The organism is Phenylobacterium sp. (assembly GCF_030697925.1).
Lineage (GTDB): Bacteria > Pseudomonadota > Alphaproteobacteria > Caulobacterales > Caulobacteraceae > Phenylobacterium.
On record NZ_JAUYOJ010000239.1, the window covers coordinates 1 to 50,847 of the forward strand.

General features: G+C 66.3%; 49 protein-coding genes and 2 pseudogenes. 27 read left to right on the top strand and 24 right to left on the bottom strand.

Going from position 1 to position 50,847, the window contains the following annotated elements:
* Positions 1-299: 299 nt before the first annotated feature.
* The 4 genes from Q8Q88_RS23475 to Q8Q88_RS23490 form a co-directional block, all read right to left on the bottom strand.
* Complete coding sequence (locus Q8Q88_RS23475) at positions 300-1,664, bottom strand: alpha/beta fold hydrolase (protein ID WP_371129903.1); 1,365 nt, start codon at positions 1,662-1,664, stop codon at positions 300-302.
* 109 nt (positions 1,665-1,773) lie between these two features.
* Positions 1,774-2,004 (bottom strand): dodecin, encoded by a 231-nt coding sequence (locus tag Q8Q88_RS23480; protein WP_305677599.1) that lies wholly within the window; start codon positions 2,002-2,004, stop codon positions 1,774-1,776.
* Between the two features lie 119 nt (positions 2,005-2,123).
* Positions 2,124-3,779, bottom strand: coding sequence for a choline dehydrogenase (locus tag Q8Q88_RS23485; protein ID WP_305677600.1), 1,656 nt, complete (start codon positions 3,777-3,779; stop codon positions 2,124-2,126).
* 24 nt (positions 3,780-3,803) lie between these two features.
* On the bottom strand, positions 3,804-5,039 hold the full coding sequence (locus tag Q8Q88_RS23490; protein WP_305677601.1) for a cytochrome P450: 1,236 nt from the start codon (positions 5,037-5,039) through the stop codon (positions 3,804-3,806).
* Positions 5,040-5,160: 121 nt separating this feature from the next.
* Between Q8Q88_RS23490 and Q8Q88_RS23495 the strand changes: the two genes are divergently transcribed.
* A complete protein-coding gene (locus Q8Q88_RS23495; RefSeq protein ID WP_305677602.1) occupies positions 5,161-6,612 on the top strand; it encodes an aldehyde dehydrogenase family protein in 1,452 nt (483 codons plus the stop codon).
* A gap of 6 nt (positions 6,613-6,618) precedes the next feature.
* On the opposite strand, the gene Q8Q88_RS23500 is transcribed toward Q8Q88_RS23495, so the two are convergent.
* A complete protein-coding gene (locus tag Q8Q88_RS23500; RefSeq protein ID WP_305677603.1) occupies positions 6,619-7,365 on the bottom strand; it encodes an SDR family NAD(P)-dependent oxidoreductase in 747 nt (248 codons plus the stop codon).
* A gap of 208 nt (positions 7,366-7,573) precedes the next feature.
* On the opposite strand from Q8Q88_RS23500, the gene Q8Q88_RS23505 reads away from it, so the two are divergent.
* The 5 genes and pseudogenes from Q8Q88_RS23505 (at position 7,574) to Q8Q88_RS23525 (ending at position 13,677) form a co-directional block, all read left to right on the top strand.
* Complete coding sequence (locus tag Q8Q88_RS23505; protein ID WP_305677604.1) at positions 7,574-9,937, top strand: TonB-dependent receptor; 2,364 nt, start codon at positions 7,574-7,576, stop codon at positions 9,935-9,937.
* A gap of 16 nt (positions 9,938-9,953) precedes the next feature.
* The gene (locus tag Q8Q88_RS23510) at positions 9,954-11,216 is read left to right on the top strand and encodes an MFS transporter (RefSeq protein ID WP_305677605.1); all 1,263 of its coding nucleotides are present in this window, start codon (positions 9,954-9,956) and stop codon (positions 11,214-11,216) included.
* A 3-nt stretch (positions 11,217-11,219) separates the two neighbouring features.
* Positions 11,220-11,538: pseudogene (locus Q8Q88_RS23515) on the top strand (2Fe-2S iron-sulfur cluster-binding protein).
* A 16-nt stretch (positions 11,539-11,554) separates the two neighbouring features.
* Complete coding sequence (locus Q8Q88_RS23520; protein ID WP_305677606.1) at positions 11,555-12,556, top strand: NAD(P)-dependent alcohol dehydrogenase; 1,002 nt, start codon at positions 11,555-11,557, stop codon at positions 12,554-12,556.
* A gap of 20 nt (positions 12,557-12,576) precedes the next feature.
* Complete coding sequence (locus Q8Q88_RS23525) at positions 12,577-13,677, top strand: CaiB/BaiF CoA-transferase family protein (RefSeq protein WP_305677607.1); 1,101 nt, start codon at positions 12,577-12,579, stop codon at positions 13,675-13,677.
* Here the strand turns inward: Q8Q88_RS23525 and Q8Q88_RS23530 are convergent.
* A complete protein-coding gene (locus Q8Q88_RS23530) occupies positions 13,674-15,092 on the bottom strand; it encodes an MFS transporter (RefSeq protein ID WP_305677608.1) in 1,419 nt (472 codons plus the stop codon). The genes Q8Q88_RS23525 and Q8Q88_RS23530 overlap by 4 nt on opposite strands.
* A gap of 166 nt (positions 15,093-15,258) precedes the next feature.
* On the opposite strand from Q8Q88_RS23530, the gene Q8Q88_RS23535 reads away from it, so the two are divergent.
* From Q8Q88_RS23535 to Q8Q88_RS23560, 6 genes are all read left to right on the top strand, one after another.
* Positions 15,259-16,035 (top strand): enoyl-CoA hydratase/isomerase family protein, encoded by a 777-nt coding sequence (locus Q8Q88_RS23535; protein ID WP_305677609.1) that lies wholly within the window; start codon positions 15,259-15,261, stop codon positions 16,033-16,035.
* A 153-nt stretch (positions 16,036-16,188) separates the two neighbouring features.
* Positions 16,189-16,869 carry a TetR/AcrR family transcriptional regulator gene (locus tag Q8Q88_RS23540; RefSeq protein WP_305677610.1) on the top strand — a complete coding sequence of 227 codons (681 nt, stop codon included), beginning with the start codon at positions 16,189-16,191 and terminating at the stop codon, positions 16,867-16,869.
* Between the two features lie 93 nt (positions 16,870-16,962).
* Positions 16,963-17,118: a flavin reductase family protein gene (locus Q8Q88_RS23545; RefSeq protein WP_305677611.1), complete on the top strand. Its 156-nt coding sequence runs from the start codon at positions 16,963-16,965 to the stop codon at positions 17,116-17,118.
* A gap of 7 nt (positions 17,119-17,125) precedes the next feature.
* The gene (locus Q8Q88_RS23550; protein WP_305677612.1) at positions 17,126-18,217 is read left to right on the top strand and encodes an NADH:flavin oxidoreductase; all 1,092 of its coding nucleotides are present in this window, start codon (positions 17,126-17,128) and stop codon (positions 18,215-18,217) included.
* Positions 18,217-18,948 (top strand): nitroreductase, encoded by a 732-nt coding sequence (locus Q8Q88_RS23555; RefSeq protein WP_305677613.1) that lies wholly within the window; start codon positions 18,217-18,219, stop codon positions 18,946-18,948. Before Q8Q88_RS23550 ends, Q8Q88_RS23555 begins: the two co-directional genes overlap by 1 nt.
* A gap of 25 nt (positions 18,949-18,973) precedes the next feature.
* Positions 18,974-20,536, top strand: coding sequence for an AMP-binding protein (locus Q8Q88_RS23560; RefSeq protein WP_305677614.1), 1,563 nt, complete (start codon positions 18,974-18,976; stop codon positions 20,534-20,536).
* Here Q8Q88_RS23560 and Q8Q88_RS23565 read toward each other — a convergent pair.
* Positions 20,533-21,306: an SDR family NAD(P)-dependent oxidoreductase gene (locus tag Q8Q88_RS23565; RefSeq protein ID WP_305677615.1), complete on the bottom strand. Its 774-nt coding sequence runs from the start codon at positions 21,304-21,306 to the stop codon at positions 20,533-20,535. The genes Q8Q88_RS23560 and Q8Q88_RS23565 overlap by 4 nt on opposite strands.
* A gap of 54 nt (positions 21,307-21,360) precedes the next feature.
* Positions 21,361-22,596, bottom strand: coding sequence for an acetyl-CoA acetyltransferase (locus Q8Q88_RS23570; RefSeq protein ID WP_305677616.1), 1,236 nt, complete (start codon positions 22,594-22,596; stop codon positions 21,361-21,363).
* 137 nt (positions 22,597-22,733) lie between these two features.
* On the opposite strand from Q8Q88_RS23570, the gene Q8Q88_RS23575 reads away from it, so the two are divergent.
* From Q8Q88_RS23575 to Q8Q88_RS23585, 3 genes are all read left to right on the top strand, one after another.
* Positions 22,734-23,354 carry a hypothetical protein gene (locus tag Q8Q88_RS23575; protein ID WP_305677617.1) on the top strand — a complete coding sequence of 207 codons (621 nt, stop codon included), beginning with the start codon at positions 22,734-22,736 and terminating at the stop codon, positions 23,352-23,354.
* Positions 23,355-23,368: 14 nt separating this feature from the next.
* Positions 23,369-23,518, top strand: coding sequence for a hypothetical protein (locus Q8Q88_RS23580; RefSeq protein ID WP_305677618.1), 150 nt, complete (start codon positions 23,369-23,371; stop codon positions 23,516-23,518).
* A 186-nt stretch (positions 23,519-23,704) separates the two neighbouring features.
* A complete protein-coding gene (locus Q8Q88_RS23585; RefSeq protein ID WP_305677619.1) occupies positions 23,705-24,340 on the top strand; it encodes a TetR/AcrR family transcriptional regulator in 636 nt (211 codons plus the stop codon).
* Positions 24,341-24,344: 4 nt separating this feature from the next.
* Here Q8Q88_RS23585 and Q8Q88_RS23590 read toward each other — a convergent pair whose 3' ends face one another.
* The 3 genes from Q8Q88_RS23590 to Q8Q88_RS23600 form a co-directional block, all read right to left on the bottom strand.
* The gene (locus Q8Q88_RS23590; protein ID WP_305677620.1) at positions 24,345-25,193 is read right to left on the bottom strand and encodes an SDR family NAD(P)-dependent oxidoreductase; all 849 of its coding nucleotides are present in this window, start codon (positions 25,191-25,193) and stop codon (positions 24,345-24,347) included.
* 60 nt (positions 25,194-25,253) lie between these two features.
* Positions 25,254-27,623: a TonB-dependent receptor gene (locus Q8Q88_RS23595; RefSeq protein WP_305677621.1), complete on the bottom strand. Its 2,370-nt coding sequence runs from the start codon at positions 27,621-27,623 to the stop codon at positions 25,254-25,256.
* 114 nt (positions 27,624-27,737) lie between these two features.
* Positions 27,738-28,028, bottom strand: coding sequence for a putative quinol monooxygenase (locus Q8Q88_RS23600; RefSeq protein ID WP_305677622.1), 291 nt, complete (start codon positions 28,026-28,028; stop codon positions 27,738-27,740).
* A gap of 165 nt (positions 28,029-28,193) precedes the next feature.
* Between Q8Q88_RS23600 and Q8Q88_RS23605 the strand changes: the two genes are divergently transcribed.
* Positions 28,194-29,066, top strand: a complete 873-nt coding sequence (locus Q8Q88_RS23605) for an alpha/beta fold hydrolase (protein ID WP_305677623.1) — start codon at positions 28,194-28,196, stop codon at positions 29,064-29,066.
* On the opposite strand, the gene Q8Q88_RS23610 is transcribed toward Q8Q88_RS23605, so the two are convergent.
* A complete protein-coding gene (locus tag Q8Q88_RS23610) occupies positions 29,063-30,514 on the bottom strand; it encodes an MFS transporter (protein WP_305677624.1) in 1,452 nt (483 codons plus the stop codon). The two genes, Q8Q88_RS23605 and Q8Q88_RS23610, sit on opposite strands and share 4 nt — an antisense overlap.
* A 285-nt stretch (positions 30,515-30,799) precedes the next feature.
* Here Q8Q88_RS23610 and Q8Q88_RS23615 point away from each other — a divergent pair, with 285 nt between their 5' ends.
* On the top strand, positions 30,800-32,353 hold the full coding sequence (locus tag Q8Q88_RS23615) for an AMP-binding protein (RefSeq protein WP_305677625.1): 1,554 nt from the start codon (positions 30,800-30,802) through the stop codon (positions 32,351-32,353).
* A 205-nt stretch (positions 32,354-32,558) separates the two neighbouring features.
* Entirely contained in the window at positions 32,559-33,773 is a 1,215-nt protein-coding gene (locus Q8Q88_RS23620; RefSeq protein WP_305677626.1) for an amidohydrolase family protein, read from the top strand.
* Positions 33,774-33,999: 226 nt separating this feature from the next.
* Here Q8Q88_RS23620 and Q8Q88_RS23625 read toward each other — a convergent pair whose 3' ends face one another.
* The 3 genes from Q8Q88_RS23625 to Q8Q88_RS23635 all read right to left on the bottom strand — a co-directional run bounded on the left by Q8Q88_RS23625 (position 34,000) and on the right by Q8Q88_RS23635 (position 36,954).
* Entirely contained in the window at positions 34,000-35,142 is a 1,143-nt protein-coding gene (locus Q8Q88_RS23625; RefSeq protein WP_305677627.1) for a thiolase family protein, read from the bottom strand.
* Positions 35,139-35,582, bottom strand: a complete 444-nt coding sequence (locus Q8Q88_RS23630) for a Zn-ribbon domain-containing OB-fold protein (RefSeq protein ID WP_305677628.1) — start codon at positions 35,580-35,582, stop codon at positions 35,139-35,141. The genes Q8Q88_RS23625 and Q8Q88_RS23630 overlap by 4 nt, the downstream gene beginning before the upstream one ends.
* 94 nt (positions 35,583-35,676) lie before the next feature.
* The gene (locus Q8Q88_RS23635) at positions 35,677-36,954 is read right to left on the bottom strand and encodes an amidohydrolase family protein (protein WP_305677629.1); all 1,278 of its coding nucleotides are present in this window, start codon (positions 36,952-36,954) and stop codon (positions 35,677-35,679) included.
* Positions 36,955-37,361: 407 nt separating this feature from the next.
* Between Q8Q88_RS23635 and Q8Q88_RS23640 the strand changes: the two genes are divergently transcribed.
* Positions 37,362-38,264 (top strand): DUF2889 domain-containing protein, encoded by a 903-nt coding sequence (locus Q8Q88_RS23640; RefSeq protein ID WP_305677630.1) that lies wholly within the window; start codon positions 37,362-37,364, stop codon positions 38,262-38,264.
* 6 nt (positions 38,265-38,270) lie between these two features.
* On the opposite strand, the gene Q8Q88_RS23645 is transcribed toward Q8Q88_RS23640, so the two are convergent.
* Positions 38,271-39,323 carry an NAD(P)-dependent alcohol dehydrogenase gene (locus Q8Q88_RS23645; protein WP_305677631.1) on the bottom strand — a complete coding sequence of 351 codons (1,053 nt, stop codon included), beginning with the start codon at positions 39,321-39,323 and terminating at the stop codon, positions 38,271-38,273.
* Positions 39,324-40,112: 789 nt separating this feature from the next.
* On the opposite strand from Q8Q88_RS23645, the pseudogene Q8Q88_RS23650 reads away from it, so the two are divergent.
* Positions 40,113-40,346: pseudogene (locus tag Q8Q88_RS23650) on the top strand (transposase); the annotation flags it as partial.
* Here the strand turns inward: Q8Q88_RS23650 and Q8Q88_RS23655 are convergent.
* Positions 40,343-40,810, bottom strand: coding sequence for a MarR family winged helix-turn-helix transcriptional regulator (locus tag Q8Q88_RS23655; protein WP_371129904.1), 468 nt, complete (start codon positions 40,808-40,810; stop codon positions 40,343-40,345). The pseudogene Q8Q88_RS23650 and the gene Q8Q88_RS23655 sit on opposite strands and share 4 nt — an antisense overlap.
* 182 nt (positions 40,811-40,992) lie before the next feature.
* Here Q8Q88_RS23655 and Q8Q88_RS23660 point away from each other — a divergent pair, with 182 nt between their 5' ends.
* Together Q8Q88_RS23660 and Q8Q88_RS23665 are read left to right on the top strand one after the other, a co-directional pair.
* Positions 40,993-42,012 carry an alcohol dehydrogenase catalytic domain-containing protein gene (locus tag Q8Q88_RS23660; RefSeq protein WP_305677632.1) on the top strand — a complete coding sequence of 340 codons (1,020 nt, stop codon included), beginning with the start codon at positions 40,993-40,995 and terminating at the stop codon, positions 42,010-42,012.
* A gap of 749 nt (positions 42,013-42,761) precedes the next feature.
* A complete protein-coding gene (locus Q8Q88_RS23665; RefSeq protein WP_305677633.1) occupies positions 42,762-43,241 on the top strand; it encodes an Lrp/AsnC family transcriptional regulator in 480 nt (159 codons plus the stop codon).
* A 290-nt stretch (positions 43,242-43,531) separates the two neighbouring features.
* Here Q8Q88_RS23665 and Q8Q88_RS23670 read toward each other — a convergent pair whose 3' ends face one another.
* The 4 genes from Q8Q88_RS23670 to Q8Q88_RS23685 form a co-directional block, all read right to left on the bottom strand.
* A complete protein-coding gene (locus tag Q8Q88_RS23670; RefSeq protein ID WP_305677642.1) occupies positions 43,532-43,942 on the bottom strand; it encodes a DUF6118 family protein in 411 nt (136 codons plus the stop codon).
* Positions 43,854-44,855: a hypothetical protein gene (locus Q8Q88_RS23675; RefSeq protein WP_305677643.1), complete on the bottom strand. Its 1,002-nt coding sequence runs from the start codon at positions 44,853-44,855 to the stop codon at positions 43,854-43,856. Before Q8Q88_RS23675 ends, Q8Q88_RS23670 begins: the two co-directional genes overlap by 89 nt.
* 95 nt (positions 44,856-44,950) lie before the next feature.
* Positions 44,951-45,292: a VOC family protein gene (locus Q8Q88_RS23680; protein WP_305677634.1), complete on the bottom strand. Its 342-nt coding sequence runs from the start codon at positions 45,290-45,292 to the stop codon at positions 44,951-44,953.
* 23 nt (positions 45,293-45,315) lie between these two features.
* The gene (locus Q8Q88_RS23685; RefSeq protein ID WP_305677635.1) at positions 45,316-45,630 is read right to left on the bottom strand and encodes a hypothetical protein; all 315 of its coding nucleotides are present in this window, start codon (positions 45,628-45,630) and stop codon (positions 45,316-45,318) included.
* Between Q8Q88_RS23685 and Q8Q88_RS23690 the strand changes: the two genes are divergently transcribed.
* The 3 genes from Q8Q88_RS23690 (at position 45,629) to Q8Q88_RS24885 (ending at position 47,364) form a co-directional block, all read left to right on the top strand.
* Positions 45,629-46,222: a TetR/AcrR family transcriptional regulator gene (locus tag Q8Q88_RS23690; RefSeq protein WP_305677636.1), complete on the top strand. Its 594-nt coding sequence runs from the start codon at positions 45,629-45,631 to the stop codon at positions 46,220-46,222. The genes Q8Q88_RS23685 and Q8Q88_RS23690 overlap by 2 nt on opposite strands.
* Positions 46,219-46,473, top strand: coding sequence for a zinc ribbon domain-containing protein (locus Q8Q88_RS24880; RefSeq protein WP_371129905.1), 255 nt, complete (start codon positions 46,219-46,221; stop codon positions 46,471-46,473). The genes Q8Q88_RS23690 and Q8Q88_RS24880 overlap by 4 nt, the downstream gene beginning before the upstream one ends.
* A gap of 699 nt (positions 46,474-47,172) precedes the next feature.
* A complete protein-coding gene (locus Q8Q88_RS24885) occupies positions 47,173-47,364 on the top strand; it encodes an excalibur calcium-binding domain-containing protein (protein WP_371129907.1) in 192 nt (63 codons plus the stop codon).
* A 109-nt stretch (positions 47,365-47,473) separates the two neighbouring features.
* Here the strand turns inward: Q8Q88_RS24885 and Q8Q88_RS23695 are convergent, their stop codons facing one another.
* Positions 47,474-47,926: a MucR family transcriptional regulator gene (locus tag Q8Q88_RS23695; protein ID WP_305677637.1), complete on the bottom strand. Its 453-nt coding sequence runs from the start codon at positions 47,924-47,926 to the stop codon at positions 47,474-47,476.
* A gap of 245 nt (positions 47,927-48,171) precedes the next feature.
* On the opposite strand from Q8Q88_RS23695, the gene Q8Q88_RS23700 reads away from it, so the two are divergent.
* Together Q8Q88_RS23700 and Q8Q88_RS23705 are read left to right on the top strand one after the other, a co-directional pair.
* A complete protein-coding gene (locus tag Q8Q88_RS23700) occupies positions 48,172-48,561 on the top strand; it encodes a helix-turn-helix domain-containing protein (RefSeq protein WP_305677638.1) in 390 nt (129 codons plus the stop codon).
* Positions 48,562-48,835: 274 nt separating this feature from the next.
* Positions 48,836-49,285, top strand: coding sequence for a helix-turn-helix domain-containing protein (locus Q8Q88_RS23705; protein ID WP_305677639.1), 450 nt, complete (start codon positions 48,836-48,838; stop codon positions 49,283-49,285).
* Between the two features lie 711 nt (positions 49,286-49,996).
* Here the strand turns inward: Q8Q88_RS23705 and Q8Q88_RS23710 are convergent.
* The gene (locus tag Q8Q88_RS23710; RefSeq protein ID WP_305677640.1) at positions 49,997-50,257 is read right to left on the bottom strand and encodes a hypothetical protein; all 261 of its coding nucleotides are present in this window, start codon (positions 50,255-50,257) and stop codon (positions 49,997-49,999) included.
* Positions 50,258-50,346: 89 nt separating this feature from the next.
* On the bottom strand, positions 50,347-50,559 hold the full coding sequence (locus Q8Q88_RS24890; protein ID WP_371129906.1) for a YHYH domain-containing protein: 213 nt from the start codon (positions 50,557-50,559) through the stop codon (positions 50,347-50,349).
* Positions 50,560-50,847: the final 288 nt, after the last annotated feature.

Below are 50,847 nucleotides of genomic sequence, written 5' to 3' on the forward strand. Positions count from 1 at the left end.
CGGCTCACGCCTGTCTGTTCAAGCAAAGGCTCCCATTCCCCCGTGGGTCTTGGAATGACATCGCGCGACGATGACTTGTCATCTCCCGCCTAAGGCCGCGCAGACCACCTATCGGTTCCCGGCCTACTTACGGGGAGCTTCGACCCCACTAGCACACTGTATTTATTGAATTAAGAGACGGCCATCCGCCCTGTGTAGCAGCTGTGTAGGCTTGAGCGGGCACTCCGCGTGTCCACTCAGCACGATCCCCATTTGGGCGCACGCTAAGGAGATGTCGCCTAGGTCGCAATTCACTTGGATCAGCTGAAGTGAAGCCGGCGGTAACGGCCGCGGAAGAATAGCAGCGGGTCGCGACGCGGTTCGAAAATGGCGGACTTGACGCGACCGATCATCACGACATGGTCGCCGGCCTCGTGAACCGACTCGGTCTCACACTCGAAGGTCGCCAGAGACCCCACGATCACCGGCACATCGAGCTTTCCCATCTCCCATTTGACGGAGGCGAACCGGCTCTCCTGGGGGCCCGCAAAGGCGTTCGACGCGGGCTGCTGGCCGATGTGCAGGACGTTGATCGCGAAGCGGCCGGCGGACCTGAAGGCGGGCAGGCTGCTCGACTTGCCGGAGAGGCAAAACAGGATCAGCGGCGGATCCAGGGAGACAGCCGTGAAAGAGTTCGCCGTCACCCCCACTGGGCCATCCTCGCCCACAGTGGTCACGACCGTTACGCCCGTGCCGAAGCAACCCAGGGCATTGCGCAAGGTCCGAGCGTCGGATCCCTCCGTGAACCGCTCAGGACTGCGGGGCGCTCTGCGTTCGAGAAACTCAAGGACCGTCGCGTTGAAAGCGTCGGCCCGGTCGGATGCCACGAGGTGGCCGGCCCCGGCGATCTCGATGGATTCGGCGTCGTTTAGCAGGGATTGTAAACGCTCGGTCGCCTCGGACGTGACCAGCCCGCTTTCCCCGCGCAGCAGCAGCACCGGGATCTTCAGACCCCTGGCCGCCTGCTCAAGGCGGACCGCCATGGTGTCGGCATTGATCGCGCTCAGAAACCGTTCGTCCCAGAGCCACCGCAACCGCCCGCTGTCATCAGTGCGCAGGTGTTCACGCAGGCGGTCGGCGGACTTCGGCTTGGGCCGATGCGGCGAGATCCTGTGTGCGACCTCGAGCGCCTCTTCCGCCGTCTCGAATCCGCTCGCGTACTCGTGCATGAGCTGCTTGATGCGCCCAGCCTCCTCCTGGTCGATTTGCGGAGCGGCGTCCACCAGCACCAAGCCGCTGGCCACCTCGACCTCGCTCTCGCCAAGGGCGGCAAGGGCCGCCAAGCCACCAAGCGACGCGCCGATCACCACCGGCCGGCTCCCCATCTGACGAAGGACGTGCACGACGTCCTGGGACAGCGCGTCCAGGTCGTATCGACCATCGGAGGGCCAGCCGCTCTCGCCGTGGCCGCGCAAATCCACGCAGATCACGCGGCGCCCGGCGTCAGCCAAGGCGCGCGCCGCCCGTCTGTATGCACTCTTCGACTGACCACCGCCTGGGAGGAGCAAGACGGCGGGCCGATCGGCGTGGCCCCAGCTTTCGGCCGCAAGCGCTACGCCACCGAAACCCTCGAACGTTAGCGGATCCCCACTCTCGGTGGCGCGCATAGGCATCGACCCATCCATGGTGTGCTCCGGCGCGACCGCAGCGGGGGCCCAGGGCGCCCGCTTGAACTGCGGCGGCAGTTGCCATCCTAGGACGACCGGCAGATATGTCAACTATCTAGTCGGTTGATTATTTGACCTGCGTAGGCGCAGGATCGTCCAACGTAAACCCGGCCTTTATGAGCACCTGGTAGCGTTTGACTTTGCCGTCGGCGATCTGGCCGCGCGTCTGGAGCACCTCGAACCAACGCAGGTTCCGCGTGGTGGCCGACGCCCGGGCGATGGCCACCTCGATGGCGTGCTCGATGCTCTGTTCCGACGACCCTCCGAGTTCCACGACCTTGTACACGTGTTCCGACATTGCAGCCTCCTGCCCGGTGAAGAGCTCAGCCTACGCCCGCTCTAGCCTCGCATCTCGAACTGATTTTGGTCCGTCGCCTCGTCGTAGTTGGTGCATCTACCGCTTGCCCGCGCCCCGGCCTAGGCGGGGACGGCCGAGCGCTTGCGAGGCGAGGTCGCCGCAGCGGGCGGCGTCCGCCCGAGCACCAGGTCGGCCGCCTTCTCGCCGATCATGATGCTTGGCGCGTTGGTGTTGCCGCCCACCAGCGTCGGCATGATCGAGGCGTCGGCCACCCGCAGGCCTTCGAGGCCGAACACCTTCAGCCGCTCGTCGACCACGGCGCGCCCGTCGTCTCGCGAGCCCATGCTGCAGGTGCCCACCGGATGGTACTGCGAACTGGCGGTGCGCCGGATCCAGGCCTTGAGGTCGGCTTCGGAACGGATATCGGAGCCGGGGTTCATTTCCACGCGCGAGATCGAGCGCAGAGCCGGCTGGGCGGCGACCTCGCGCACCTGGGCGATCGCGTCCAGCATCACCCGCAGGTCGCGGGGCGCCGAGAGGTAGTTGCCGCGGATCACCGGGTCGGCGAACGGGTCGGCCGACTTCAATGTGATCGTGCCGCGGCTTTCCGGATTCAGTCCGCAGAGGCTGATCGAGAACCCGTCGCGGATGGTCTTGTCGCCCGCCAGCTGCACGATCGCCAGCACGCAGTTCAGCTGCACGTCGGGCCGGTCGATCTCGGGCCGGGTGCGCAGGAAGGCGCCCGCCTCGAGGAAATTCTGCCGCCCCGGCCCCTGCCCTCGCACGAGATAGTCGAGGCCCGTTCGGAGCTTCGCCAGGCCGCGCGCGTAGGTGTAGGCCGTGTCCATGCCGGGCACTTCCCAGCCCAGCCGCACGGCGATGTGGTCCTGCAGGTTCTTGCCCACGCCCTTGAGCTCGTGGGTCACGCCGACGCCGGCGGCGCGCAGCTCCTCGGGGTCGCCAACGCCTGAGAGCTGCAGGATGTGCGGGGTCTGCACAGCGCCGGCGCTCAGGATCACCTCGGCGCGCGCGTAGGCGACCCGCCGAGAGTTGCTCGACCCCACGACATACTCGACGCCAACCACGCGCCCCTTCTCGATCACAACGCGCGTCGTGCGCGCGCCGGTGCGGATCGTCAGGGTCGGCCGCCGGCCGGCGATTGGGCGTAGGTAGCCGCGAGCCGCACTCCAGCGCTGGCCGTCGCGGATGGTCAAATGGTAGCGGCCGAAGCCGTCCTGGCGGGCGCCGTTGAAGTCGCTGGTGATCTCATGACCTGCCTGGCCGCCGGCCTCGATGAAGGCATCATAGATGCCGTGCGGAGAGACTGCGCGCGACACGCAGAGCGGGCCGTCGCGGCCGTGGAAGGCGTCGTCGCCCTCGCCCAGCAGAGTCTCGGCTCGCTTGAAGTAGGGCAGCACGTCCGCATAGGACCAACCGGCCAGGCCCATCTGCCGCCACTGATCATAGTCGCGCGCGTGGCCGCGGATGTAGATCATGCCGTTGATCGAGGACGACCCGCCGAGTCCCTTGCCGCGGGGGAAGAACACCCGCCGGCCGTCGAGGTGGGGCTCCGGCTCGCTCCAGAACCCCCAGTTGTAGCGACCCTTGCCGCCGATCAGGCTGTAGGCGCCGGCGGGCATCTTCACGAGGATGGAGTCGTCCTTGCCGCCCGCTTCGAGGAGCAGGACGCGCGCCTCGCCGTCGGCGGTCAGTCGGTTGGCCAGGACGGAGCCGGCCGAGCCAGCGCCCACCACGATGTAGTCGTACTCTTGCATGGCGAAGCGCTCTTGGACGGACAGCTAGTCGATGCGGATCCGCACCGGCATGGTTTCGAAGCCGTGACCGGCCAGGGTGGCGGGCCGCACAGGCTCGCTGGCCAGTTCCACGACCATCCGGCGGCGGATCATCTCCTCTAGCAGGATGCGGATCTGAAGCTCGGCCAGGCGTGAGCCCAGGCAGCGATGGATGCCGAAGCCAAAGGAGACGTGCTGCCGGGCGTTCTCCCGGTCGACGATCAGCCGGTCGGGCTCCTCGAACACCGTCTCGTCGCGGTTGCCCGAGATGTACCACATGACGACCTTTTGACCCTTCTTGATCTGCTGGCCGCCGAGTTCAGTGTTCTCCACACATGTGCGCCGCATGGAGAGCACCGGGGTCTGCCAGCGGACGATCTCCGGCACTGCGTTGTCCAAGAGCGACGGGTCGGCGCGCAGCTTCGCCCACTGCTCGGGGAACTGGTTGAACGCCAGGATCATCCCACTCATTGAGTTGCGAGTGGTGTCGTTGCCGCCGACGATCAGCAGCGCCAGATTCCCGAGCTTTTCCTCCCAGGTCAGGTCGCCCATGGCCTCGGAGTGGGCCATCCGCGAGATCAGGTCGGTGCCCGGCGCTTGGTTCTTCTTCTCCGCCCAGACCCCGTTGAAGTAGGTGGTCATCGCATGCATGTGCGCGTCACGCACCTTGCTCATCTCCGGATCGCGGGCCGCCTCGACATTGCGGGACCAGTGCGACCATTCGGTGAGCTGGCGTCGATCTTCCCAGGGGAAGTCAAACAGGATGGCGAGCATCTGGGTGGTCAGCTCGACTGAGACGTTGTCAACCCAGTCGAACGTCTCGCCAATCGCGATGGCGTCCAGCCGCTCCGATGTGCGCTTGCGGATCGCAGCGCCCATGCGCAGCAATTCGGACGGAGAGAAGGCCGGCGCCACCACCTTGCGCTGCTCGGTGTGGCGCGGCCGGTCGCTGGACAGGAAATTTTGCATATAGAGGTCGACGATCGATATGCCGCCGTACTTGAAGTCCGAGGAGAAGATCTCCGGGTGGGACTCCACGTAGGTGATCAGCTCGTGGGTGGTCACAGACCAGAATGGGCCGTGCGGGCTTTCGGACAGGAAATGCACCGGAGCCTCGCGTCGCAACCGTGCAAATGGGGTGCGCCAGCTGTCCTGGGCGTATAGCTGGACTTCGCTCACATCAAGCTGATCTAGGGGGATGTCCGCAGCGTTCCCACCGGTCGTCTCAGCCAGGGCCTGCATCGCCAAATCACTCCCGTCACGCCGCTTCTATTCGGGCGGCATCAGCAGCCTGGACGTTGCATTCCCGGCCGCGAGGTGTCAACTATCTAGTTGGTTTAAGTAAATCAAGCTGGAGTGGCCGATGCGCGAACTTGATCGCCTCTATCTTGACGGAGCCTGGGTCGTCCCCTCGGGCAGCCTGTCAGTCAACGTGATCAATCCGGCGACCGAAGAAGCTTCGGGACGCCTTACTCTCGGCGACGAGGCCGACGTCGACCGTGCGGTCGCCGCCGCTAAGGCGGCCTTACCCGGGTTCCGGCAGACCTCTCGCGAAGAACGCATCGCCCTGCTCGAGCGAATCATCGACGGCCTCGTCGCACGTGAAGACGATATCGCAGCCGCGGTCACCGATGAGATGGGCTCTCCCCAGGGCTTCAGCCTCGAGGTCCAGGCCAGGTCGGCGGCGCTGCACGCGCGGGTCACGCTGGAGACGCTCAGGAACTACGCCTTCGAGACCTGGAGCGGCCGGACCCTAGTCTGCCACGAACCCATCGGCGTCTGCGCCCTCATAACCCCCTGGAACTACCCAGCCGGCGCAATCCTCACCAAGCTCGCGCCAGCTCTGGCAACGGGCTGCACGGTCATCCTCAAGCCATCCGAATATGCCCCCTACTCCGCACAGATCGTCGCTGAGGTAATCCACGGCGCGAGCCTGCCGCCGGGCGTCTTCAACATGGTGTTCGGCGACGGGGAGACGGTGGGCGCGGCGCTGAGCGGCCACCCGGACGTCGACATGGTGACGATCACCGGCTCGGTGCGCGCGGGCATCGAGGTGGCGCGGCGCGCGGCTTCCACCGTCAAGCGCGTGCACCAGGAGCTCGGCGGAAAGAGCCCGAACATCCTATTGGACAGCGCCGACTTCCCGACGGCCGTGCCCAATGCGGTACGCGCAGCGATGATCAATTCGGGCCAGGCCTGCATCGCTCCCACCCGCCTGCTAGTTCCCGCGTCCCGCCGTGAGGAAGTCCGTAAGCTCGCCGCCGAGGCTGCCGCGGCGATGACAGTGGGTCATCCGGAGTCCGGAGCCATTCTCGGCCCCGTCGCCAACGGCGCGCAATGGAACCATATCCAGGCGATGATCAAAAAGGGCGTCGACGAAGGCGCCACCCTCGTCTGTGGGGGACCGGGTCGACCGGAAGGACTCGACCGCGGCTACTACGTTCGCCCGACCATCTTCGCCGACACGACGCCGCAGATGAGCGTCGTCCGCGACGAGATTTTCGGACCGGTCCTGGCCATCCAGGAGTTCGACGGCGTCGAACACGCGATCGAGATGGCCAACGACACTCCTTACGGTCTGGGCGCCTATGTGCACGGAGCCGACCTCGAAGAGCTGCGGGCTATCGGCGGCCGCCTGCTGGCCGGCCAAGTCTTCCTGAACGGGACTGGGATGCAGATTGGCGACCCGACTGCGCCGTTCGGTGGTGTGAAGCTCTCGGGCAATGGCCGCGAACGTGGCGCAGCCGCGTTCGAGGCGTTCACCGAAGTGAAGGCGTACCTGGGCTACTCGCCGCCTCAGACGGTTGACGCCTAACCGCGGTCATTGCATTCGCAACCCGCCATTCACGTCGAGCGTGGATCCGGTCACAAATGCGGCTTCCGCCGAGGCCAGATAGGCGGCGGCCGCGGCGACTTCTTCGGCCATCCCGACCCGTCCCACAACGAGCGACGACATCGCCTTGTACTCACCCACTCTCGCCACGCCTGCGCGGAACATGGGGCTGTCGATCGGGCCCGGCGCTATGGCGTTGACGGTGACGCCATACTGGGCCAGCGCCCGTGCGGCGCCCTTCGTGAGGGACAGCACCGCCCCCTTCGAGGCTTGATAGGAGACTGGGCTGCTCGGTCCTCCCAGTTGCGCCGCTGAGCTAGACACCAGGATGATCCTCCCGTGCTCAACGGCACGGATGGGGAGACGGCGCGCCATCTCCCGACAGCACAGGAACGAGCCCGTGGCGTTCACCGCCAGCACTCGATCCCATTCTGCAATCGGCAGGTCTGCCAGCGCGTACGGCTCTCCCAGCCGCACGATCCCAGCGAAGTTGGCCACCACGGCCACCGGGCCAGCCAGCGCCTCCGCGCGGTCGAAGGCGGCCGCCACCGACGCCTCATCGGCGACGTCCATACGCACGAAGGCGTGGCCGGCCCCGGGCAATTCCGCCGCCGTCTTCACGCCCGCATCTCCGTTGAGATCGGCAAGGAAGACCTTCATGCCGTCGGCCGCAAAGCGTCGGGCCGTTGCGAGGCCAAGTCCGCTAGCGCCGCCGGTGACAAGTGCTATGCGCATTCGCGCCTCGAATCAGCGTGAGGGCCATCCCCGCGCAATTATTAGTACATCTAGTCGGTTGATAATAGCCCGCTCGGCGCGCCTTGCTCGCCGCCTCCATGGCTTCCTCGGTCGGCGCCAGCCTAGACCAATTGACAATATCCCCACCTCCGCTACGGTTGACCAACCAGTTGGATTAGAACCAACGCGAATAGTATTGGGGAAGAACATGCCGCTAGGATCGTTCCGGGCGCAGCTCTGCGCCGCCAGCGCCGCCGCAGCGATGTCAGCCGTACTTCCCGGGGTCGCCAGGGCCCAGGGGGCCACTCCGGTCGAGGCGTTCGGCGTCGAAGAGGTGGTGGTGACCGCCCGCAAGCGCGACGAAACTGACATCTCGGTCCCGGCCGTGATTACGGCCATCACCGCCGAGCAGCTGGCGCGCAAGGGCGTCGGCGACATCTACGCCATCGCCCAGATGACGCCCGGCCTGATCATCAACGACAACCTGAGCGCCATTGGCGGCGGGATCAGCCTGCGCGGCGTCGCCAGCGGCAACACGGTCGGCATTGACCAAACGGTCTCGATCAACCTCGACGGGGCAGCGGTTTCTAGCGCCGGCGCGACCCGCATCGGTCAGTTCGACCTGCGGCAAGTCGAAGTGCTGAAGGGTCCGCAGACGCTGTTCTTCGGCAAGAACAGCCCCGGGGGCGTGATCTCCTTCATTTCCGAAGGACCGACCCGCGACTGGGACGGCTACGCGCGCGGCAGCTACGAGTTCGAGGCCGACGAGTGGCGCACGGAAGGCGCGATCTCCGGCCCGATCACTGAGGCCTTGTCGTTCCGCCTGGCGGGCTATGTGACCCACATCGACGGATATCTCAGGAATCCCCTACCGTCCAACTGGGCGCCAGGGGTGGCGGGGCCGAGCTACAGTCGCGCCCCGAACGCAGACGAGTACGGCGGCCGTATCAGCCTGCGCTTCGAGCCGAACGACAAGCTGAGCGCAAATTTCAAGACGGCCTACTTCAAGGTCGACGGCATCAGCAACTATGGCTCCAGCCAGCTGATCTACTGTCCGACGGGGACGGCTCAAGCGCCTCAGGCGATCTTCGGCCCTCCGATCGACAACTGCACTATGGACCGTTTGACCGCCGGCATCAGCGATGCGCCGCCCAGCGTCACGGCCACGCGCCCTCGGTTCGGCGATGGGAAGCCCCGCGAAGAGCGCAGCGTCCTCGTGAGCACGCTGAACATCGACTATGATGTCACGCCAGAGCTGACGCTGACGTCACTGACCAGCTATTTCAACTATCAGCTTCACGGCTTCTCCACTCAGGTCGGTCCGCGGGTGGGCATCGCTTTGTCCTCTGACCAGGACAAGCGGGACTATGCGCAAGAGGTCCGTCTGGCATCGTCATACGGCGGCGCGTTCGACTTCATGGTCGGCGCCTATTTCCAGAAAAGCGCCTTCGACGAAGAGCCGCAGCTCTATCTGCTGACCGCGCCTTTCAACGAGACCAACACCTTCCAGGAAGGCCACACGAACTCCGCCTTCGGGCAGTTGCTCTGGAGGATCACGGACGAGTGGGAGCTCGCCGGCGGCGCGCGCTATACCAAGGAAGCGAAAAAGGTCCGTCTCTGGAAGCGAGGCCAGGGCGATGTGACTAGCCGCCTGAGCCGGACGCGCGTGGAAGCGGACGACCTTTCGCCAGAAATCACGCTCACCTACCGGCCGTCCACGGCCCTGACGGTGTTCGCCGCCTACAAGGAGGGCTTCAAGTCTGGCGGGTTCAACCCTTCCGTCACAACGGCTGCGCCAGTCGGCTACGACCCCTCCTTCGAGCCCGAGCGCGCACGCGGTGGTGAGGTCGGGGTCAAGTCCCGGCTTTTCGGCGGCAGCCTGCGTCTCGATGCGTCGCTGTTCGACTACAAGTACGAAGACTTGCAGGTCAGCGCCTATGACGGCGTTCAGCTGACGGTGATCATCAAGAACGCCGCGTCCGCCACGGTCCGCGGCGCGGAGATGAATTTCAAGTTCCAGCCGCCGGCGGTGCGAGGGCTGACCGTGGACGGCGGCGTGGCTTACACGCGTGCTCGCTACGATGAGTTCATCGGCGCCTGCTATGCTGGCCAAACCGTCGCGCAAGGGTGCAACCTGATCCCATCGGGTGGCCGGTTCACGTCACGCGATCTTAGCGGCTTGCAACTGCCGAACGCGCCCGATTGGTCGTCCAATGTATCGGCGGCCTATGCCTTCACTGTCCGCGAGGGCTTGAGCCTGGAGTTGAACGGCGGGATCAGGCACCAAAGCTCAAACAATCCTGCCGGCGACCTGGCCCCGGGCGGCCGGCAAAAAGCGGTGACCTTCCTCGACCTCGGAGCCCGCCTGTTCGCCGAAGACCGCGCCTGGGAGCTCGCGCTCATCGGACGAAACATCACCGACGAGATCCGCGCCATCGGAGTGACCGGCCAGTCGGTCTCCGGTACGACGGCGGGCTTCGCCACGGGCACGCCCGCGGACCTAGTCGGCTTCATCAACCGGCCGATTGAGGTGCGGTTGCAGTTGACGGTTCGCCCCGCGCTGTGGCGATAAGACTGGAGTCCAAGAGATGAGTCAGAATTCCGCCCGGGGCGGTTCGGGGTGGCGGCGCGAAGTCGGCCGGGGCTGGCCCGTATTGATCGCCACCGTCCTCGGCGGGGCCCTGGGCGCGGGGGTATTCACCTCCTTCCCGCTCGGCTTCTTCATGGCGCCGCTGGAGGCTGAGTTCGGCTGGTCACGCGCCGCAATAGGCTTGGCCTCCAGCGTCTTCCTGGCCGGGATGTTGATCCTGCTGCCGGTCGTAGGCTGGCTCTGTGATCGCTTTGGCCCCCGCCTGGTGGCCATAACCGCGATCGTCTCGTCATCCGCCGTCTATGCGGCGCTCCCATTTGTCGTCACGTCCGAAATCTGGACGCTCTACGCTGGGTACTTTGCTGTGGCGCTCGGCGGAGCAGGTACCAGCTTCGTCGTCTATTCACGGACTATAAATGCCTGGTTTACGGACGCCCGGGGCTTTGCGCTTGGTGTCATGATTGCGGGCCCCGGCGTAGCCACGGCCCTTGTCCCCTTCATCTTGCCGCCCCTGATGGAGGCCTACGGCTGGCGCGCGGGCTATCTGGCGATTTCGGGGATCGTGCTTTTGGCCCTGCCCCTTGTTGTGCCGCTCCTGCGCGACCCGCCGGAGAGGCAGGCTGCGGTCGCAGTCGGTGGGCATGAAGCACTCGGCGGTATTGCGATGCCTGAGATTTTGCGCACGCGCGCCTTTTGGACGATGGCCGTCGCGGTCGTGCTCGGCTCGGCCGCCCTGGCGGCTTCCATCGTGCATCTCGTCCCGATGTACCGGGATATGGGCGCGTCCTCGCTGCAGACACAGTTCGCCGTGTCGGCGCTCGGCGTGTCCATGATCGTCTCGCGGCCATTGGTCGGCTTCCTGCTCGACCGCTTGCATCCGCCCGCTGTGGCCGCCGCCTGCCTGGCCATGACCGCCTTGGCCCTCGCCATCGCGAGTAACATGGGCCCCGGGTTCATTCTCATCTTCGCCATCGCCCTCGGCCTTGGCCTCAGCGCCGAAGGCGACGTCTTGGCGTTCCTGTGCAGCCGCTTCTTCGGTCTGCGGGCGTACGGCGCAGCCTACGGATGGCTCTACGCAGCAGCGACGCTCGGCTATGTTGCCGGACCGGTACTCGCGGGCATCGCCTACACGAGCCACGGCGGCTATGATCTCGCCCGCCAGATTGCGGCCGGGCTGTGCATCGTCTCCGCTGCGCTGATTTTCTCTCTCGGCCTGGGCGACAGCCGCGCGCCGCTCGGCCTGCGGCCAAAGCGGACCTGAGCCGTGGCCAAGATCACCTACGTTGAGTTCGACGGCGCGCAGCACGTGGTGGACGTGAAGCCCAGCATGTCGGTCATGGAAGGCGCGGTAAAAAAACATCCCCGGCATCGACGCCGACTGCGGCGGCGCGTCCGCCTGCGCCACCTGCCACGTCTATGTGGACGAAGCCTGGCATGGGAAGACCGGGCCCAAGTCGGCCATGGAGGAGTCCATGCTCGACTTCGCCGAGAACATCGAAGGCAACAGCCGCCTGTCCTGCCAGATCAAGGTCAGCGACGATCTCGACGGCTTGGTTGTCCGGATGCCTGAAAGCCAGCAGTGAGCAACGGAGAGTTCCTTTGAGAGCCATCGAGATCGGCGCGCCCGGCGGGCTGGACCACCTGCGCATCGTCGAAAAGCCGGATCCGACACCAGGCGCAGGGGAAGTGCTGCTGCGCATCCGCGCGGTCTCGCTAAACGCGCGCGATGTCGGCATGGCGGGCCGTGCCACCGAAACGACGGTCAGCCCGTTCTCCGACGCCTGTGCGATTGTCGAGAGCGTCGGCGATGGTGTCTCGCGGGTCAAGCCTGGCGACCGGGTCTCGACCATCTTCTATCCCAAGTGGCTAGGCGGGAAGCTGACGGCGGAGAAGCGTTCCGTGACGCTGGGCGGCGCGGTGGGGACCGGCTCTGAGCTTCTCGTCATCTCTGAGGAGGCTATCTGCAAGGTCCCCGACTTCCTATCCGACCACCAAGTAGCCACGCTCACTTGCGCGGGCGTGACCGCTTGGCACGCCTTGATGGTCGCCGCCAACGCCGCGGCTGGCGAGACCGTGGTGCTGCAGGGGACCGGCGGCGTCTCGATCTTCGCCTTGCAGTTCGCCAAGGCGGCGGGCTTGGAAACCGTGATCACCTCTTCGTCGAGCGAGAAGCTGGCACGGGCGAAGGACCTCGGCGCGAGCCACACGATCAACTATCGCGATCACCCTGAATGGTCGAAAGAGGTCCGTGGCCTGACCAATGGCCGCGGCGCCGACGCCGTCATCGAAGTCGGGGGCGCCGGCACCCTTCAGGAGAGCCTGAAGTCCACAGCCATCGGCGGAACGGTGGCCATCGTGGGCGTGCTCACCGGCGCTCAGGAGCCGCTGCCGATCCCCACCCTGATGGGCAACACGCTCCATCTGCGAGGCGTGACAGTCGGCTCCCGGGAGATGTTCGAGGATATGTGCACGGCGATCCAATCCCACCGTATCGAGCCGGTTGTCGACCAGGTGTTCCTCTTCGACGACGTCCGTGCGGCCTATGATGCGATGAAGTCCGGCGACCGCTTCGGCAAGATTGTGATCGACTTCAGCCGCTGACACTCCAACCGGGATCACACATGCGCTCAGGCCCCCTCGCCGGCTTACGGATCGTGGAGTTCGTCGGCATCGGGCCGGGCCCGTTCTGCGGCATGCTGCTTGCCGACCTCGGCGCCGATATCGTGCGGATCGACCGTCCGAGGTCCAGCGAGCGCCAGGAGTCGCGGTTCAACGTCACCGCCAGGGGACGGCGCACCGTCATCTGCGACCTGAAGTCCCCGGAAGGCGTCGAGACGGCGCTGCAACTCATCGAACAGGCCGAGGCGCTGATCGAGGGCTTCCGTCCGGGCGTGATGGAGCGGCTGGGCCTCAGCCCTGACGTGGTCCTCGCGCGCCAACCGAGCCTCGTCTATGGCCGCATGACCGGCTGGGGACAAGAGGGGCCCTATGCGCAGGCCGCCGGGCACGACGGCAACTACATCTCGCTGAGCGGCGCTCTCGCCGCAATCGGCACCGCCGAGCGGCCGATCCTGCCCTTGAACCTGGTCGGCGACTACGGGGGCGGCGGCATGTTCCTCGCCATGGGCTTGCTCGCCGGGCTTACACACGCGCGGGCCACCGGGCGCGGCCAGGTCGTTGACTGCGCGATGAGCGATTGCGCTGCGAGCCTGATGGCGCCGATCTACGGGATGTTCGCGGGCGGGCAGCACATCAATGCGCGCGCGAGCAACCGACTGGATGGCGGCGCGCCCTTCTACAACGTCTACCAGTGCGCGGACGGCAAATGGGTGACCATCTGTAGTCTGGAGCAAGCCTTCTACGAGTTGCTCCTCCAGAAGCTGGGGCTGTCCGACGCCGACTATGGCTACCCGCTCGAGCGAGCGAAGTGGTCAGACCTCCACGCGCGGCTCACCGAGATCATGGCGTCCCGAACCCGCGCCGAATGGTGCGATCTTCTGGAGGCCACGGACGTCTGTTTCGCCCCGGTTCTGGACCTGACGGAGGCGCCCGCGCACGCGCACAATCAGGCACGGCAGACGTTCGTCGAGGTCGACGGCGTCGTGCAGCCTGCGCCCTCGCCACGGTTCTCCGAAACGCCCGGCGCGATCTCCGCACCGCCGACGAACGAGCCGCAGGCGGCGGAGGTCTTCCGCGACTGGAACGTACGCTCCGGTGTCTAGCCGCTCTGCGCAGCCTCCGCCGCCACTGCTGCGTACGGTTCCTTCCCCCGCATCCGCGAGGCCACCCCGACCATCAGGAGCAGCGTCACGCCGATGTAGCCGAACACTACCAGGTAGGCGCGCTCGGACGGCGCCGCGGCGTGGCCGTCGACCTGGGCCGGCCAGGTGGCGAGGATCTGGGCGATCACTTGCGAGCCCACGGCGACCATCGCGGCGCGCATCACCGCGCCCAGGCCCGCAGCCTCGCCAATGCGGTCTGGCGGCGCGGCCTGGACAATGGCCGTAGAGGCAGCAGCATAGACGACTACGCCCGCAGCCCCCTCAAGAACCGCGCCGAGCAGCACTGCCGGCAGGTAACTGGGGAACAGGCCGATGATCAGCCACCCTAGCGCCGCAACCAGTGCGGCATAGATCATTACCGCGCGGACCCCGAGCCGCTGCACGAGGTGCCCGCCCGCCGGGCTCGATACCGCGCCGACGACGCGCACGGGCATTAGGGCGTAGCCGGCGAGAGTCGCGGTGAGGCCCAGGCCTGCGCCCGTAACCTGGGGCTGCTGCAGGAACATCGACAGGATCAGCGTGTGCTGCAGGGTGCCCAGGCCGATCAGCGAGATGCAGAGGAACGGCAGTCCCAGTTCCCGGCTGACCGCCAGTCGCAGGTTGATAAGCGGATAGGCCTCGCGAAGCTGATGGCGGACCCAGTATCCACCGATCAGCGCCGACGCGACGACTAGGCTGAGAATGCGCCAGTCGGTGATGCCCCAGTCCCGGATTCTTGTGATCGCGAACAGCAGCATGGCGATGGCCGGCGCGAAGAGAGCCCCGCAGATCATGGCGACACGCTTCTCGTCGAGGAGCTTGGCTCCTCGGACGCCGACCAGGGCCCCGACCGCCAGCATCGCGGCCACTGCATAGCCCGCACTGACGAAGTAAATGCTTTGCCAGCCGAGATTGTCGACCAGCAGGCCGCCTGCCAACAGGCCTGCGAGCGCTCCAACCATTGAGCCGGTCAGCATCACCCCGATGTAGAAGGGCACCTTCTCCGTCGGGAACCGCTCGCGGACAACGGCCAGGGCCAGGGGCAGGATGGCGTTGCCGGCGCCCTGCAGGGTCGTGCCGGCGATCAGTTGCGAGAGGCTGGGCGCCAATGCCGCAATCGTCGAACCGAGACAAGCCAGGCCCATAACCACCAACAGCATGCGGCTGCGCCCGTAGAGGTCGCCGAGGCGTCCGGCGAGCGCACATGTCATGGTGCCCATCAGCAGCCCACCGGTCACCAACCAGAGCACGTCCCTCGAATGGTCGAACTCGCGGGTGATCGTCGGCATGGCCGTGAAGACCATAGTTTGCTCAAGGGTGCTGAGGATGTCGGCCAGCAGCAATGCGCCGACCACCATCAGGTCCCGCCGATTCATCGACGCTACACTCCTGTCGGCCCGAGGCCTTGAGACGCCAACCACTCGGTTGAATTTCTTAGCACGAGGAAGGAAGCCTTTGTCAATGCGGCGCTCGGCGTCCCCATGGGTCTTGACTGACTGGACAGTCCATATACGTTGAAAGGCCACACGCGCGGAGGGGATGATGGAATACCAGCAGTTCGGAGAGCTCTACGTCGGGGCGTCGGGGTACGTTCGCGTGGTCGAGTTCCGCCGCGGTCCGGAGAATTTCTTCGACTTCGATCTGATCAGCGCCATGGCCGACGTGTTCGACAAGCTGGGCGAGGATCCCAATTGCCGCGCCATCGTGCTGGCTTCCGAAGGCAAGGCGTTCTGCGCTGGCGCCAGCTATTCGGCCATGCAGGGCCCGGTAAACCCGGACGACCTGACGCGGTTGTACAACGCCGCCGGAACCCTTTTCCGCTCGCCCAAGCCGGTTGTCGCCGCGATCCAGGGGGCCGCGATCGGCGGCGGCCTCGGCATGGCGCTCTCGGCCGACTTCCGCGTCGCTTCTCCGGCCGCACGCTTCTCGGCCAACTTCGTGAAGATCGGGATCCATCCCGGCTTCGGCGTCTCTCTGACTCTCGCGCATGTCATCGGCTTCCAGAAGGCCAACCTGATGATCCAGACTGGTCGGCGCATCCGCGCCGATGAAGCCTTGGAGTGGGGACTGGTCGACCAGGTAGTTCCGGAGAGCGAGCTTCGCGAGGCCGCGATCGCGCTGGCCGCCGAGATCGCCGAGGCCGCGCCGCTCGCCCTGCAAGCCGCGCGGAGGACCGCGCGCCGGGGATTGGCGGACGCTGTCGCGGAGCGGGTCAAGCTCGAGGCCGCCGAGCAGATGCGGCTCTACGCCACCAAGGATTTCGCCGAAGGCGCCCGCGCCGTTCAAGAGCGCCGCCCCGGGAACTTTGTTGGCGCATGAGGTCAGTCGCGCCCGCTTTCACATCATCGGCCGATCGCGCGTGAACGTGCGCGCCTGAGTCGACTGACAAAATAGTCCGACCGGTAATAGGATTTACTGGATTTCACCGGACAGTGTTTCGCGAATCGCGCCGTTCAGCTCATACCGGAATTGATGGAACCGAACCCGCCAGCCCGCCGCAAGTCGGGACGCCCCAAAGGCGCTCCGACCGACAACCAGCAGCAGCGGCGCGCGCTGATCCTCGGCCAGGCCGCGGCCTTGTTCGCCGAGTTGGGTTATGCCGCCTCCACCATGGACGAGCTGGCTGAGCGGACCGACCTCAACAAGGGCACCCTCTACTATTACTACAAGTCCAAGTCGGACTTGCTCTATGAACTCGCACTCGGCGCCAACCAGCAGGCGGTCGCCATTGCGGAAGCGAGCGGGGCGCAGGAGAGCGCTGTCGATCAGCTCTCGAACTTCATCGAGAAGATGGTCTCCTGGGTCTACGCCAACCGCAACATCGCGGTCATCTTCATCAAGGAGCAGAGCTTCTTCATCCGCGTCCTGGACACCGAACAGTTCGCCGTGGTGTCGCGCACCCATCGTTCTTACATGCGCCTACTCTACGGGATGATCTCAGAAGGAGTTGAATCGGGTGCGTTCCGCCGCTGCGACGTCGTCACCATCGGCCGCGCGGTCTCGACAATCCTGTTCAGCATCGCCACCTGGCGCTCGACCAGCCTTACTGAGGCCGCGGTGGCCGAACAGATGAAGTTGCTATTCCTCGACGGCCTGACCTCCGCCGCGCTGAGCCCCGTCGCCGGATCTGGCGCCGCGCCGCTCGGGACTTGACGATCCGCGCTCTCTAGATTAACTATTTAGTTGATTAGGAAGGTGACGCCGGGAATGGGTCCTGGGCGCCGCCCGCCTCCCAGAGGGCGCGCCATGTTGCCGGACCTTCGCAAGGCCCTTCGCTGCTTCCCTACCAGCATCGTGGTGGTGACCACGCGGGGCGCCGATGGCGCGCCCTTCGGCCTGGCGGTGAACGCGTTCTGCACCGTGCAAGCACGTTATGGCGTCTTCCAGCCCTTCACGGCCTAGCCCGCCCGTGTCCGCTGAGCGCCTTTTCGATCCGTTTCTTCTGAAGTCCCTAGACCTCAAGACGCGCATTGTCATGGCTCCCATGACCCGCTCGATGTCACCGGATGGTGTGCCGCCGTCGGCCGCCGCCGGCTACTACGCACGCCGCGCGGCCGCCGACGTCGGGCTGGTGATCACCGAGGGGACCGTCGTTGATCGTCCCACCGCCGCCAACGACCCCAATGTGCCGAAGTTTTATGGCTACGACGCGCTGACCGCCTGGCGGCCCGTCGTCGAGCAGGTGCATGCGGCCGGCAGCATGATTGCTCCGCAGCTGTGGCACGTCGGCTCGGCCCAGCCCAGCAAGGGCGAGTGGACCGCCCACTCCAGCCTGGAAAGCCCATCCGGCCTGGTCCGTCCCGACGAGCCGCACGGCGAGCCGATGTCCGAGAGCGCCATCGCGGATGTGATCGCAGCCTTTGTCGGCAGCGCTGCAGCCGCCAGGCGTCTGGGCTTCGACGCCATCCAGCTGCACGGAGCCCACGGCTTCCTCTTCGACCAGTTCTTCTGGCCGGCGCTCAACCGGCGCACGGACGGCTGGGGCGGCGCCACCGTCGCCGAGCGTAGTCGCTTCGCGGCGGAGACGGTGCGCGCGATCCGCGCCGCCGTTGGCGAGGACATGGCCCTCCTCTTCCGGATTTCGCAGTTCAAGACCCAGGACTACAACGCCCGGATCGCCCACACGCCGGCCGAGCTGGAGGCCTGGCTGGGCGCGCTCGCCGATGCCGGTGTCGATCTCTTCGACTGCTCCCAGCGCCGGTTCTGGGACCCCGAATTCGAGGGCTCCGACCTGAACCTCGCTGGCTGGGCGAAGAAGCTCACCGGCCGGCCGACGATTACCGTGGGCTCGGTGGGTCTGACGGCGGAGTTCGTCACCGCCGACGCCGGCCGCCCCGATAGTCTGGCCGCCCTGCTGCGTCGTCACGAGCGGGGCGAGTTCGATCTGGTCGGCGTGGGCCGCGCCCTACTCAGCGATCCCACATGGGCCAAGACGATCCGCGGCGGCCGCTTCGACCAGGTGCGGGACTACGATCCGGCGGCGCTCGGGAGCCTGCACTGATGACATCCTCCCCGCTCGTCGCACGCAACACAGGGCCTGCGTCCGCGCCGGATGTGGTCAGCGTAAGCGAGGCGCTGAAGGGGCGCACTTCGATCCGCGCGTTCCGCCCCGACCCTGTGCCGGAGGCGGTGGTCCGCGACATCCTCGAGGTGGCGCGGTTTTCGCCGTCCGGCAGCAACATGCAGCCCTGGCGGGTGATTGCAGTCGCCGGCGAAGAGCGCCGTAGGTCGATCGAAGCGGTGCGTGCGGCGCTCGCCGACAACCCCGGCGGCGAGGGCGCGGAATATCCGACGCGACCGAGCCCGATTTGGGAGCCCTATCGCAGCCGGCGGTTCAAGAACGCCGAGGACATGTACGCCCTGCTGGGGATTCCCCGGGAGGACAGGCCCGCGCGCCTCGCCTATCTGACCCGCAACGGGGAGTTCTTCGACGCGCCCGTCGGGCTGTTCTTCGTGATCGACCGCAACCTCGGCCATTGCCAGTGGGCCCACCTTGGCATGTTCATGCAGAGCGTCGCGCTGGCCGCCTACGAGCGCGGGCTGGGCACCTGCATGCAGGAGTTCTGGGGCCAGGGCCGCGAGACGCTGCGCCGCCACTTCGCCCTGCCTGAGACCGACCTGGTCTACTGCGGCATGGCGCTCGGTGTCCCCGACCCGTCAGCGCCGGTGAACGCCCTGCGTTCCGATCGCGCCGACGTCGACGAGATCTGCGACTTCAAGGGTTTCGTCTAGCTGTTCGAAGAAGGTTTCCGCCCCAATGTCCGTCGCCCCGACAGACCCGCTCCACGACGTCGCCCCGATTGCCGCCTTTTTCGACCGCGCGATCCGGCGCTTCGCGGATCGCGAATGCATCGTCGATGGCGAGCGGCGCTACACCTACCGGCAGTTCGGCGACGAGGTCAGCCGCTACATCCAGGTGTTCAAGGCCTACGGCCTCAGGCGTGGTGACGGTATCGCCCTGCTCTCCGGCAACCGTGTCGAAGCGATGTTTGTCGTGGCGGCCGCCCAGTTCATCGGCCTGCGCTATGTGGCGCTGCATCCGCTCAGCAAGATCGACGAGCATATCTTCGTTCTCGACGACGCAGAGATCACCGCCCTGGTTCTCGACGCCAACGACTATCCCGAGCAGGCGCGCCTGCGCCCGGGCGAGCTGAAAGTGTTCACCTTCGACGCTTTCGATGCCGGCATCGACATCAGCGCCCACCTGCCCGAGTTCGAGCCCCAGGATCTGGTGGTCGAGGCGGACGGAGGCGAGCTCAACTGGCTCTACTACACGGGCGGCACGACGGGGCGGCCGAAGGGCGTGCTGATGAGTCATCGTATGGCCGTCACCAACATGATGAACCTGGCCGCCGAGCGGGAATGGCCCGAGGCGCCGCGCTACCTGATGGCCTCCCCGATCTCGCACGCCGGCGGCTTCAACGCCGGGCCAGTGATGCTGAAGGGCGGGGCGATGATCATCATTGCCCGGTTCGACCCACTGCTGTTCCTTGAGACCGTGGAGAAGGAGCAGATTTCGGCGATCGTCATGGTACCTACCCTGCTCTATTCGGTGCTCGACCACCCGCGACTGAAGGACTTCGACCTCTCGTCGCTGAAGCTGATCATGTACGGCTCGGCGCCGATCTCGCCGCAGCGGCTGGAGCAGGCGATCAAGGCGTTCGGGCCGATATTCGGCCAGTTCTACGGACAGTCCGAGTGCGGTCCGATCAGCTATCTAGCCGCCGCCGACCACGACCTCTCCAAGCCGCACCGCCTGCAGTCCTGCGGCCTGCCGATCGCGGGCAAACAGGTGAAGGTGATGAACGCCAACAATGAAGAGGTGGCGGTAGGCGACGTCGGCGAGATCTGCGTCCGCGGCCCCGGCGTAACCGACGGTTACTGGAAGCGGCCGGGCGAGGCGGAGAAGGTGTTCGCCGCAGGTTGGCTGCACACTGGCGACCTCGCCAAGCGCGACGCCGAAGGCTACCTCTACATCGTCGGCCGAGCCAAGGACATGGTCGTCACCGGTGGCTTCAACGTCTATCCGAAGGAAGTCGAGGACACGATCGGCCAGCATCCGGCGGTGGCGATCTGCGCGGTCATCGGAGTGCCGCACGAGCGCTGGGGCGAGGCGGTCACCGCCTTCGTGGTGTTGAAGGCGGGCGAGACTGCGACCGAGGCGGAGCTGATCGCCCTGGTCAAGGACAAGCGCGGCGCCGTGCAGGCTCCGAAGACTGTCCATTTCGTCGATGACCTGCCGCTGACCGGCTACCAGAAGGTCGATAAGGTGGCGCTGCGCAAACCGTTCTGGGCTGCCCAGGAGCGCCAGGTCGGCTAGGCCGCCGGCGTCCTGAGCTGGACGGTCTGACCGCCGTCGACCATCAGGCACTCGCCGGTTACAAAGGACGCCAGATCCGAGGCCAGGAAGAGGATCGCGTTGGCGATTTCCTCGGTCTTCGCCGCCCGCCCAAGCGGCACGGCGCGCAGCATGTCGGCCTTGCGCGCGGGATCGGCGTTGGCGACCAGCGGCGTGTCCACCAGGCCCGGGGCGATGGCGTTGCAGCGTATGTTCTGCTTGGCGTACTCGAGCGCGACAATCCTCGTGAAATGGATGAGGCCAGCCTTGATGGTGCCGTAGGCCGCGCCCGTCGGCGCGGCGAGCACGCCGCCGATCGAGGAGGTGTTGACGATCGTTCCGCCGCCCTGGCCCGACATGATCGGCAGCACGGCGCGGGTGCCCCAGAAGACGGCGCTCAACCCAACCGCGATGGCGTGGTCCCAGTGTTCTGGCGGGATTTCACCGACCGGCACGCGCTCGAACCCCTTGGGATGGGCGTAGGCGTTGTTGTGCAGGAAGTCGATGCGGCCGAGCTCGGCCTGGGCCGCGGCGATCGCGCCTTCCAGCTGGAGCCGGTCGCCGACGTTGACGTGGATGGCCGCGGCCCTGCCGCCCAGGTTGCGCACCTCGGCAGCGGTCGCCTCAGCGGCGGCGGTGTCGAAGTCGAGGATCGCCACGGAGCCGCCGCGCTGAGCGTACCCAAGCGCAGTCGCCTTGCCGATTCCCGAGGCGCCGCCTGTGATCACTGCGACCTTGTTGTCGAACCGCATAGCATCTCTCCTTCGCCCACACGAGCTGCCTTCTACGATGATCAGAACCTCCGGCTATTCGCCGGTCCCGATGACCAGACTGACCACAGTCGCGCAGGAGCCGCCGATGTTCAGGGTCTGCATGGTCCGCGCGCCCTCGATCTGGCATCCGCCGGCCGTGCCGGTCACCTGGCGCATGACGTCATGGACCATGCGCGTTCCGGTAGCGCCCACCGGATGGCCAATGCCGATCAGGCCGCCCGAGGCGTTGAAGGGCAGCTTGCCGTCGCGCTCGATCCAGCCCTCCTCGACCGCCTTCCACGCTTGGCCGGCGCCGGCCAGGCCGAAGTGGTCGATGGCGAGGTATTCGGTGCTGGTGAAGCAGTCGTGGGTCTCGACGCCGTCGAGGCCGTCCAGGCCCGCGAGGCCCGCGCGGCCCCAGGCGTCTGTAATCGCCTGACGCAGGTGCGGCATCAGATAGCGCTCGCCGCGCGAGCCCTCGAGCTTGTCCAGGAAGCGGATGCCGGCGCCCCGGTGGCCCCAGCCCTTGATGCGTGGGATGGCCGAGAGGCTCTGGCCGGTACGCGCCGCGTGCTCGGCGGCGAACCGCTCGGAGACCACGACCACCGCCACTGCGCCGTCGCTGATATGGGTGCAGTCCATGCGCCGTGTGCCCGGCTCCACCTCGGGGTTGGTGGCGTCGTCGGCCGCAAAGGCGCCCTCAGCGATCGTCCAGGCGCGGGTCTGAGCCCGCGGATTGCCCTTTGCGTTGGCGTAGTTGATCTCGGCGATGCGGCCGAGGTAGCGTCGGTCGAGGTCCTCGCGCTCGCTGTACTCCTTGGCGACCCGCCCGAAGACCGCCGGCCACATGAAGCGGCAGTCCAGGTCCTCGCGCCCAACCCAGCCGGCGCTGTTCTGCACCATCGAAGCCTCGGCGCCGGGGAGGTTCTTTTCCTCTTCCACGCCCACCACCAGGGCGACGTCGTAGCGTCCGGCCTCGATCTCGGCCGTAGCCGCCAGCATCGCCAGCGAACTGGAGGCGCAGGCGCCTTCGTGCCGCGAGCTCGGCAGGCCGCGCAGCTCGGGTATGACCTGGGCGACGACCGGGCCCATATGCCCTTGCCCGCGGTAAATCTCGCCCATGGCGTTGCCAACGTGGATGGTTTCGATGGCCGAGGCGTCGAGCTGGGCGTCTGCGAGCGCGCCGCGCACCGCCTCCTCGATCATGTGCGAGAAGTCCAGGCCCTCGCGCGACCACGCCCTCGCAAAGTCGGTCTGATAGGCGCCCAGCAGGAAAGTCGGCTTGTTCATCGGAAGCTCCGGATATCGCTCGTTCCGCCGGACACTATTCCCTGCGTTGGGCGCGTCAAGAATATTCAACCAACAAGTTGGTTGACGAAATTGCCGGCCCGGTTTTAAGTTGCAGGTCCCAACTGATGGAAGTTCCGATGCAGCGCGCTCCGCGAATCCAGCCGCCGGCCCCCGAAGCCTATACCGAGCGCATGCAGCAGGCGGCGACGCTGACCAAACGCGGCCGCGACGGGCAGATGCAGAAGCACTACGCGGCGATGATGGCCAACCCTTACTTCCTGGAGCGATGGCTGAGGATGTCGGGGACCGTGGTCGGGAAGAATCGCCTATCCGACCGCGAGAAGATGATGGTCGTCATGCACCTCGCCTGGTGTATGCGCTGTTCCTACGCCTGGGTTCAGCGCCAAGGCGAAAAGGATCCTGCGACCTACATCCCCTCCCTGCACACCAAGCCGCAGGACCACCTGACCCGTGACGAGCTGCACAAGCTGACCATGCCGGCGAAGAAGGCGCTCTGGCCCAAGCAGGACAGCGCCCTCTTGCTCGCGGTCGAGCAGACCTTCGAGGCCGGCGGGATCTCGTCGAAGACTTGGAGCGACCTCTCCGAGTTCCTCGACGAGGGCAAGCTCTACGATCTCGTCATGCTGCTGGGCTTCTACCTGATGACGATGAGCATGCTGAATTCGCTCGGCGTAGCCAACTACGAGGGCGATCCGGTTGCGCCCTGGCCGCGAATCGACAACGGCGCTCCGGCGTAGTCCTGGAGGCGACCATGCTCGCGGGAATCTCCGCCCTTCGCCTGGCGGGGGTCTCGCTCCCGGACATCCGGGTGGTCCTCGAGGCGGAGGAGAAGGGCGGCCGCGGCCGCGACGTGGCGCTCGACAAGCTCGCCGGCCGGCGCAAGGTCCTTGCCGCTGAGTGAGCGCCGCCGCCACCCTCGCCAAGGACCTGGAATCCGGTACGGATGTCACCGAATTGAGCGCACCGTCCCCGCGCTGCGCCGCCTGAGCCCCCGCGCCGAGTTGACCGCCACTCCACCCTGGTTGGTAGTAGGATGTCCTGCCGTCGGGCGATTCGTCGCTTGTCGGGATCGGATGCACGGGTATCGATGTCAGCAATTCTCAAGCGCAGAGCCGGCCGCCCGAAGGGCCCTTCGACCGACAGCCAGCAGGCCCGCCGCGAGTTGATCCTCGGCGAGGCCGCGGCGCTATTCGCGGAGCAGGGCTATGCGGCGTCGACCATGGACGAGCTCGCCGAGCGACTGCAGCTGAACAAGGCCACGCTCTACTATTACTACCGCGCCAAGTCCGATCTGCTCTACGAGCTGGCCCTGCAGGCCAACCAGCAGGCCGTTGAGATCGCCCAGAAGAGCGCGGACAGGGACACCCCGGCCGAACAGCTGTCGAGCTTCATCGACGCGATGGTGGAGTGGGTCTATGCGAACCGCAACATCGCGCAGATCTTCATCATGGAGCAGAACTTTTTCGGCCGGATCCTCGATCCCGACCAGTTCAACGAGTTGGCGCGGATCCAGCGGTCCTACATGCGTCTGCTCTACGGGATGATTTCGGAGGGCGTGGAATCCCAGGCCTTCGCCCTGCGCGACGTGGTCACCGCCGGCCGCTCGATCTCGACCATCCTATTCAATGTTGCGACGTGGAAGGCCACAAGCCTCAGCGCCCAGGCCGTCGCCGACCAGATGAAGCTCCTGTTCCTCGAAGGCCTGACGCCAAGCCCCCGCTGACGCCCTACATCGCCAGCCGCGGCGCCAGCAAGAAGCCGCCGTCCACTAGGACCTCCGAGCCGGTCATGTAACTGGAGGCGTCGGAGGACAGCAGCAGCATCACCGGCGCAAGCTCGGAAGGCTCCGCCTGGCGGCGCAGGAGGCTCATGTTCTTGGAATTCTCGACCGCGGCAGCGTTAGCCGGGTTGTTGAAGAAACCATTGCCGCTGTTGGTCTTGGTGCTGCCCGGCGCGATGGCGTTCACATGGATGCCGTAGGCGGCCAGCTCGATCGCTGCGTGCTTGACGAGGTGCAGGACGCCCGCCTTGGCCACCGCGTAGGGGACCTGGCCGGTTGCGATATTGACGTGCGCGGCCACAGAGGTGGTGACGATGATCTTGCCCGAGTTCTGACGCTTCATGTTCCGGGCCGAGGCCTTCAGGGTCGTGAAGACCGAGGTCAGCGTCATACCGATCAGCTCTTCCCATCGGGCGTCGTCAAAGTTCTCCAGCGCCCGCTCCGGCGGCCGCTCGCGCGGCGCCCCCGAGATGTTGCGGGTGATGAAGCCGGGGCCCGAGTTGATGCCGGCGTTCAGGAAGGCCACATCGAGCTTGCCGTAGAAGTCGGTCGTCTCGTCGAACGCCTTGTGGACAGCCGGCTTGTCGGTGATGTCGATGGCCACGCCGCGGACGTCGTAGCCCAGACTGGTGAGACGGGAGACAGTCGCTTCCAGCGCCTCTTCGTTGCGGTCGATGATCGTGACGCGGGCGCCGTTCTCCCCCATCACCTCCGCAAAGGCTAGGCCGATGCCGTTGGCGCCGCCCGTCACAATGCAGCCCTTGCCGCGGACGTCGAACATCTGATCAGGCTTCACCGCGCTCTCCTGGGAATGGCTCGACCGGCGGCGGGGCGATGCAGGCCGCCGGCCTGCGCGCTAGGGATTGAGGAAGTCCGGACGGTAGGTGAGCTGCAGCCGCACTTCCCAGGGCCTATTGACGATGAACAGCAGGTCCGCCGGCGTGCCGGTGGCGCGCCCGGAGGCCGTGCCGGTCCCGGTGTTGCCGAACACCGCAAGGCCGCGGAGCTCGTTGCTCAGGTTGCGTGCGATGAGCGCCAGGTCCCAGCGGTCATCCTCGCTGTAGAGCCTCGCTCGCGCATCCCAATACACCGCCTCCTTCTGGAAGGAGCCCGGTGAGAAGTCGCCCGCGGGATTGTAGGAGTCGACGAAGCGCAGGCCGCCGCCCAGATCCACCCGCCAGCTCTCGTTGACTGCGAAGTCGTACGAGGCGCTGACGCTGCCGCTCCAGTCGGGGGCGTTCGGCAGTTGCTTGCCCGACAATTGTTGGTTTCGGAACTGTCCGGCGACCAGCGACAGGTTGCAGCCCGCGGCGATCGTCTGGCCAGTATAGCAGGCGCCCTGGAAGGTGCCGAACCGCGCCTTATTGTAGCCGACCGAGCTCTCAAGCGTCAGGCCGGGGACCGCCCGCGGCTGGAACAGCACGCTGAAGTCGACGCCCTGTACGGTTGCCGAGGCGGCGTTCTGCACGAAAATCCTTTGCAGCACTGCGTCGAAGGCGCTGACCTGCAGGTCGTCGTAGTCGTAGCGATAGATCGAGACGTCGAGCCGCATCGAACGGTCGAAAAGTCGGGCTTTCAGGCCGCCTTCGAAGCCGTGGGCGTACTCGGGCCCGTAGTCGATACGAACGCCGGCGGGGGCGGCGACAACAGAGGCGTTGAAGCCGCCCGACTTGAAGCCTTCCTTGTAGGCGCCGAAGAGGGTCAGGTCGCTGGTCGGCCGCCAGGTCAGGGTTACTTCCGGCGAGATGTCCTCGACCGAGATCTCGGTGACCGGAATGAAGTGGGTGATGTCGCCGGTAAAGCGAAGGGTCTCGGTGACCCGCTTGTGCTGATCGGTCCAGCGTGCGCCCGCGGCCAACTCCAGGTTGTCTCGAACCCGGAAGATCCCCTGACCGAACACCGAATAGGCGTAGTTCGGCACCTTGTAATTCGCCGCGTTGACCGGGCCCTGCACCCACCGCTGGCTGTCCACGTGGAACACCGAACGCTGGAAGTAGCCGCCGACCATAAAGTCGAACCGGCCGCCATAGTCTGAGGTCAGGCGAACCTCCTGGGAGGCGTCGCGGCTCTCCATGTCGGTCACCAAGAGCACGTCACCGCGCGGCCCGATCTGCACCGTGAAACCACGCATCAGGTAGTCATAGACGCCGGTCACGGAGGTGAGGGTCAGGTCGTCGGTGAGCCGGTAGTCTAGGTTCAAGGTGGCGACAAACTGCTGGTTGGTCTCGTAGATCTCGCCGTCCTCAAGGCGCGGCGCGAGGCCGGCGACGGCCGTCGGGGAAGCGTCGCCAAGCGGCTGCACGTACTTGTCGATCTTGCAGTCGCCGGCATAGACCCCAAAGATCGCCGGATTGGCCTGCGAGGCGCCCAGTGGACAGAAGCCCAGCTGAGCCTCGGCGAAGCTCGGCGTCCCCTCGCTGTGCACGAAGGTGATCTTCAGGTTGGCGTCGAGCTTGTCGTTGGGCTGCGCCAGCAATGTGACGCGGTACCCGAACTCGTCGCGGTTGGGCGCACGGTCATAGCTCGGTCCGAACACCAGGGGATCGGGATTGTCGGCGCGCAGCGGGTTCTTGAAGTAACCCTGCATGGTCCCGACGTAGCCGGCCACGCGGACCTTCAGCCAGTCGGTGACTGGGCCGCCGACAGCGCCCTCCAGACGCACCTCGTCGGCGTTGAACTCGTATGCCGCACGGAGGTAGCCCGACAGGGTCGAGCTGGGATCCTCGGAGCGGAAAGAGATGATCCCGCCCGTGGAATTCTTACCAAAGAACAGCGCCTGCGGCCCCTTCAGGATCTCGACCTGCTTCAGGTCGAAGTAGCCGATCCGGGCGGCGGCGGCGTTGGACACCGCGATGCCGTCGAGGTTGATCGCCACGGTCTGGTCGACGCCGTTCAGCGTCCCCGACCCGACGCCCCGCATGGAAATGCTCCCGCCGGTGGTTCCGGCGTTGTTGGAGATGATCAACTGCGGCGTCATCCGCGCGAGGGCGTACATATCGTTGGCGCCCGCCCGCTCCAGCTTCTCGGGCGTGTAGGTGGTGATCACCGCCGGGACGGCGATGTCACTCTCCGCACGCTTGCGCGCCGTGACGATGATCTCCTCGACCGCCCCAGTGCTATCCGCCTCGGCGGCCACGGCTGCGTCGAGAGCGTAGGCCGGAGCCGAGATGGCGAGCAGGCTCAAAGCGCTGGCGCTCGCCAGCAACGTCGAATGACGCACCTTCATGTTTCCCCCAAGACGTCGAGGCTTTATCAGAGGCATTATCGCTTCTGCTGGCCAGTTGGTTGATATTCACTCCACCGCATTGTTTGTCAAGCGCGCCGGCCAGGCCACCGCGATTCAGATGGCGTCGAGGATTGTGACCCGCGGCTTGCCGTCCCGAAGCGGCAACATCACCGGTCGGCTCGCTTTGAAGTGCTCACTATTGGCATGGGCATCCAGCGCCTCGTTGCTTTCATAAATTTCCATGACCACGTATGCATTCGGATTTTCTCGAGACCGGAACAGCCTATAGAGTTGATTTCCGGGCTCGTTTTCTCGAACGCACGCGGCCTGCTTGGTGAACGCGTCTTCGAATTCACGACCTTTGCCATCAACCACGTTGATGTGGGCAATCAATCCAATCGCCATTTTTATGTCCTCCAGTCCGCCACACAGCCCCAGAGCTGCCAATCCAAAATTGACTGACTGATTGGATAGTTTATTTGCAGAGGCCGGCCAAGCCCGAACGTGCAGCGCGCCTTGACGCTGACCGGGCCGCGGAGCAAGGTTATCAACCAGAAAGTTGAGGGTAGCATGGACGCTCCACGCCGGGTTGCACAAGAGGCGTTCCGCGGCGCGGACGGATTGACGCTGGTCGCCGATGTCACCGGACCCGAAGACGGGCCCTGCGTCGTACTCCTGCATGGCGGAGGGCAAACCCGGCAGTCGTGGGCCAGCACCCTGCGCCTGATCGCCGCCTCCGGCCGGAGGGTGATCGCGCCCGACGCCCGCGGCCACGGGGAGAGCGACCGTCCCGCGAGCGGCGAATACACGATCCGCGCCAACGCCGACGACCTCCTGGCCCTGCTGGAACAGCTCCCTCTCCGCCCCGTCCTGGTGGGCGCGTCCATGGGCGGCCTGAGCGCCATGCGGGTGATCGCCGACAAAGGGTGCGGCGTGGCCAGCGGCTTGGCCCTGGTCGACGTGACACCGACGCTTAATCCAAAGGGCACGCGGCGCATCCGGGAGTTCATGACGAGCGCGCCGGACGGGTTCGCGCACGTCGAGGCGGCGGCGGACGCGGTCGCTGCCTATCTTCCCCACCGCCCTCGTCCCAAGGACCTGTCGGGGCTCCTCTCCAACCTCAGGCTGGGAGGCGACGGCCGCCTGAGGTGGCACTGGGATCCCCGCCTCCTTGATCACCCGCAGGCCGAGCACGAACGCGATCGTCGCAGGCTAGAACGGGATCTCCGCGGGCTCGTCACGCCCATCCTGCTGATCCGGGGCGCGCAAAGTGACGTTGTTGACGACAAGGCGTACCAGCACTTCCTCCGCGCCTTCCCGAAGGCCAAGGTGGAGACCGTCCAGGGCGCAGGCCACATGATTGCGGGCGACAGCAACAGCCAGTTCAACACGGCGATCGTGGAGTTCCTCGACCAGGTGGCGCCCGTGGCAAGATCGGCTTAGAGCTTCAGCACTGCACCGTCCGGCTGTTCGAGCATCTCGGCGGCTTCGGCACGTTCTGCGGTTCTGGCCTTCCCATGGCGGCGGGGCAGCAGGTAGGCGATGCCCATCATCACCAACAAGGTCGCGGCGATGTAGATGAAGGATGTTGCATAGGCTTGGCCCGAGGGCATCGCGCCGCCAGTCGGAGCCTCCACAGGCCAGGTCGCCAGGATCTGCGCCAGCACCTGCGAGCCCACAGCGAGCGCCGCCGCCCGGACAACCGCGCCTAGGCCCGCCGCCTCGCCGATCCGGTCCGACGGAGCCCCCTGCACGATAGCGGAAGACGCTGCAGTGTAGAGCATGCCTCCGGCCACACCTTCGATGACGGCGCCGGCAAGGACCGCCGGCAGGAGCGTCGGGAAGGCGGCGATGACAGCCCAGCCGACTGCCGCGGCGGCCGCGGCGTAGATCAGCATGGAGCGGGGGCCGAACGCCTGGACGAGCCGCCCGCCCACCGGGCTGGTGATCACGCACACGACGCGCACCGGCATCAGTGCGTAGCTCGCAAGCGTGGCGGTGAGACCCAGTCCGGCGCCGGTCACCAGCGGCTGCTGCAGGAACATTTGCAAGATCATGGTGTGCTGCAGCGTGCCCAGCGCCATCAGGGCGATGCACAGATAGGGGATTCCCATCTGGGGGCTGACCAGGAGCCGTAGATTGATGAGCGGATGTTCCTCGCGCAGCTGGTGCCGGATCCAGAACCCGCCGATGACCAGCGACGCGGCGACCAGCCCGAGCAGCCGCAGGTCCTGGATTCCCCAGTCGCGCAGCTTCGTGATGGCGAACAGCAGCATGGCGATGGCGGGCGCGAACATCGCACCGCGGAACATGGCCACGCGCCGTTGGTCCGTGGCCCGGGCGCCGCCCAGGCCAACCATCGTCCAGACCGCGGCGATCGCTACCGCGGCGTAGGCGGCGCTGACGCCGTAGATGCTCTGCCAGCCGAAGTTGTCGACCAGGAGTCCGCCGCCGAGCAGGCCCGCCAGCCCGCCGAGCATCGAACCCGCCAGCATAACGCCGATGAAGAAGGGCACCCGCTCGGAGGGGAACCGTTCGCGGATGAGCGCCAGCGCAAGCGGAAGGATGGCGCTCCCGGCGCCCTGGATCGAGGTCCCGGCGATCAGCATGGGCAGGTTCGTGGCGAAGGCCGCGATTGTCGAGCCGAGCATCGCCAGCGCCATGACGATCAGCAGCACCCGGCTGCGGCCGTAGAGGTCGCCCAACCGTCCGGCCAGGGCGCAGACCATCGTCGCCATCAGCGATGCACCGGTCACCAGCCACACCACGTCGGTCGAGCCGAAGCTGCGCGTGATGGTCGGCATGGCGGTGAGGACCATGGTCAGCTCGAAGGTGCTGAGGACGTCGGCCATCAGCAGTGCGACGACCACCATGAGGCCGCGTCGGCTCATGTCTTCTCTCCCGGTTCGGGGGCGCATCTGCCGCGCTAGGGCGCGGACACTCGACCAATTAGTTGATTAGTGCGGCCCGGCGTGACGAGTGTCAATCCCCAGCGGGGCGTCCGGCGCCAGACGACTTCACGGTAACTTGTCGCGCCGGTCACCATCTCGGTCGATATGACTGTCTCAAATGTTAGCTTGGTCCGCTTGACAAACCATCATCACGCCGCGCTTATTGACTGGTTGACCGAATAAAATGTCGGCAGCGCCCGCTCCCGCCCCATAGAGATGCAGCCAATGTCGGATGACAGCCTCCACAATGTTGGCCCAACGGCGACCCTGTTCGACACGGCGATGCGACGCTACGCGGACCGTGAATGCATGGTCGATGGCGACCAGCGCTACACCTATCGCGAGCTCGGCCGCGAGGTCAGCCGCTACGTCCAGCTATTCAAGGCCAACGGCCTGAAGCGCGGCGACGGCCTGTCGCTGCTCACCCGCAACCGCATCGAGGGCATGTTCGTCACCTTCGCCGCTCAGTTCATGGGCCTGCGCTACACCGCGCTGCACCCGCTGGTGGAGATCGACGAGCACCTCTTCATCCTGCAGGACGCCGAGAGTTGCGTCCTGGTGGTCGACGCCGACCACTACCCGGCCCAGGCGCGCCTGGGCTCACCGACCCTCAAGGTGTTCAGCTTTGAACCCTTTGAGGGCTGCATCGACATCCTGGCGCGCCTGGCGCAGTTCGATCCGCAGCCATTGAAGGTCGAGGCGGTCTCGAGCGAGCTCCCCTGGATCTACTACACCGGCGGCACCACCGGCCGGCCCAAGGGCGTCCTGATGACCCACCGCATGGCGGTGACCAACATGCTGGCCATCGCCGCGGTGCGCGAGTGGCCGCCGCAGCCGCGCCTGCTGATGGCCTCGCCGATCTCGCACATGGGCGCCTTCAACTCCGGGCCGGTGATGATGAAGGGGGGCGCGGTGATCATCATCCCGCGCTTCGACACCCTCGCCTTCCTAGAGATCGTCCAGCAGGAGCGCATCTCGGTGGCGCTGCTGGTGCCCACCATGCTCTACGCCATCCTCGATCACCCGCGGCTACACGAGTTCGACCTCTCGTCGCTGAAGCTGGTCACCATCGGCGGCTCGCCGATCTCGCCGCAGCGCCTTGAGGAGGCCATCCGCTATTTCGGGCCGATCTTCACCCAGTTCCTTGGCCAATCCGAGTGCGGGACGATCTCCTACCTCTCCACGGCCGACCACGACCTCTCCAAGCCGCACCGGCTGCAGTCCTGCGGCCTGCCGATCGAGGGCAAGGAGATCAAGGTGATGAACGCCGAAATGCAGGAGGTCGAGGTCGGCGAAGTCGGCGAAATCTGCGCCCGCGGGCCCGGCGTCACCGACGGCTACTGGAAGCGCCCGGAGGAGCAGGCGAAGGTCTTCGCCGGCGGCTGGCTGCACACGGGCGACCTCGCGAAGCGCGACGAGGAGGGCTACCTCTATATCGTCGGCCGGGCCAAGGACATGATCATCTCCGGCGGCTTCAACGTCTATCCGAAGGAGATCGAGGACTGCCTCGACGAGCACCCGGCCGTGTCCCTCTCGGCCGTCATCGGTGTGCCCCATCCGAAGTGGGGCGAGGCGGTGACGGCCTTCGTCGTGCTGAAGGACGGGCAGACCGCCACGGCTGAGGAACTGATGGTCCTGGTCCGCAAGAAACGCGGCGCCGTGGTGACGCCGAAGACCGTGTACTTCGTCGATGAGCTGCCGCTGACCGGCTACAAGAAGGTCGACAAGAACGCCCTGCGCAAGCCGTTCTGGGAGCAGCAGGAGCGCCAGGTCGGCTAATCGGCTGATCGGCGCGAAGGTCTGATGGCGGCGCGCGCTCCTAGGGGCGGGCGCCGCTTTTCGTATGCGACAAGTCGCCTTCAATATTTAACTAACGAGTTGACTGGAAAGCTCGTCAAGCGCACATTGTGTCTAATGTGAAAGTCTCGCCACGGCGAGGCTGACACGAGGCCCGCGCCGGGCACCATCCTGGAGGAAACTGGATATGGCGACTGCGACGACCGCCGATGCGATTCCCGCCGCCCTGCTGCCGTTCGCCGGCGAGATTTTGGACGTGGATTCCCACGAGCACGTTCCTTCGAACCACTGGGTGAACCAGTTCGGTCCGGCGGCCCAGCGGATGCAGGACGCCGTGCGCAATTCCACCTATGTGGCCAATGAGAGCAAGGACGTCGACGACGCCGAGATCAATGCGGAGAACGTCTGGAAGCTGAAGCGCATGAACGCGCCCGGCACCTTCGACATCTCCCGCCGGCCCGAGGTGCTGAAGTTCCTGGGCGTGAAACGCCAGATGCTGTTCCCGGGCGCCTTCGGCATCAAGACGATCCGCCTGCTGGCCGCCGCCGACAACCCGGCCGTCTGCCTGCCGACGATCACGGGCGATCGCCGCCGCTATGCGCTCGATCTTGTCGACGCCTACAATGACTGGGCGGCCCACCAGACCATCTCCCACAAGGGCGTGGTCGCCGTGGCCATCGTCGCGGCGGACGGCACGCCCGAAGACCTCATCGAAGAGACCCGCAAGCTCATCAAGAAGGGGGTCCGCTCGATCTGGATCCGCACCTCCAACCTGCCCGGCGGCGTGTCGCCGGCGCATGAGGCGCTGGACCCCTGGTACGAGATGCTGTCGGACGCAAACATCACCATCTGCACCCATGTGGGCGGTGATAGCGGCTTCCTGGCTACCGAGGGGTGGCACGAGGCTGCCGCGTTCAATGGCTTCAAGATGGGCGACGAGTTCTCGCTGGACCCTTGGACGCTGGTGAACCTGTCGCGCGGGCCGGAGAACTACATCTCCACCATGGTGCTGGGCGGCGTGTTCGAACGCCACCCGAACCTGCGGGTCCTCATGGCCGAGGTCAGCGCTGACTGGATCGGTCCGCTGGCGCGGCGAATGGACATGTGGGTGATGCACTCCGGCGCCTTCCACCGGCAGAACGTCCACGCGACGAAGCAGCCGCCGAGCGAGTACATCAAGCGCAACGTGCGGGTCTCGCCGTTCGAGTTCGAGGACGTCGGCAAGTACATCACCGACTACGGCCTGGAGGACGTCTATTGCTACGCCAGCGACTTCCCCCACCTCGAGGGCGGCACCGAGCCGATGCGCCGGCTGCTCGACAGCCTGCGTTCGCACGGCCACTCCGACACCGTGATCCGCAAGTTCTTCGTCGAGAACGCCAAGTGGGTGCTCCCGGACTGACCTGAACCTGGCCCCGGAGGCGCCGCGCCTCCGGGTCTCCTTTCCGTATCGCTGGGTATTCTCCTCCCTTTCCCAGCTACTGATCCGCGAACGAGCTCAGGCTCTTCGCGGATCCTTTTTGTATCTGGCCCCGCCCGCGATCGCGCGGCGCAAACAGCAAGACGCCCGCGGCCGGGGCCGCGAGCGTCGGTTCGCTGGGGAAGCTGCTGGACCGAGCTGGCGGCCGCTAGGCCTTCTCGAGCACATGCACCGCGCAGGCTGTGCCCAGGCCGACCACGTGGGACATGCCGATCCGCGCGCCTTCCACCTGCCGCTGGCCGGCTTCGCCGCGCAAGTGGGTGGTCAGCTCGTAGATGTTGGCGATGCCCGTGGCGCCGAGCGGGTGGCCTTTCGAGAGCAGGCCGCCGGACACATTGACTGGGATGCGGCCGCCGAGCGCCGTCTCGCCGGAATCGATCATCCGGCCGCCCTCCCCGTCGGCGCAGAGGCCGAGGTTCTCGTAGTGGACGATCTCGGCCGTGGCGAAGCAGTCGTGCAGCTCGACGAGATCAATGTCATCCGGGCCCAGGCCCGCCATCTCGTAGGCGACGCCGGCGGCAAGGCGGGTGACGGCGTTGAAGTCCGGGGTGGTCAGGTTGCGGTCGGTGAAGGGGTCGCTGGTGAGCGCCGAGGCCCGCACCCGCACGGCACGCGACATCAGGCCCAGCTTCTTCGCCATCTTCTCCGACGCCAACACCGCGGCGGCCGACCCGTCGACGTTCACCGAGCACATCAGCTTGGTGTTTGGGTAAGAGATCATCTCGGCGTTCATCACCTCTTCGAGCGGCGTCTCCACCTGGTACATGGCCTTCGGATTGAAACTTGAGTGGTGGTGGTTCTTCACCGACACCTTGGCGAACTGCTCGAAGGTGGTGCCATAGCGGCGCGAGTGCTCCATGCCGACGTGGGCGAACACGGAGGGCGTGGTCATCGAGCCGAGGATACCCTCGGGCGATATGCCGGTCTCCACTTCGCCGCTGCCCAGCAGGCCCTTGCCCATCTGCTCGACGCCGACGCAGAGCACCAAGTCGTAGACGCCGGACTTGATCGCCATCCAGCCTTCGCGGAAGGCCGTGGCGCCCGTGGCGCAAGCGTTGGCGCAGTTCACCACCGGGATACCGGTCTGGCCGATCTCGCGCAGCACCTGCTGGCCGACCATGCGGTTAGCCAGGATGTTGTTGCCGCAGTAGAGCGCCTGCATGTCCTTGATGGTCAGGCCGGCGTCGTCGAGCGCCAAAAGCGCGGCTTCGCCGCCCAGGTTGGCCACCGTCCGGTGCGGGAAACGGCCGAAACGGATCATGTCCGTGCCGACAACGAAGACCTCAGTCATGCGCGCACCTGGGCGTTCTGGGGTTTGAAGAAATAGGTGAGGTAGCGTCCGCCCTGGCGATCGGCCTTGCCCGCGTCGGCGAAGACCACGTCCACGGGCATGTCGAACTTGAGGGTCTTGGGGTCGGGCTCCACATCGATGAGGTTGCCCTTCAGCGAACCGCCGCCCTCCAGCTCGACGATCGCCGAGACGAAGGGCGTGACCACGCCGGGGAAGCTGCGGTGGACGACCGTGAAGTTGTAGAGCTTGCCCTTGGTGGAGAGCTCGACGGTTTCCATGACGCCGCGCGCCGCGCACCTGGCGCAGGTCGACCGCTCACCGACATAGACTTCGCCGCACGCCCCGCATTTGGAGCCGCTCAGATAGGGCCGTCCATCGGCGTGGTGCTTGATGAACGGCGTCATCGGCTTCAGATCCGCCGACCCGGTCTCGGTTGTCATTCTTGGTTCCCTACCTGGTCGGTCACGGTTCGCCCGGCGGCGGATTCGCCCAGCCGGAAGACGGCGAACGCCGCCCGAAGGCGGCGTCCTAATGCTACTTCTGCTGCAGCGATGAAACGTCGAGATTGAACATCCGCGCCCCGTTGAGGCCGAGGACCTTCGCACGCTGCTTGTCTGTCATGAAGCCCATCGTCCGCTCGATCGCCTGCGCCGAGAACGGGAACGACCCTTCATGGTGCGGATAGTCGGTCGACCAGAGGATGTTGTCCTCCAGGCCGAAGTCGATGGCGTTCTTCAGCCCGGCCGGTTCGTCCATGAGCGTCGCGGCGCAGTTGCTACGATAGTAGGTCGAGGGCAACTCCGGGATCACCGGGCGGACCCACATGTGGTGCGCCTTGTAAGCGTGGTCCATCTGCTCGAGCATCCACACGATGATGCCGACGCCGCTTTCCACGGTGACGAAGCGAAGCTTCGGGTGTCGCGCAATGACGCCCGAGGTGACCACCTTCACCAGCGGATCCCAGGGCGTCAGCATGGAGTGCGTGACGTAGTTGATGATCGCCCCGCCGTAGCCGTCGGCCGTGCGGGGATCCTCGCCGCTCGAGACGTGGAAGGTGGCGGTCAGGTTGGCGTCGGCGATGGCCGCCCAAAGCGGCTCGAACGCCGGGCTGTTGTAGGCCAGCTCGCCCTTGATGGTCGGGCCGTAGATCGGCTTGTTCGGCAGCTGGACGGCCTTGAAGCCGTTCTTGGCGGCCCACTGGACTTCCTTGACGGCCTCGTCGACCAGCGCGCTGGTGATCAGCGCCACCGGATTGATCTTTCCAAACTGGGCGCCGAAGTAGTCCAGCACCCAGCGGTTCCAGGCGCGCGTCATCGCCAGCGAAAACTCGGAGTCGCGGGTCGAGAAGCCCATGCCGCCCTTTTGCGGGAAGACGATCTCGGCGTCGACGCCGTCCATCTTCGCGTGTTCCAGGCGCTGTTCGACCGTGCGGCCCGAGGCCGTCTTCATCTCCTCGAGCTGTTCCATACGTGAGGTGTAAGGGACCAGCACTTCCCACGACTCGTACTTCTCGCGCGGCTGCAGGTGGTCGGTCTTCGACTTCGCCGGCTTCACAAGCGAGGGAGAACGGCCCTCGACATGCAGCCACTCGTTGCCCTCTTCGTCCTTCGTCAGTCGGGGCAGACGATCCTTGTAGCGGTCGTCGATGCGCCCTTCGAAGAAGTTGAACGGCTCGTTGACGTGGTTGTCGCAGCTGACCACGAAGTACTTGTTCGGGTCCGACGCCCGCGCGGTGCGCGCCCAGCCCTCGGTGCCGGGGGTCTCCTGGCGCCACTCGTTCATCGGGCCCAATTTCAGCTCGGCGAAGTCCATCGGTCCGGTCCCTTCGTCACCGTCGGTCCCAACTGAGCACCGCACGGATCTCATTATCCAACTGGTTGGTCAAGTTATCTGTCTGGGACGGCCACGAGTCAAGGCGAAATTCAGGTTCTTCGAAGGGCGGTAAGCTCCAGGGATTGCGTCCAAGCCGGGAGCGTCAGCGATCGTGGCGGAGGACGGCGATGCATGCCTTCTGATGGCCCTCACCTTCTCTTTAATTAACTATCTAGTTGACTTAGGACGGTCCTAGCGTGAGAATGGCGGCCACGCGCGGGAGACTCGGGATGTCAGAAGCACCGGCAAGGACGCAAGGACCGCCACCCGACCGGCGCCCGCACTCCCTGCGCCGCACGACATCGATCCAGACGCGCTGGCCGGACGGGCTCGAAGGACCCATCGTGATGAGCGGTGCGGGCCGAGACCTCTACACCGGCGACGACGTCGTTTCGCCGCACGTGCTCGGCGAGGATCAGGTGCGCGCCCTGCTGAGCCCCGACCGCGTCCTCGCACACGTTGAAGGCCCCCGCCACGGCGACGCGCTGGCGGCGCTCGCGGGCCTGCGGCCTGGCGGCCAGCTTCGCAAGGCGATCGCCGGCCGCGTCCCCGGCGACGCGCCCGACACCGCCCTGCTGCATCGCCTGCTGGACGACGTCTCCACCGCCAGCTTCGTCTCCACGCACGCCTGGGCGGCATGGGCCCCCGGCTGGGTGGAGAAGTACCGCGCGGCCGGTCTCGCCGACCGGATCGACCGGGACGTGACGGACGTCTGCGTCGGGTTCCGCGCCGGGTCCGCCGCGCTGGCGGCCAACGGCCGGTCTAGCGTAGGCCGGATGACCCAGCTGGTTGCGCCACCGCCGCTGCGCAGCGACGACCCCTATTCCTGGCACCAGCTCGAACCCGACATTGGACCGAACCAACGGCGCACCCGCCGCATGGACCTGTGGTCGGAAGGCGGCCTGCTGCACGTCAACGCCGACTTCCAGGACAGCGCCGCCGTGCCGGACGCGCAGGGCGACCGGATGATCTTCCATGAGTACCGGATCGAGGCGACCCTCGAGCCGCAGGACCTCGTGCTTCAGGCGATCTCCGTGACGCCAGGCGTGCTGCCGTTCGGCGAGTGCGTCGCGGGCGTAAAGAGCGCTCAGGGTCTGGTCGGAAGGCCCGTGGTCGGTTTTCACAGCCTGATATCTGCGACGCTGCAGGGCTCCGCGGGCTGCACCCACCTCAACGACATGATGCGCGCGCTGCGCGACGTCGTCGCCATGCGTGACCGGCTGATGGAAGCGACAGCTGACGGCGGCTGAGCTCCCTCAGATCTCGACGCAGATCTTGCCGAAATGTCCGCCGCGCTCCAGGTAGCGGAAGGCGTCCGGCAGGGTCGCCAGCGAGAACCGCTTGTCGTCGACCATCGGCCGGATGCCCGTGGCCTCGATAGCCTTGATCATGTCCAGCTGGTGGCGGCGACTGCCGACCACGAGGCCCTGGAGCCTGAGCTGGCGCCGCAGGATCAGGGCCGTCGGGATCACGCCCTCGTAGCCGTCCAGCACCCCGATGACCACGATGCGGCCGCCCATCCGGGCCGCCAGGATCGAGTGCGGCAGGGTGCCCGGCCCGCCCACGTCGAGGATCAGGTCGACGCCGCGGCCGTTGGTGATCTCCATCACCGGGCGCTCCCAGTCCGGATCGGTGCGGTAGTTGATCAAGTGGTCGGCGCCCATGGCCTTCAACGTCTGCAGCTTTTCGTCCGACGAGGATGTCACGATCACCGTGGCGCCCGCCGCCTTGGCGAACTGCAGGGCGAACACCGAAACCCCGCCACTGCCCTGCAACAGCACCGTGTCGCCGGCCTTCACCCGGCCCTCGATGAACAACCCACGCCAAGCCGTGACGCCAGCGCACGGGAGTGTGCAGGACTCGGCATGGCTGTAGCCCGCGGGCTGGCGGGTGAAATAGGCGGCGGGACGGGTGACATACTTGGCGGCGAAGCCGTCGGCGCGGTCGCCTGGCACGATCCAAAGGTTCTCCGGTGTCCCCTCCCCGTCCACCCAGTCCGGGAAAAACAGGCTGACCACAGCGTCGCCCGGCTTGAGGTCGGTGACGCCGGGGCCCACCTCGACCACCTCGCCGGCGCCGTCCGAGAGCGGCACGCGCCCGTCATCGGCGGGCCGGGTCCCGTTGACCACCAGATAGTCGTGGAAATTGAGCGTGGCGGCCCGCACGCGGACCGTGACCTCCCCCAGGCCAGGCTTGGGAGTCTCGCCGGCGCCGAGCACCAGCCGGTCGATACCGCCGGGCTTCTCCAGCCGCACGACGTCGGTGGCGGCGGCCTGTTCCGGCATGGTCCGGGCTGAGGGCGCAATCATTCGCAGGACCTTGTTCTGATGGGCATGTGGGCAGCCAGAGTTGGTCGTACACCTGCCCACCCGGCTCGTCCAGAATTATTTAACTGACTGGTTGATCTATTCTGTTAGAGGCTCGCGGCACGCGGAATCCCTGGCGGGGCCTTCACCCCGTCCCGGCTGTTGTGGTGGAGCTGGCAGGACCCACACGTTCGCTTGGTCAGGCGGCGCAGGGGAGAGCGGAAGGGCGGTGCCATGCCGTGCAGTCGCCTACCCGCGATCGCCCCCATGGACTGCGGCCGTCCGAGCGCACAGAAGAACAACTGCGACTGCGCCGCCGAGGGCGAGCCATCTCGGCGCTCGAAAGCGCCTTTTGGCCGCACGGTGAGCCGCTCGCTGGGCTCAAACAGGAGCGTCAACCGCGCGCCGACATCCTCGAGGTTTGGCGCGCGCGCAACGGTCGGCGCCCTTCTCGGCCGGGGACTTCCCACGGGGCAGGTTGAGCGTAGAGCCGACGCAGGGAGGCCTTGAAGGCGGTCAGAGGAAGAGGATCTGCGATCAGTTCAGAGCGGTGATGGCAACAACGCGCAGGACTGATCGAGCCCGCTGAGGCCACACGTACTCCAGCAATGCGCCAGATGCGACCTTGGCTCTGGTCTGGAAGCCGAAGGTAGTCAAAAGTTCGATCCCTCAATAGCCGTCAATCCGAACCTCGCACGGCACGGGACGCCTAACAGGCTGTTGAAGAAGTCCGTAGCAGGGTTGGACTCGGCATGATTCACTCTGAGCGAGAGGTCGCCTGGGGGTGATTTGATGCGTGGGTCTGACGAGCGGACGGGGTCGCTGTTCTCGTATGTGGACCTGGAGGCGCGGGTTCGGCGGGATCATCCGCTACGGCCGATCCGGGAGATCACCGAGACGGCGCTTGCGGCGCTGAGCGAGGACTTCGCGGCGCTCTATCCGCCCAGGCTGGGGCGGCCATCGATCCCGCCGGAGCGGCTGTTGCGGGCGATGCTGCTGCAGGCGTTCTACGGCAGGCGAAGTCAGGCGCGCCGGGAAACGGCCGCCATCACCGCCAGCCAGGCCTCCCGAGCGGCGGGGCCGGCCTCTTCGAAAGCGTCGGCCATCACCCGCCGCTCCCGGTTCGAGGCCTCGCGCTCTACCTCGGACCCGCAGCCGGTGAGCGTAAGAACCTTGAAGCGCCGCCGACCGGCCTCGCGCTCCGACCGTAGGTAGTTTCCTTCCAGCAACTGACGCATAGGCCGGTGGACGGCCTGCTTGCTCAGGCCGAGCGCCCCAAGCAGTTCGCCGACGGTCAGTCCGTCCCGCCGCGCCACCACGAACAGGATGCGGTGATGCACCCGCGAAAGTCCCAGACCCGCCAGGTAGTCGTCGGCCTCGCGCGTCATGCCCCGCCAGCCGTAGAACATCAGCTCCAGCGCGCCATCCAGGGGCTCCAGCGGCCTCAGCTCAATCTTGCGCAGCCCGGCGGGCCGTGTCTCGGCGCTCATTGGCGAAAACGACTCCTGCCCCGTGATACCCCTCCGAGGCTTACCATCGCAGGCGCCGCAAGCCACACAATCCACATAGGTCAATAGTATTGACCTATTGTGATCCTTCGCCTCATAGTTCCGGTCTGGCGAGGGAGGACGGTTATGGCGATGGCGCACGATGGTGATCGCGGGAGCGGCGCATGAGGGCGCTGGTGTTCGCGGGCGAGCGGCGGCTCGAGTGGCAGGAGCGGGCGGCCCTGACCGTGCAGGGCGATCTGGAGGCGATCGTCCGCCCCATCGCGTCCACCACCTGCGACCTCGACCGGCGCATCCTCACCGGGCGCAGCCCGTTCGCGCCGCCGTTCGACATCGGCCACGAGTGCGCCGCCGAGGTGCTCGCCATCGGCGACAAGGTGCGCAAAGTGAAGCCCGGCGATGTGGTCGTCGTCCCCTGGCACGTGGCCTGCGGGATCTGCCGCGCTTGCGTCGGCGGGCTCCCGGCGCATTGCGAGGCGATGGGGCGGCTCTCCGGCTACGGCGTCCCCATCGCGGGCGACTGGGGCGGCCTGTTCTCGGAGGAGGTCCGCGTGCCCTTCGCTGACGGCATGCTCGTGCCGGTGCCGGACGGGCTCGATCCCGTCGCGGTGGCGAGCGCCAGCGACAACCTCACCGACGCCTACATCGGCGTGCGCCGCGGCCTCGCCAAGCATCCGGGCGCGCGGGTGCTCGTGGTCGCGGGCGTCGAGAGCCTCGGCCTGTTCGCCGCCGACCATGCCCTGGCCGCCGGGGCGGAAGGCGTGGACTACGTCGACGCCGATGCGCGCCGGCGCAGCGTCGCCGAGGGCCTGGGCGCCAGGGTCTTCGCAGGCCTGGATCCCGGCTTCGACCGCCGGTACCGGGTGGTCATCGGCGCCTCGCGGGATCCGGCCGATCTCAAGGCGGCGCTGATGGCGCTGGCGCCCGGCGGCCACTGCTCTAACCTGACGATGTTCTTCGGCGACACGCTGATGCCGCTCTGGGAGATGTACCTGCGCGACGTCACCTTCTCGATCGGCCTGCCCAGCGTGGCCCCGCACATCCCAGCCGTCCTGAACCTGGCCAGGTGCGGCCACATCCATCCCGAGCGCCTGGTGCAGGTGATCGACTGGAACGACGCCTGCGAGGGGCTCCTCGAACCGCACCTCAAGCCGGTGATGGTCCGGCCGCGGCTCCTCGCATGAGGCTCTTCTACTCCGCGGCCTCCCCGTACGTGCGCAAGGTCCTGGTCTGCGCCGACGAGGTGGGGATGCGGGACGCGATCGAGCTCGTGCCTATGGCGCGATCCTTGACCAAGCTCCAGAGGCAGGCTGGGGCTGGCCATGGCCTTCAGGGAGGGGATCGCGGGGGTTCAATACCTCCGCTCATCCCGGCGACTGCCGGGACCCAGATGGCGTAGCTTTGAGGGGGCTCCAGCCGCGCAGCGCTGATCCAATCAGCCTCCCCGCTATCGGATCTGCGTCCCAGCCTCGCCGGGAGAGCGGTGTTGGTGAGGCCGCTAGCAAAAAAGTTCAGAGACGTGATCAGCCGCCCTCGCCACGCCTGGGCGCCACCTGCACCGAATTCGGCAGGCCAGCGTCGAGTGACGCCTGGCGCGCGGGCCCTGGCCGAAACCGGCAGGCCGGCGCGGCCCACGACGATCTGCTGGACATCGGAGGACCGGGCTCCAGAGCGGTCTGCAGCGACGACGCCAAGCGCCGTGACCCTCTCGGGCGCGAAGGCGCCCTGGCGACCGCCGATTGGGGCGCGGGCATCGCTGGCCATTCCGGCGTTGGAGGTCTGGTTCATGGGACGGCCTCCCGCTGATAGATCGACGCTGTATATGGAATGGCGTTCTTCGGGCTATATTAGCTAGGAAGGCGGGGTATTTGTCGCAAAACTGGCCCGTAGATCAGCATTGACTTAGTCCATTCGTGTCGAGAATCTCAAATTTATGGTTCAAACAGCGCATTCAAGTTTTGACCGGGTGGATCGTGCGATACTTTCCGAGTTGGCCGGGCAAGGTCGCATCAGTTGGCGAGACCTAGCCGTGCGGGTCGGCCTGTCGCTCACGCCCGTCTTGCGCCGCGTCCGTAGGCTGGAGGATCAGGGATTCATTACGGGGTATTCCGCGCGCTTCGACGAAGCCCGGCTTGGCGCCTCGTTCAGCGCCTTTGTGTCGGTGACGCTGGAGCGGCAGGCGGAAGAGGCGCTCGAGGTGTTCGAGACCCAGATTGCTCGCGCGCCCGAGGTGATGAGTTGCTATCTCATGTCCGGCGGTTCGGACTATCTGCTCCGGGTAGTAGCGGCCGACCTCGGCGCCTACCAGGCGTTCATGACCGGCGTCCTCACCCGGATCCCGGGGGTCGCGCGCATCCAATCCTCCTTCGCCCTGAAGTTGGTGATCGAGCGCAGCGCGCCGCCGTTTCGCTGAGGCAGGCGGGTTGGCGCCCACACCCTGCCGGAAAGGCGATAGCCAGCCCGCTTCCGGCGTTGTCAGCTGGCCGGCCCTCGATTTCTTCTGCAACGACGTCCGAGCCCTCGTCCAGCGCGCTGGGCGGTTGCGTGGTTGCAGTATGGTTGCAGTGTCGCGGCCAGCTACTCCGGCCGGCTCAGCGCTCTCCCCACGAGCTTGCAATCACTGGAGAATTCGGCGCGCCCGGTAACGATTCGAACGTCCGACCCTCAGATTCCTAGACTGAAGATCGTGGATTTGAGTCTGGGTTAGCCGCCAATCCGAACCTCGCACGCCACGGGCCGCCCGAGCCGCTCGGCGCGTTTCAAGCAGGCGTCGAGAACGCGGCGGTTCTGGACCACGATCTCCTCGCCCCGCCCGAGCCGGCGCCACGCGCTCGCGTCGGCTCCGCGCATAAGGCGTGCGCCCGCCGCCCATCGATCCTGGCCCATGGCGGCGGCCGCGAGGCGCTCGGGAACCTGCCACGACGCCGGCAAGGCGCGCGCGGCCGGACCCGACAGTCCCAGCCAGGCCACCAAGGCGGCCACCGCCCCCGCCAGGGCCGCATAGGCGACGCTACGGCGTTGAGCCTCACGCGTTCGGACTACCCCGGCCGACTGCGCCAGGACGCCGGTCGCGTTGGAGAAGGCCGTCGTGACGCCCGAGAGCTCGCGAAGGATCTCCTGGCGCCCCGCTGCGACATGGACGCGAAGCTGCGAGGCGACCACATCCGGCGTTAGGGCGAGCACCGGATTCCGGCCCGAGCTTGCCGCCGCCCTGCCGCGCCGCCTCGGCGGCCTGGAGCAAAGGCCGGGGATCGGCGTCGCGTGCCTTGTCCACCAGACCAGGCTCGGCCTTCGCGCTCCCCGACATCGCCTTGCCAAGCCTCGGACGCTCGCGGTCGAGCGCATGTGAAGCCCGCTCCAGCGCCAGCTGCTGATGCGGCAACACCGGCAGGTCCGAACCATGCATGCGGGCGATCTCGGCATGGGCCCGCGCGAAGTCGCGCGTCAGCGCCGGGAGACTGGTTTCCGGCGGCGGCGGTTCCTGAGGCTTAGAGCCAGGCGTGAAGCTTCCAAACACCCCGCCTCGGCCCGATCCCGCGCTTTCCACTGCCAGCCCGCGTCGGCTGGCGAACGGCTCGGCATAGTCGAGGGTGGTGTCCTTGGCGCGCTCTCGGCCCAACGTCTGCGCCAGACGCTGTGACGTCGCAAAGGTCTCCCGGTCGTAGTGGAGCACAACATCCTGGCGATGACGCGATAGCGCCACATAGGTCGCGTGCCGGTCCATGTGCGCGCTCGCCAGGACATGGCCCCGATCCACCGTGACCCCCTGCGATTTGTGGATCGTCGTCGCGTAGCCGTGGTCGAGATCGCCATAGGTCTTCAGTTCCACGTCAACCCGGCGTCCGTCGTCCAACCGGACACGAAGGGCCCTATCGCTGATGGTCTCGACCTGGCCAAGACTGCCGTTCTTCACGCCGAGCGAGCGCTCATTGCGCAGGAACGTCACTCGGTCGCCGGCGGCGAACTCACGTGTGCCGGCGGTCGTCTCGACCGGGCAGTCCGGGCCCAGCGCGCCGCCCTCGCGCATGCGCGCGCGCGAGGCGATTGAGCGCGCCCACATCGCGCCGGGTGTAGGCCAGCATCACCTGCGAGGCCTATGTAGAGATGTGGCTCAGCTGATCGTTATTCATGGAAGTCGGTCAGCTCGAACTGATTACCCGCCGGGTCCAGCAGCACGACGCTCGAGGCGTCGTCAGGTGCGTCGAAGAAGGGCTTGGCCCCCAGACCCAAGGCCTGATCGGCCCGCTCACGCAAGGTCGTACGGTCCGGCAACTCAAATACCGGCACGCAGCCGCAGCCGACCGGCACGTTGTCGAGTGGAAGCAGCGCCAATCGAATATCGCCCACCATGAATTCGCACCAGCCCTCGAAGTCCTTGTGAGGCGCCGTTCCCAGGAAGTTCGTCCAGAAGGCGCGCGCTGGATCGAGATCGGTGACCTTGAAGTAGATTGTGCGGATATGCATTCGAGCCGTCCTTCAGCGCCGATTCAGACCCGGCCCGGTTCGTCGATTTGGCGCAGCAGTTTGATCCGGCCATCGTCGCTCGTGACGTCGAACCTCAGCCAGTCGGCGCCGCTCTTGAGATCCGCGAACAAGCCGGTCGGGTCCTCATGAAAATGCAGTCGAGCCTGCCCTCGTTCGTAGAAGACCCCCGGCTTGCGTTCCTGAAGCCTTGATCGCAGCCGCAGTTCCTCCAATAGCCACGAGAGCTCGTGGAGGGCGGACTCGCCGGCATGTCTCATCGACTTTGCCCTCATCATTTTCATTGACTGTAAACTCAATGAGTGAAAAGTCAACGTCATGAAAGCCCTTACTCTTCGCGAGAAGCAGCGGCGGGAGACGCGGGAGCGGATATTGTTCGCCGCCTGCGAGCTGTTCGGGCGAGACGGCTTCTCGGCGGTTCGCACCCAGGACGTCGCCCTGGAGGCGGGCGTCTCCCATGGCGCGGTCTTCGCGCATTTCCTGACGCGGGAAGCGCTCATCGCCGCGGCAGTGGAAGACACTGTCGTGCGGAGCGTGAACTTGGTTCGCCACGAACTGAGGCTGACGAACAGCGCGACAGATGTCCTTCACGCCCATCTCGCCGTATTGGCCGAGCATGAGGGGCTCCATGCCAACATCGTCGCCGAACAGCGGACCCTCCCTGCCGGGGTTCAGGCGCGGCTCATCGAGGTCAATTCAGGCGTTGCATCGCATCTCTTGGCCTCCCTCGAGCGGGACGTGGGCGCCGCGTCCTTGAAGGTCGAACGCCATTTCGTCTTCAACACCTGGCTCGCACTCGTGCACTATTATCTGCTGAACCGGCACCTCTTCGCGCCAGGCCGGTCGGTCCTGACCGAGCGGGCCGACGAACTCGTGCGGAACTACTTGGCCCTCATCGGAGATTCGAAGTGACCGCGAACTGCATCGCCTGCGGCATGCCAATGGATCGCCAGGAGGACCACGCGCTGGCCGATGCTGCGAGGCCCTACTGTCGCTACTGCGCGAGGGAGGATGGAACGATGCTGTCCTATCCAGAGAAACTCGCGGGCTACGCGGGCTGGCTCGTATCAACCCAGGGGCTGGACAGGACGGTCGCCGAAAGCCAAGCGGCGACGATCCTCAGGCAGTTGCCTGCATGGCGCGAGCGACATTCTCGGACTTGACCATCTTGTGACGGCCAGCGAAGCCGTCGTTCTTCTGGCCTGTCCGCCATGACCCGACCTTGTCTCGTGCGCGAACTGATCGTCTCCCCGCCATGCTCCGCACGGCCAGCGAGCGACCGTCAGGCCTGAGAGAGGCGACCGGCTGGCCTTGACACGAAAATCCCCATGAAGGCTGCACAGGAGCCGCGCGATCCGCGCCGCGGGCGGCGCCGCCGAGCGGCCGGCGGCGGCCCAGGGCCGCCGGCTTCGGGCGCGCCCGAGGGAGCCGTGGCACACGGCGGGACCGAGCGCGACCGCCGGGCGCTCTCACAACAACAGGACCGGCCGCGTGCGCCTAGGACCCCTGGTCGCAAGGCATACCCAGGCGCCTAGGCAGTGCGGACGACCTGAGGAAAGATGCGCTTCGGAGAATGAGCCGCAGCGGCGTCGAGATGGAGGGCGGACATGGCGCGCAAACCAGCGGGCGCACGCTCAAGCGGCGGTCCCGCCCAAGCCGGCGACCGTCAGCGACAGCCCGCTGCTCGGCAATCGCGCCCGGGTGGGTCGCGCCCGGGTGGGTGGAGCGAGTCTGGCGGCTCACGCGTCATCCGATGGACCCCGCTCCCCTGGTGGCGAAGGCGCCTGACAGGCCTCCAGGCCCTTTTGGTGGCGGCAGCCACCTTCCTCGCGGTGTTCCTGGGCGGTGTCTTTGGACCGGGCATGTTGAAGAGCCAGTGGGTCGGCGCCTTGAAGGTCAGCTCCCCGCGGGTGGCTCACGCGCCCTACTATCCGACATGCAGCTCAGCCCATGCGGCGGGCGTCTACTCGCTTCGAGCGGGAGAGCCGGGGTACCGCGAAGCCCTCGACCGCGACCGCGACGGGCTTGCCTGTGAGCCCTACACGCCGCGCTGAGACGTGCGCCAGGGCGCGGAGCGTGAGGCCCGGGGCGACCTGCGCGTCGGGACCGAGCGCGGCCGCCGGCCGCACTCCGTCTCAAAGGAGGTCAGGCGATAGCCGGATCTCAGGCCTTGGCGCGGCCGCGTTTGGGGGCGGGCGTCACCTTCCGGCCGAGACCGATCGTTTTCGCCATCTGCGAGCGCGCCGCGCTGTAGTTTGGCGAGACCATCGGGTAGTCCCGGGGAAGGCCCCATTTCTCGCGGTACTGCTCCGGCGTCAGGCCCTTTACCGACAGATGCCGCCGCAGCGTCTTGTAGCCGCGGCCGTCCTCGAAACTCACCAGGGCCTCGGGCGTGATCGACCTGCGGATCTGGGCCGGGGTGAGCTTGGTCGCCGGCTCCATCGGCGCCTCGGCCGCCGCACGTGAAGGTTCACCGCCCGCAGACACGGCCTGGAGGCTCGTGGCGATCTGCGAGATCACGTTGGGAATATCAGCAGCGACCACGTGCGTATTGGAGAAATAGGCCGCGGCGACGTCGGCCACCAGTTCGCGGAGGTTATTGTTGTCGTCAGCCACAAGATCTCTCCGCGCGAATGTTCGGCATCGATAGAAACATCAAGCTGCCTTGGCAAGGCGACCGGGTTGAGCGCCGCTTCGAAGTCTCCGCGAAGACTGAATGTCTGGGATGGATTCTTGGCCCTCGGCGGCCGCGCGGCGAAGTCGACCCAAGAGACCCATGGGGCGGGCAAGCTGCATCGAGTTGCGCCGACCCAGCTTGGGGCTGCATTTAACGGCGCCCCCTCCACCCAGAGGCGATTCACATGGCCCCACACAAGAAGGCCTCGAAATGGCCCGACCCCATCGACCTCCAGGTCGGCCTGCAGATCCGCGCGCGGCGAAAACTGATCGGCTCAAGCCAATCGGCCCTGGCCTCCGCCATCGGCGTGAGCTTCCAGCAGGTGCAGAAGTACGAAAGGGGCGCCAACCGGGTCTCGGCCTCGATGATGTCGCGGATCGCCAAGCATCTGGGCTGCCGGCCGTCCGATCTCATGTCGGATGGAGACGCCACCAACGCCGCGCCTCTGGACCTGGCGTTCGTGAGCGAGCCCGGCGGCGCCGAACTCGCCAAGGCGTTCATGAGCCTCTCGCCCAAGCTCCGGCGCGCGCTTGTTGAGCTTGCCCGCACCATGGCGATCGAAGTGGGCTCCTAGGCCGGCCCAGCCAGGAAGACGGAGGGAGGCTACCGGCGGGACAAGGGACGGGCCCCACGCCCGCTCTCGGCCTGGCCGGCGACATCAACCCGTCGGACACCCGCATGCCGCGCGCATCGCTTGCGACGCCCGCCACGATTGTGCATAGTCGCCTAGACGCTCGCAGCCATCGCTGCGACGTCCGCGCCCTACGCGCCCGCCTCGCGTAGACGTCCGCCCGGCTCCAACCCTTGCGGTTCCAGCCGGCCAGCGCGCGAAGCAAAGGACGTTCACCATGACCCAGCCTGGGCGGGGCCAGACCCCGCATCCTGTCGACCTGCATGTCGGCCGCCGCGTCCGCGGCCGCCGCAAGCTCCTGAGGATGAGCCTCGAAAACCTCGCCGGCGACATCGGCGTCGCCTATCAGCAGCTCCAGAAGTATGAGCTCGGCCACAACCGCATCAGCGCCTCGACCCTCTACCGGATCGCCGAGGCCCTGCAGACCCCCATCGACTACTTCTACGATGGCCTGCCCTCCCCCGGCGTCAGGCCCGACGGCGACGGCCGCGACGCCCTCGACCAGCTCCTCACCCTTCCCGGCGGCCTCGACCTGGTCCGCGGTCTGATCCCCCTTCCCGACCGAGTCCGCCGGCGCCTGGCCGCCCTGCTGGAGGACATCGCCGGCGCCGGGACAGACGAGAGTTCGCCGCATCCGCCCCCCAGGTCGCTCAGGGCGGTGAACTAGCTCGAGACCCGCAACATTGTGGCTCGTCCGAAGGCCGGCGACCGCAATGGGGGTTCGCCGCCTTCGGCGCTCTCTCAACCACCGTCCTTGCGCATTCCTGCGGATAGGGCTCTCCGGCTGCGAGGAGGTGCGCCTGACAAACGACAGCTTGGCGCCAGGAACGGACCTTTGGATCTGGCCGGGAAACGGACGCTCGGCGTCAGCTCAACTCACCCCTGATCATCTGGGCAGGCCCGCCGAAGTATCAATCGCACTCGCTTGTGAACTCCGACACTGCGCTCTCGAAGTCGCTTTGAGCACTGCGTAAACGCCGAAATTCTGAGGAACAGTCATCCCGACCTTGGCTGCTACTTACGCAACGACTGTACCGGCGAAGGTATGAGTCGATTTCACCGAGGCTGGAGTTGTAGCTACTCACCGCATCGCGGCATCCGTCCGCGTCCGCCAATGCGCTTGGGCCGGCGAACACCGTCAAAAGGCCCATAACTGCAATGCACTTCTTCATTCGGTCTTCCCCCTACCCAGACAGTAGGGCCATTGGCCAAGTTATAGAAATCTGCGGACTGGATCGCGATCTGTTTGGACGCCGCTTCCGAGCTGCGCCAGTATCGGAACTTGCCTGTTGGAAAGCGCACCTTCGCAGCGGCACGGTAGCGTCCGATCTCGGGCCCTCGCTCGGGGTCGGGTAAGGAAGTCGTTGGGCGCCCCGATTCAGAACTTTCTCGGCTTGGGCGGCGTGTATGGCTTGGAGCTATAGTCGGGCGTCTTCGTACCAACCTTGCCAGAATATGGGTTCACGTTGGGTTTGGTCGAATAATTGTCCACGTTGGTGTTGTTCGGATTCGTTGCCCGAGTAGGGGCAACATAGGTGCCGTTCGACTTCACGTAGCCTTTAACGCCATGGCTGCCTTGAGCGGCTGCGACGCCTGTGCAGCAGAGCGAAAATACGACAGCAAGTGTGAGAGATTTCATGATGCTTCCCCAGATTGAACACAGCCAAAACCTGATCGCCAGGCGCTTCAACTCTGCGAAGGCGCCCGACTTCAGAACTTGCGATCAGCTCACTTCGGCTTGTGGCAGTGGTATTCGCCGGTCTGGCTATTCGTGTGGCAGCCGTAGGCATCAGTGCCACCTGAGTGTCCGTTCGCCGGCTTCATGACCGGTTTGAGTGGAGAAGCCTTCGGCGCGCTCGCCGACTGAGATTTAGGAGGCGTCTCATGAGCAAACGCCGTTGACGCGAAGAGCGAAATCGCGGCCACCAATAGAAGTTTCATTCGCAGTCCCCCGCCAGCGAAACGCTGACTTTCAACTGTAGCTACATCGCAAGCAAAACCACAACCCCGGCGTAATGAGCCTTTGGAAACTTGGGCGGCGCGAAGCTTCGGACCACTGTGATGGCGGCAGCGACCGACCTTCCGCCAAGCGCCGATATCGTTGATTTAGTCCGCTAATGAGCGGCTGAGAGCCTCCTTCGAAGCCTGGAATGCGGTGGGGTAGCGCCTTTGGCCGCCGCTTTGTGGGCGTGGACCGGTGTCCGGGGCGGTTGCCCGTCAGGCTGTGGC

What these genes read in the sequence shown, in the direction of transcription:
- Q8Q88_RS23475 (WP_371129903.1), bottom strand. Translation starts at nt 1,664, where the DNA reads ATGGATGGGTCGATGCCTATGCGCGCCACCGAGAGTGGGGATCCGCTA.
- Q8Q88_RS23565 (WP_305677615.1), bottom strand. Translation starts at nt 21,306, where the DNA reads ATGCGGTTCGACAACAAGGTCGCAGTGATCACAGGCGGCGCCTCGGGA.
- Q8Q88_RS23480 (WP_305677599.1), bottom strand. Translation starts at nt 2,004, where the DNA reads ATGTCGGAACACGTGTACAAGGTCGTGGAACTCGGAGGGTCGTCGGAA.
- Q8Q88_RS23685 (WP_305677635.1), bottom strand. Translation starts at nt 45,630, where the DNA reads ATGACGTTGACTTTTCACTCATTGAGTTTACAGTCAATGAAAATGATG.
- Q8Q88_RS23640 (WP_305677630.1), top strand. Translation starts at nt 37,362, where the DNA reads ATGAGCGGTGCGGGCCGAGACCTCTACACCGGCGACGACGTCGTTTCG.
- Q8Q88_RS23630 (WP_305677628.1), bottom strand. Translation starts at nt 35,582, where the DNA reads ATGACAACCGAGACCGGGTCGGCGGATCTGAAGCCGATGACGCCGTTC.
- Q8Q88_RS23500 (WP_305677603.1), bottom strand. Translation starts at nt 7,365, where the DNA reads ATGCGCATAGCACTTGTCACCGGCGGCGCTAGCGGACTTGGCCTCGCA.
- Q8Q88_RS23495 (WP_305677602.1), top strand. Translation starts at nt 5,161, where the DNA reads ATGCGCGAACTTGATCGCCTCTATCTTGACGGAGCCTGGGTCGTCCCC.
- Q8Q88_RS23675 (WP_305677643.1), bottom strand. Translation starts at nt 44,855, where the DNA reads ATGCGCGAGGGCGGCGCGCTGGGCCCGGACTGCCCGGTCGAGACGACC.
- Q8Q88_RS23535 (WP_305677609.1), top strand. Translation starts at nt 15,259, where the DNA reads ATGGAATACCAGCAGTTCGGAGAGCTCTACGTCGGGGCGTCGGGGTAC.
- Q8Q88_RS23655 (WP_371129904.1), bottom strand. Translation starts at nt 40,810, where the DNA reads ATGAGCGCCGAGACACGGCCCGCCGGGCTGCGCAAGATTGAGCTGAGG.
- Q8Q88_RS23710 (WP_305677640.1), bottom strand. Translation starts at nt 50,257, where the DNA reads ATGAAATCTCTCACACTTGCTGTCGTATTTTCGCTCTGCTGCACAGGC.
- Q8Q88_RS23570 (WP_305677616.1), bottom strand. Translation starts at nt 22,596, where the DNA reads ATGAACAAGCCGACTTTCCTGCTGGGCGCCTATCAGACCGACTTTGCG.
- Q8Q88_RS23625 (WP_305677627.1), bottom strand. Translation starts at nt 35,142, where the DNA reads ATGACTGAGGTCTTCGTTGTCGGCACGGACATGATCCGTTTCGGCCGT.
- Q8Q88_RS23510 (WP_305677605.1), top strand. Translation starts at nt 9,954, where the DNA reads ATGAGTCAGAATTCCGCCCGGGGCGGTTCGGGGTGGCGGCGCGAAGTC.
- Q8Q88_RS23600 (WP_305677622.1), bottom strand. Translation starts at nt 28,028, where the DNA reads ATGGCGATTGGATTGATTGCCCACATCAACGTGGTTGATGGCAAAGGT.
- Q8Q88_RS23485 (WP_305677600.1), bottom strand. Translation starts at nt 3,779, where the DNA reads ATGCAAGAGTACGACTACATCGTGGTGGGCGCTGGCTCGGCCGGCTCC.
- Q8Q88_RS23620 (WP_305677626.1), top strand. Translation starts at nt 32,559, where the DNA reads ATGGCGACTGCGACGACCGCCGATGCGATTCCCGCCGCCCTGCTGCCG.
- Q8Q88_RS23530 (WP_305677608.1), bottom strand. Translation starts at nt 15,092, where the DNA reads ATGAATCGGCGGGACCTGATGGTGGTCGGCGCATTGCTGCTGGCCGAC.
- Q8Q88_RS23580 (WP_305677618.1), top strand. Translation starts at nt 23,369, where the DNA reads ATGCTCGCGGGAATCTCCGCCCTTCGCCTGGCGGGGGTCTCGCTCCCG.
- Q8Q88_RS23585 (WP_305677619.1), top strand. Translation starts at nt 23,705, where the DNA reads ATGTCAGCAATTCTCAAGCGCAGAGCCGGCCGCCCGAAGGGCCCTTCG.
- Q8Q88_RS23645 (WP_305677631.1), bottom strand. Translation starts at nt 39,323, where the DNA reads ATGATTGCGCCCTCAGCCCGGACCATGCCGGAACAGGCCGCCGCCACC.
- Q8Q88_RS23575 (WP_305677617.1), top strand. Translation starts at nt 22,734, where the DNA reads ATGCAGCGCGCTCCGCGAATCCAGCCGCCGGCCCCCGAAGCCTATACC.
- Q8Q88_RS23525 (WP_305677607.1), top strand. Translation starts at nt 12,577, where the DNA reads ATGCGCTCAGGCCCCCTCGCCGGCTTACGGATCGTGGAGTTCGTCGGC.
- Q8Q88_RS23690 (WP_305677636.1), top strand. Translation starts at nt 45,629, where the DNA reads ATGAAAGCCCTTACTCTTCGCGAGAAGCAGCGGCGGGAGACGCGGGAG.
- Q8Q88_RS24885 (WP_371129907.1), top strand. Translation starts at nt 47,173, where the DNA reads ATGTTGAAGAGCCAGTGGGTCGGCGCCTTGAAGGTCAGCTCCCCGCGG.
- Q8Q88_RS23665 (WP_305677633.1), top strand. Translation starts at nt 42,762, where the DNA reads ATGGTTCAAACAGCGCATTCAAGTTTTGACCGGGTGGATCGTGCGATA.
- Q8Q88_RS23610 (WP_305677624.1), bottom strand. Translation starts at nt 30,514, where the DNA reads ATGAGCCGACGCGGCCTCATGGTGGTCGTCGCACTGCTGATGGCCGAC.
- Q8Q88_RS23680 (WP_305677634.1), bottom strand. Translation starts at nt 45,292, where the DNA reads ATGCATATCCGCACAATCTACTTCAAGGTCACCGATCTCGATCCAGCG.
- Q8Q88_RS24890 (WP_371129906.1), bottom strand. Translation starts at nt 50,559, where the DNA reads ATGAAACTTCTATTGGTGGCCGCGATTTCGCTCTTCGCGTCAACGGCG.
- Q8Q88_RS23615 (WP_305677625.1), top strand. Translation starts at nt 30,800, where the DNA reads ATGTCGGATGACAGCCTCCACAATGTTGGCCCAACGGCGACCCTGTTC.
- Q8Q88_RS23595 (WP_305677621.1), bottom strand. Translation starts at nt 27,623, where the DNA reads ATGAAGGTGCGTCATTCGACGTTGCTGGCGAGCGCCAGCGCTTTGAGC.
- Q8Q88_RS23605 (WP_305677623.1), top strand. Translation starts at nt 28,194, where the DNA reads ATGGACGCTCCACGCCGGGTTGCACAAGAGGCGTTCCGCGGCGCGGAC.
- Q8Q88_RS23490 (WP_305677601.1), bottom strand. Translation starts at nt 5,039, where the DNA reads ATGCAGGCCCTGGCTGAGACGACCGGTGGGAACGCTGCGGACATCCCC.
- Q8Q88_RS23555 (WP_305677613.1), top strand. Translation starts at nt 18,217, where the DNA reads ATGACATCCTCCCCGCTCGTCGCACGCAACACAGGGCCTGCGTCCGCG.
- Q8Q88_RS23700 (WP_305677638.1), top strand. Translation starts at nt 48,172, where the DNA reads ATGGCCCCACACAAGAAGGCCTCGAAATGGCCCGACCCCATCGACCTC.
- Q8Q88_RS23560 (WP_305677614.1), top strand. Translation starts at nt 18,974, where the DNA reads ATGTCCGTCGCCCCGACAGACCCGCTCCACGACGTCGCCCCGATTGCC.
- Q8Q88_RS23705 (WP_305677639.1), top strand. Translation starts at nt 48,836, where the DNA reads ATGACCCAGCCTGGGCGGGGCCAGACCCCGCATCCTGTCGACCTGCAT.
- Q8Q88_RS23660 (WP_305677632.1), top strand. Translation starts at nt 40,993, where the DNA reads ATGAGGGCGCTGGTGTTCGCGGGCGAGCGGCGGCTCGAGTGGCAGGAG.
- Q8Q88_RS23545 (WP_305677611.1), top strand. Translation starts at nt 16,963, where the DNA reads ATGTTGCCGGACCTTCGCAAGGCCCTTCGCTGCTTCCCTACCAGCATC.
- Q8Q88_RS23505 (WP_305677604.1), top strand. Translation starts at nt 7,574, where the DNA reads ATGCCGCTAGGATCGTTCCGGGCGCAGCTCTGCGCCGCCAGCGCCGCC.
- Q8Q88_RS23635 (WP_305677629.1), bottom strand. Translation starts at nt 36,954, where the DNA reads ATGGACTTCGCCGAGCTGAAATTGGGCCCGATGAACGAGTGGCGCCAG.
- Q8Q88_RS23540 (WP_305677610.1), top strand. Translation starts at nt 16,189, where the DNA reads ATGGAACCGAACCCGCCAGCCCGCCGCAAGTCGGGACGCCCCAAAGGC.